The 49,684-nt window shown below is 68.2% G+C and carries 71 protein-coding genes (2 of these 71 only partly in view); 26 read left to right on the forward strand and 45 right to left on the reverse strand.

The window, feature by feature from the left end:
• Together ACQUQ1_RS01065 and ACQUQ1_RS01070 are read left to right on the forward strand one after the other, a co-directional pair.
• On the forward strand, positions 1-64 hold the 3' end of the coding sequence (locus tag ACQUQ1_RS01065; RefSeq protein ID WP_435062367.1) for a hypothetical protein. Its footprint begins 449 nt before the window's first position; only the last 64 of its 513 coding nucleotides appear in the window; its start codon lies off the left edge, out of view; the stop codon is at positions 62-64.
• Entirely contained in the window at positions 57-530 is a 474-nt protein-coding gene (locus ACQUQ1_RS01070) for a hypothetical protein (protein WP_435062369.1), read from the forward strand. The genes ACQUQ1_RS01065 and ACQUQ1_RS01070 overlap by 8 nt, the downstream gene beginning before the upstream one ends.
• 10 nt (positions 531-540) lie before the next feature.
• Here the strand turns inward: ACQUQ1_RS01070 and ACQUQ1_RS01075 are convergent, their stop codons facing one another.
• The 24 genes from ACQUQ1_RS01075 to ACQUQ1_RS01190 form a co-directional block, all read right to left on the reverse strand.
• On the reverse strand, positions 541-789 hold the full coding sequence (locus ACQUQ1_RS01075; protein WP_435062371.1) for a hypothetical protein: 249 nt from the start codon (positions 787-789) through the stop codon (positions 541-543).
• On the reverse strand, positions 773-1,057 hold the full coding sequence (locus ACQUQ1_RS01080) for a hypothetical protein (protein WP_435062373.1): 285 nt from the start codon (positions 1,055-1,057) through the stop codon (positions 773-775). Before ACQUQ1_RS01080 ends, ACQUQ1_RS01075 begins: the two co-directional genes overlap by 17 nt.
• Positions 1,054-1,572 carry a hypothetical protein gene (locus ACQUQ1_RS01085; protein WP_435062375.1) on the reverse strand — a complete coding sequence of 173 codons (519 nt, stop codon included), beginning with the start codon at positions 1,570-1,572 and terminating at the stop codon, positions 1,054-1,056. Before ACQUQ1_RS01085 ends, ACQUQ1_RS01080 begins: the two co-directional genes overlap by 4 nt.
• 2 nt (positions 1,573-1,574) lie before the next feature.
• The gene (locus ACQUQ1_RS01090; protein ID WP_435062377.1) at positions 1,575-2,435 is read right to left on the reverse strand and encodes a hypothetical protein; all 861 of its coding nucleotides are present in this window, start codon (positions 2,433-2,435) and stop codon (positions 1,575-1,577) included.
• Positions 2,432-2,818, reverse strand: coding sequence for a hypothetical protein (locus ACQUQ1_RS01095; protein WP_435062379.1), 387 nt, complete (start codon positions 2,816-2,818; stop codon positions 2,432-2,434). Before ACQUQ1_RS01095 ends, ACQUQ1_RS01090 begins: the two co-directional genes overlap by 4 nt.
• Positions 2,818-3,183 (reverse strand): hypothetical protein, encoded by a 366-nt coding sequence (locus ACQUQ1_RS01100; RefSeq protein ID WP_435062381.1) that lies wholly within the window; start codon positions 3,181-3,183, stop codon positions 2,818-2,820. The genes ACQUQ1_RS01095 and ACQUQ1_RS01100 overlap by 1 nt, the downstream gene beginning before the upstream one ends.
• A gap of 1 nt (position 3,184) precedes the next feature.
• On the reverse strand, positions 3,185-3,355 hold the full coding sequence (locus tag ACQUQ1_RS01105) for a hypothetical protein (RefSeq protein WP_435062383.1): 171 nt from the start codon (positions 3,353-3,355) through the stop codon (positions 3,185-3,187).
• Positions 3,348-3,617: a hypothetical protein gene (locus ACQUQ1_RS01110; protein ID WP_435062385.1), complete on the reverse strand. Its 270-nt coding sequence runs from the start codon at positions 3,615-3,617 to the stop codon at positions 3,348-3,350. The genes ACQUQ1_RS01105 and ACQUQ1_RS01110 overlap by 8 nt, the downstream gene beginning before the upstream one ends.
• The gene (locus tag ACQUQ1_RS01115) at positions 3,614-4,243 is read right to left on the reverse strand and encodes a hypothetical protein (RefSeq protein ID WP_435062387.1); all 630 of its coding nucleotides are present in this window, start codon (positions 4,241-4,243) and stop codon (positions 3,614-3,616) included. Before ACQUQ1_RS01115 ends, ACQUQ1_RS01110 begins: the two co-directional genes overlap by 4 nt.
• A gap of 3 nt (positions 4,244-4,246) precedes the next feature.
• On the reverse strand, positions 4,247-4,798 hold the full coding sequence (locus ACQUQ1_RS01120; RefSeq protein ID WP_435062389.1) for a hypothetical protein: 552 nt from the start codon (positions 4,796-4,798) through the stop codon (positions 4,247-4,249).
• A complete protein-coding gene (locus ACQUQ1_RS01125; RefSeq protein WP_435062391.1) occupies positions 4,795-5,049 on the reverse strand; it encodes a hypothetical protein in 255 nt (84 codons plus the stop codon). Before ACQUQ1_RS01125 ends, ACQUQ1_RS01120 begins: the two co-directional genes overlap by 4 nt.
• A 3-nt stretch (positions 5,050-5,052) precedes the next feature.
• A complete protein-coding gene (locus ACQUQ1_RS01130; RefSeq protein ID WP_435062393.1) occupies positions 5,053-5,787 on the reverse strand; it encodes a hypothetical protein in 735 nt (244 codons plus the stop codon).
• 3 nt (positions 5,788-5,790) lie between these two features.
• Positions 5,791-6,273, reverse strand: a complete 483-nt coding sequence (locus tag ACQUQ1_RS01135; protein WP_435062395.1) for a hypothetical protein — start codon at positions 6,271-6,273, stop codon at positions 5,791-5,793.
• The gene (locus ACQUQ1_RS01140; RefSeq protein WP_435062397.1) at positions 6,274-6,564 is read right to left on the reverse strand and encodes a hypothetical protein; all 291 of its coding nucleotides are present in this window, start codon (positions 6,562-6,564) and stop codon (positions 6,274-6,276) included.
• 85 nt (positions 6,565-6,649) lie between these two features.
• Entirely contained in the window at positions 6,650-6,811 is a 162-nt protein-coding gene (locus ACQUQ1_RS01145; RefSeq protein WP_435062399.1) for a hypothetical protein, read from the reverse strand.
• Positions 6,812-6,813: 2 nt separating this feature from the next.
• Entirely contained in the window at positions 6,814-7,596 is a 783-nt protein-coding gene (locus ACQUQ1_RS01150) for an ATP-binding protein (protein WP_435062401.1), read from the reverse strand.
• Positions 7,593-7,946, reverse strand: a complete 354-nt coding sequence (locus tag ACQUQ1_RS01155; RefSeq protein ID WP_435062403.1) for a hypothetical protein — start codon at positions 7,944-7,946, stop codon at positions 7,593-7,595. Before ACQUQ1_RS01155 ends, ACQUQ1_RS01150 begins: the two co-directional genes overlap by 4 nt.
• The gene (locus tag ACQUQ1_RS01160; RefSeq protein WP_435062405.1) at positions 7,939-8,496 is read right to left on the reverse strand and encodes a hypothetical protein; all 558 of its coding nucleotides are present in this window, start codon (positions 8,494-8,496) and stop codon (positions 7,939-7,941) included. Before ACQUQ1_RS01160 ends, ACQUQ1_RS01155 begins: the two co-directional genes overlap by 8 nt.
• A complete protein-coding gene (locus ACQUQ1_RS01165) occupies positions 8,493-9,107 on the reverse strand; it encodes a hypothetical protein (RefSeq protein WP_435062407.1) in 615 nt (204 codons plus the stop codon). The genes ACQUQ1_RS01160 and ACQUQ1_RS01165 overlap by 4 nt, the downstream gene beginning before the upstream one ends.
• Entirely contained in the window at positions 9,104-9,772 is a 669-nt protein-coding gene (locus tag ACQUQ1_RS01170; protein WP_435062409.1) for a hypothetical protein, read from the reverse strand. The genes ACQUQ1_RS01165 and ACQUQ1_RS01170 overlap by 4 nt, the downstream gene beginning before the upstream one ends.
• Positions 9,769-9,975 carry a hypothetical protein gene (locus tag ACQUQ1_RS01175; RefSeq protein WP_435062411.1) on the reverse strand — a complete coding sequence of 69 codons (207 nt, stop codon included), beginning with the start codon at positions 9,973-9,975 and terminating at the stop codon, positions 9,769-9,771. The genes ACQUQ1_RS01170 and ACQUQ1_RS01175 overlap by 4 nt, the downstream gene beginning before the upstream one ends.
• Positions 9,972-11,003: a hypothetical protein gene (locus tag ACQUQ1_RS01180; RefSeq protein WP_435062413.1), complete on the reverse strand. Its 1,032-nt coding sequence runs from the start codon at positions 11,001-11,003 to the stop codon at positions 9,972-9,974. Before ACQUQ1_RS01180 ends, ACQUQ1_RS01175 begins: the two co-directional genes overlap by 4 nt.
• Complete coding sequence (locus ACQUQ1_RS01185; RefSeq protein ID WP_435062415.1) at positions 11,000-11,161, reverse strand: hypothetical protein; 162 nt, start codon at positions 11,159-11,161, stop codon at positions 11,000-11,002. Before ACQUQ1_RS01185 ends, ACQUQ1_RS01180 begins: the two co-directional genes overlap by 4 nt.
• Entirely contained in the window at positions 11,154-11,387 is a 234-nt protein-coding gene (locus ACQUQ1_RS01190; RefSeq protein WP_435062417.1) for a hypothetical protein, read from the reverse strand. Before ACQUQ1_RS01190 ends, ACQUQ1_RS01185 begins: the two co-directional genes overlap by 8 nt.
• A 132-nt stretch (positions 11,388-11,519) precedes the next feature.
• Here ACQUQ1_RS01190 and ACQUQ1_RS01195 point away from each other — a divergent pair, with 132 nt between their 5' ends.
• Entirely contained in the window at positions 11,520-11,804 is a 285-nt protein-coding gene (locus ACQUQ1_RS01195) for a hypothetical protein (protein WP_435062419.1), read from the forward strand.
• A 43-nt stretch (positions 11,805-11,847) separates the two neighbouring features.
• Here ACQUQ1_RS01195 and ACQUQ1_RS01200 read toward each other — a convergent pair whose 3' ends face one another.
• The 3 genes from ACQUQ1_RS01200 to ACQUQ1_RS01210 are packed head-to-tail and all read right to left on the reverse strand — an operon-like array spanning position 11,848 to position 13,276.
• Entirely contained in the window at positions 11,848-12,249 is a 402-nt protein-coding gene (locus ACQUQ1_RS01200) for a PIN domain-containing protein (RefSeq protein WP_435062421.1), read from the reverse strand.
• On the reverse strand, positions 12,239-12,478 hold the full coding sequence (locus ACQUQ1_RS01205) for a DUF7557 family protein (protein WP_435062423.1): 240 nt from the start codon (positions 12,476-12,478) through the stop codon (positions 12,239-12,241). The genes ACQUQ1_RS01200 and ACQUQ1_RS01205 overlap by 11 nt, the downstream gene beginning before the upstream one ends.
• A 54-nt stretch (positions 12,479-12,532) precedes the next feature.
• Entirely contained in the window at positions 12,533-13,276 is a 744-nt protein-coding gene (locus ACQUQ1_RS01210; RefSeq protein WP_435062425.1) for a hypothetical protein, read from the reverse strand.
• A gap of 419 nt (positions 13,277-13,695) precedes the next feature.
• Here ACQUQ1_RS01210 and ACQUQ1_RS01215 point away from each other — a divergent pair, with 419 nt between their 5' ends.
• Positions 13,696-14,565, forward strand: coding sequence for a hypothetical protein (locus ACQUQ1_RS01215; protein ID WP_435062427.1), 870 nt, complete (start codon positions 13,696-13,698; stop codon positions 14,563-14,565).
• Positions 14,566-14,567: 2 nt separating this feature from the next.
• On the opposite strand, the gene ACQUQ1_RS01220 is transcribed toward ACQUQ1_RS01215, so the two are convergent.
• Both ACQUQ1_RS01220 and ACQUQ1_RS01225 read right to left on the reverse strand, forming a co-directional pair.
• Entirely contained in the window at positions 14,568-15,224 is a 657-nt protein-coding gene (locus ACQUQ1_RS01220) for a recombinase family protein (RefSeq protein WP_435062428.1), read from the reverse strand.
• Between the two features lie 85 nt (positions 15,225-15,309).
• Positions 15,310-16,026 carry a hypothetical protein gene (locus ACQUQ1_RS01225; RefSeq protein ID WP_435062429.1) on the reverse strand — a complete coding sequence of 239 codons (717 nt, stop codon included), beginning with the start codon at positions 16,024-16,026 and terminating at the stop codon, positions 15,310-15,312.
• Between the two features lie 255 nt (positions 16,027-16,281).
• Here ACQUQ1_RS01225 and ACQUQ1_RS01230 point away from each other — a divergent pair, with 255 nt between their 5' ends.
• Positions 16,282-16,632, forward strand: a complete 351-nt coding sequence (locus tag ACQUQ1_RS01230; protein WP_435062430.1) for a hypothetical protein — start codon at positions 16,282-16,284, stop codon at positions 16,630-16,632.
• Between the two features lie 28 nt (positions 16,633-16,660).
• On the opposite strand, the gene ACQUQ1_RS01235 is transcribed toward ACQUQ1_RS01230, so the two are convergent.
• The 5 genes from ACQUQ1_RS01235 to ACQUQ1_RS01255 all read right to left on the reverse strand — a co-directional run bounded on the left by ACQUQ1_RS01235 (position 16,661) and on the right by ACQUQ1_RS01255 (position 19,091).
• On the reverse strand, positions 16,661-17,083 hold the full coding sequence (locus tag ACQUQ1_RS01235) for a hypothetical protein (protein WP_435062431.1): 423 nt from the start codon (positions 17,081-17,083) through the stop codon (positions 16,661-16,663).
• Positions 17,083-17,604, reverse strand: a complete 522-nt coding sequence (locus ACQUQ1_RS01240) for a hypothetical protein (protein WP_435062432.1) — start codon at positions 17,602-17,604, stop codon at positions 17,083-17,085. Before ACQUQ1_RS01240 ends, ACQUQ1_RS01235 begins: the two co-directional genes overlap by 1 nt.
• 5 nt (positions 17,605-17,609) lie before the next feature.
• Positions 17,610-18,302: a hypothetical protein gene (locus ACQUQ1_RS01245; RefSeq protein ID WP_435062433.1), complete on the reverse strand. Its 693-nt coding sequence runs from the start codon at positions 18,300-18,302 to the stop codon at positions 17,610-17,612.
• 194 nt (positions 18,303-18,496) lie between these two features.
• The gene (locus ACQUQ1_RS01250) at positions 18,497-18,835 is read right to left on the reverse strand and encodes a hypothetical protein (RefSeq protein ID WP_435062434.1); all 339 of its coding nucleotides are present in this window, start codon (positions 18,833-18,835) and stop codon (positions 18,497-18,499) included.
• 4 nt (positions 18,836-18,839) lie between these two features.
• Positions 18,840-19,091, reverse strand: a complete 252-nt coding sequence (locus ACQUQ1_RS01255; RefSeq protein WP_435062435.1) for a MarR family transcriptional regulator — start codon at positions 19,089-19,091, stop codon at positions 18,840-18,842.
• A 250-nt stretch (positions 19,092-19,341) separates the two neighbouring features.
• Here ACQUQ1_RS01255 and ACQUQ1_RS01260 point away from each other — a divergent pair, with 250 nt between their 5' ends.
• The 7 genes from ACQUQ1_RS01260 (at position 19,342) to ACQUQ1_RS01290 (ending at position 23,018) form a co-directional block, all read left to right on the forward strand.
• Positions 19,342-19,662 carry a hypothetical protein gene (locus ACQUQ1_RS01260; RefSeq protein WP_435062436.1) on the forward strand — a complete coding sequence of 107 codons (321 nt, stop codon included), beginning with the start codon at positions 19,342-19,344 and terminating at the stop codon, positions 19,660-19,662.
• Positions 19,662-19,787 (forward strand): hypothetical protein, encoded by a 126-nt coding sequence (locus tag ACQUQ1_RS01265; protein WP_435062437.1) that lies wholly within the window; start codon positions 19,662-19,664, stop codon positions 19,785-19,787. The genes ACQUQ1_RS01260 and ACQUQ1_RS01265 overlap by 1 nt, the downstream gene beginning before the upstream one ends.
• Positions 19,784-19,975 (forward strand): hypothetical protein, encoded by a 192-nt coding sequence (locus tag ACQUQ1_RS01270; RefSeq protein WP_435062438.1) that lies wholly within the window; start codon positions 19,784-19,786, stop codon positions 19,973-19,975. The genes ACQUQ1_RS01265 and ACQUQ1_RS01270 overlap by 4 nt, the downstream gene beginning before the upstream one ends.
• Before the next feature lies 1 nt (position 19,976).
• Positions 19,977-20,201: a hypothetical protein gene (locus ACQUQ1_RS01275; protein ID WP_435062439.1), complete on the forward strand. Its 225-nt coding sequence runs from the start codon at positions 19,977-19,979 to the stop codon at positions 20,199-20,201.
• Entirely contained in the window at positions 20,198-20,785 is a 588-nt protein-coding gene (locus tag ACQUQ1_RS01280) for a J domain-containing protein (protein WP_435062440.1), read from the forward strand. The genes ACQUQ1_RS01275 and ACQUQ1_RS01280 overlap by 4 nt, the downstream gene beginning before the upstream one ends.
• The gene (locus ACQUQ1_RS01285) at positions 20,782-21,852 is read left to right on the forward strand and encodes a tyrosine-type recombinase/integrase (RefSeq protein WP_435062441.1); all 1,071 of its coding nucleotides are present in this window, start codon (positions 20,782-20,784) and stop codon (positions 21,850-21,852) included. The genes ACQUQ1_RS01280 and ACQUQ1_RS01285 overlap by 4 nt, the downstream gene beginning before the upstream one ends.
• A 302-nt stretch (positions 21,853-22,154) precedes the next feature.
• Positions 22,155-23,018 carry a hypothetical protein gene (locus tag ACQUQ1_RS01290; RefSeq protein WP_435062442.1) on the forward strand — a complete coding sequence of 288 codons (864 nt, stop codon included), beginning with the start codon at positions 22,155-22,157 and terminating at the stop codon, positions 23,016-23,018.
• A gap of 107 nt (positions 23,019-23,125) precedes the next feature.
• On the opposite strand, the gene ACQUQ1_RS01295 is transcribed toward ACQUQ1_RS01290, so the two are convergent.
• Both ACQUQ1_RS01295 and ACQUQ1_RS01300 read right to left on the reverse strand, forming a co-directional pair.
• Positions 23,126-23,407 (reverse strand): hypothetical protein, encoded by a 282-nt coding sequence (locus tag ACQUQ1_RS01295; RefSeq protein WP_435062443.1) that lies wholly within the window; start codon positions 23,405-23,407, stop codon positions 23,126-23,128.
• Between the two features lie 312 nt (positions 23,408-23,719).
• Entirely contained in the window at positions 23,720-24,319 is a 600-nt protein-coding gene (locus ACQUQ1_RS01300; protein WP_435062444.1) for an archaellin/type IV pilin N-terminal domain-containing protein, read from the reverse strand.
• 157 nt (positions 24,320-24,476) lie between these two features.
• Between ACQUQ1_RS01300 and ACQUQ1_RS01305 the strand changes: the two genes are divergently transcribed.
• The 3 genes from ACQUQ1_RS01305 (at position 24,477) to ACQUQ1_RS01315 (ending at position 27,147) form a co-directional block, all read left to right on the forward strand.
• Positions 24,477-24,974, forward strand: a complete 498-nt coding sequence (locus tag ACQUQ1_RS01305; protein WP_435062445.1) for an AAA family ATPase — start codon at positions 24,477-24,479, stop codon at positions 24,972-24,974.
• Between the two features lie 114 nt (positions 24,975-25,088).
• Complete coding sequence (locus ACQUQ1_RS01310; RefSeq protein ID WP_435062446.1) at positions 25,089-26,459, forward strand: hypothetical protein; 1,371 nt, start codon at positions 25,089-25,091, stop codon at positions 26,457-26,459.
• A 76-nt stretch (positions 26,460-26,535) separates the two neighbouring features.
• On the forward strand, positions 26,536-27,147 hold the full coding sequence (locus ACQUQ1_RS01315; protein ID WP_435062447.1) for an NUDIX hydrolase: 612 nt from the start codon (positions 26,536-26,538) through the stop codon (positions 27,145-27,147).
• 95 nt (positions 27,148-27,242) lie between these two features.
• Here ACQUQ1_RS01315 and ACQUQ1_RS01320 read toward each other — a convergent pair whose 3' ends face one another.
• Positions 27,243-27,488 carry a HalOD1 output domain-containing protein gene (locus ACQUQ1_RS01320; RefSeq protein WP_435062448.1) on the reverse strand — a complete coding sequence of 82 codons (246 nt, stop codon included), beginning with the start codon at positions 27,486-27,488 and terminating at the stop codon, positions 27,243-27,245.
• Positions 27,475-27,870, reverse strand: coding sequence for a DUF7344 domain-containing protein (locus ACQUQ1_RS01325; RefSeq protein WP_435062449.1), 396 nt, complete (start codon positions 27,868-27,870; stop codon positions 27,475-27,477). The genes ACQUQ1_RS01320 and ACQUQ1_RS01325 overlap by 14 nt, the downstream gene beginning before the upstream one ends.
• A 95-nt stretch (positions 27,871-27,965) precedes the next feature.
• Between ACQUQ1_RS01325 and ACQUQ1_RS01330 the strand changes: the two genes are divergently transcribed.
• The 3 genes from ACQUQ1_RS01330 (at position 27,966) to arcS (ending at position 32,477) form a co-directional block, all read left to right on the forward strand.
• The gene (locus ACQUQ1_RS01330; protein ID WP_435062450.1) at positions 27,966-28,733 is read left to right on the forward strand and encodes a CPBP family intramembrane glutamic endopeptidase; all 768 of its coding nucleotides are present in this window, start codon (positions 27,966-27,968) and stop codon (positions 28,731-28,733) included.
• Between the two features lie 242 nt (positions 28,734-28,975).
• Positions 28,976-30,457 (forward strand): tRNA guanosine(15) transglycosylase TgtA, encoded by a 1,482-nt coding sequence (gene tgtA / locus ACQUQ1_RS01335; protein ID WP_435062451.1) that lies wholly within the window; start codon positions 28,976-28,978, stop codon positions 30,455-30,457.
• A 253-nt stretch (positions 30,458-30,710) separates the two neighbouring features.
• Positions 30,711-32,477 (forward strand): archaeosine synthase subunit alpha, encoded by a 1,767-nt coding sequence (gene arcS / locus ACQUQ1_RS01340; protein WP_435062452.1) that lies wholly within the window; start codon positions 30,711-30,713, stop codon positions 32,475-32,477.
• Between the two features lie 85 nt (positions 32,478-32,562).
• Here arcS and ACQUQ1_RS01345 read toward each other — a convergent pair whose 3' ends face one another.
• The 6 genes from ACQUQ1_RS01345 to ACQUQ1_RS01370 all read right to left on the reverse strand — a co-directional run bounded on the left by ACQUQ1_RS01345 (position 32,563) and on the right by ACQUQ1_RS01370 (position 40,654).
• A complete protein-coding gene (locus ACQUQ1_RS01345) occupies positions 32,563-34,788 on the reverse strand; it encodes a dipeptide ABC transporter ATP-binding protein (protein WP_435062453.1) in 2,226 nt (741 codons plus the stop codon).
• Positions 34,781-35,689, reverse strand: a complete 909-nt coding sequence (locus ACQUQ1_RS01350; RefSeq protein WP_435062454.1) for an ABC transporter permease — start codon at positions 35,687-35,689, stop codon at positions 34,781-34,783. Before ACQUQ1_RS01350 ends, ACQUQ1_RS01345 begins: the two co-directional genes overlap by 8 nt.
• Positions 35,689-36,648, reverse strand: a complete 960-nt coding sequence (locus tag ACQUQ1_RS01355) for an ABC transporter permease (RefSeq protein WP_435062455.1) — start codon at positions 36,646-36,648, stop codon at positions 35,689-35,691. Before ACQUQ1_RS01355 ends, ACQUQ1_RS01350 begins: the two co-directional genes overlap by 1 nt.
• A 32-nt stretch (positions 36,649-36,680) precedes the next feature.
• The gene (locus tag ACQUQ1_RS01360; protein WP_435062456.1) at positions 36,681-38,351 is read right to left on the reverse strand and encodes an ABC transporter substrate-binding protein; all 1,671 of its coding nucleotides are present in this window, start codon (positions 38,349-38,351) and stop codon (positions 36,681-36,683) included.
• A 13-nt stretch (positions 38,352-38,364) separates the two neighbouring features.
• The gene (locus tag ACQUQ1_RS01365; protein ID WP_435062457.1) at positions 38,365-39,090 is read right to left on the reverse strand and encodes a DUF1028 domain-containing protein; all 726 of its coding nucleotides are present in this window, start codon (positions 39,088-39,090) and stop codon (positions 38,365-38,367) included.
• 142 nt (positions 39,091-39,232) lie between these two features.
• Positions 39,233-40,654 carry an amidase gene (locus ACQUQ1_RS01370; protein ID WP_435062458.1) on the reverse strand — a complete coding sequence of 474 codons (1,422 nt, stop codon included), beginning with the start codon at positions 40,652-40,654 and terminating at the stop codon, positions 39,233-39,235.
• Positions 40,655-40,786: 132 nt separating this feature from the next.
• Here ACQUQ1_RS01370 and ACQUQ1_RS01375 point away from each other — a divergent pair, with 132 nt between their 5' ends.
• The 6 genes from ACQUQ1_RS01375 (at position 40,787) to ACQUQ1_RS01400 (ending at position 46,735) form a co-directional block, all read left to right on the forward strand.
• Positions 40,787-42,850 carry a hydantoinase/oxoprolinase family protein gene (locus ACQUQ1_RS01375; RefSeq protein ID WP_435062459.1) on the forward strand — a complete coding sequence of 688 codons (2,064 nt, stop codon included), beginning with the start codon at positions 40,787-40,789 and terminating at the stop codon, positions 42,848-42,850.
• Positions 42,847-44,637 carry a hydantoinase B/oxoprolinase family protein gene (locus ACQUQ1_RS01380; RefSeq protein ID WP_435062460.1) on the forward strand — a complete coding sequence of 597 codons (1,791 nt, stop codon included), beginning with the start codon at positions 42,847-42,849 and terminating at the stop codon, positions 44,635-44,637. Before ACQUQ1_RS01375 ends, ACQUQ1_RS01380 begins: the two co-directional genes overlap by 4 nt.
• A gap of 127 nt (positions 44,638-44,764) precedes the next feature.
• Positions 44,765-45,283, forward strand: coding sequence for a redoxin domain-containing protein (locus ACQUQ1_RS01385; RefSeq protein WP_435062461.1), 519 nt, complete (start codon positions 44,765-44,767; stop codon positions 45,281-45,283).
• Between the two features lie 54 nt (positions 45,284-45,337).
• Positions 45,338-45,565: a hypothetical protein gene (locus tag ACQUQ1_RS01390; RefSeq protein ID WP_435062462.1), complete on the forward strand. Its 228-nt coding sequence runs from the start codon at positions 45,338-45,340 to the stop codon at positions 45,563-45,565.
• 11 nt (positions 45,566-45,576) lie between these two features.
• The gene (gene yqeC, locus ACQUQ1_RS01395) at positions 45,577-46,314 is read left to right on the forward strand and encodes a selenium cofactor biosynthesis protein YqeC (RefSeq protein WP_435062804.1); all 738 of its coding nucleotides are present in this window, start codon (positions 45,577-45,579) and stop codon (positions 46,312-46,314) included.
• Positions 46,315-46,381: 67 nt separating this feature from the next.
• Positions 46,382-46,735, forward strand: coding sequence for a zinc ribbon domain-containing protein (locus tag ACQUQ1_RS01400; protein WP_435062463.1), 354 nt, complete (start codon positions 46,382-46,384; stop codon positions 46,733-46,735).
• 23 nt (positions 46,736-46,758) lie between these two features.
• Here ACQUQ1_RS01400 and mobA read toward each other — a convergent pair whose 3' ends face one another.
• Positions 46,759-47,391, reverse strand: a complete 633-nt coding sequence (gene mobA, locus ACQUQ1_RS01405; protein ID WP_435062464.1) for a molybdenum cofactor guanylyltransferase — start codon at positions 47,389-47,391, stop codon at positions 46,759-46,761.
• A gap of 134 nt (positions 47,392-47,525) precedes the next feature.
• Here mobA and ACQUQ1_RS01410 point away from each other — a divergent pair, with 134 nt between their 5' ends.
• Positions 47,526-49,289: an aldehyde ferredoxin oxidoreductase family protein gene (locus ACQUQ1_RS01410; protein WP_435062465.1), complete on the forward strand. Its 1,764-nt coding sequence runs from the start codon at positions 47,526-47,528 to the stop codon at positions 49,287-49,289.
• Between the two features lie 6 nt (positions 49,290-49,295).
• On the forward strand, positions 49,296-49,684 hold the beginning of the coding sequence (locus tag ACQUQ1_RS01415) for a DUF7124 domain-containing protein (RefSeq protein ID WP_435062466.1). It continues 604 nt past the right edge of the window; the window shows 389 of its 993 coding nt (coding positions 1-389); its start codon is at positions 49,296-49,298; its stop codon lies off the right edge, out of view.

Below are 49,684 nucleotides of genomic sequence, written 5' to 3' on the forward strand. Positions count from 1 at the left end.
GCACCGGACAGTAGCCGAGCGGCGGCAGGCTCGGCGGAACGGGGGTGTGCCCGCCGATGACTGACGTGGCCGAGAGCGGTACTCTGCACCAGCCCGACGGCTGGGCGGACTCGGGACCCCGCGAAGCACAGGCGCATCCCGGTATCCACGGGACGTACTACCGCTACGGAAATCTCGAGTGGTGGCATCCGGAGAACCTGTACGACAGCGACTACCAGCGCCCGATCTGCCCGGTCAACGAATGCGCCACAGGCGAACCCCACGAGTGCCGCACGATCGCGGAACGGATCGAAGTCGAGAACGGAAGCGGTGCGTGGCTGTGCAAGCTTCACGGGCACTTCCGGGTGTTCGAATATCCGCGAGACGACGGCACCGAGACTGAACAGGCGCAACTCGTCGCGGACGGTGGTAAAGAACAGTCGCGGATCCGGTGTCTCGGCTGTGGGACCGTCTCTGACAGCGTGAGAGAACACCGCCGGCACATGGCCCGCGCGGGCCACGTCGACCAGGGCGAGACCTACATCCGGTAGGTCACCCCCGCTACTCCTTCTCGCGGACCGCCGGCCCGTCGGGCTCGGCCCACGCCCAGCTCTCCAGCGGCGCCGACACCCACGAGCGGGCCGCCCGGGCCGCCGGTCGGTCGCCCGGGACCGGCTGGGTCGAGTCGAGCCGGAGCGTCACCACGCCGTCCGTCTCGGTCGCCCGAGCGTGGTCGTCGCCCGGATACGGCGGGTCGCGCTCGGTGTCGCGCCACTCCGGCGGGAGCCGGTCGCTACCCCGAGTCGCCACCGTTACCCCCGTTCGACGTTCCGGCGAACTGACCGGATTCATCTCGCTGCACGACCACCGCGTCACCGTCCGCGGCCGCCCCCTCGGGCGTCGAGCCGCCGGGGTCGGCAGGCGGCTTGTACGGGAGTCGCGAGACGACCGCCCGGCCGAAGCCGCGCAGTCGCTCGATGCCGTATCTGAACGGGACGCACATCCCGCCGATGAACGCGACGAGGACCGCCGCGATGCCTGCTTCCGATACTGCCATGCCGAGGATCTGGATGCTCATGCTGATGTCTCCGTGTCGTCTGCGAGGTGGTCAGGTGCCGGTGCCGTCTGCAACGCCCACACGGCCGCGACGACCGCGGCCGCCGCGAGTACCGCGGACACGGTGGGGCCGAGCACGTGGAAGCCGGTATCGAGCGGCGAGGGGACGGGCCAGGCGTGTTCTACGATATCGTCGAGGCCGACGAGGATCGCGCCGGTCGCGACGAGCTGCACGCGCCGGGGGTAGCGGTCGCCCCACGCCGAGCCCGGCCGCCACATCCACGCCAGCGCCGCGAGCGGGCCGACGTGCGCCAGCGTCGCGCCGATGGGTGGACGCCACGGCCAGACGACGACGAACGCGAACAGGCCCACGAGCACGCCCACGGCCTCCGCCAGGGGCTCGCGGTGGCGGTAGTCGTCCCAGACGGTCGCGAGGACCGCCAGCGCCGCGAGCAGGCCGTAGGTGGCGTGGTGGGGGATGAGCGTCGAGCCGTCGGGGACGGCCTCGACGGGGAAGGCAGCAAGTATTTGCCACATGATCAGATGTTGTGGCTGTGCGCTTTCAGGGGCGCAAATTTCACTTGCGCACGAACATTCGGACCGACGGTGTTCTGCGAAGTCGCTGTGACCTTGACAGCGATCCCAGTCTCGAAACTGGTTGATTCTCCGGGGGAGTCAACCGTGTAGCTGCGGCCGTCCGCCAGTATTACTTCGCAGGATTTCACCCCCGAGTCGTCCGGGTCGGACCGGAGTTGGTTTACCGGGCCGTATGGTCTGGCGCTGTTTGATGCATCGCTTGCGCTCACCGAGGCGATAGTGTGCCAGTTCCCGCCTGTATCTGAGGCAGATTGGGTTGAGGTCGGCTTACTGTGGTGTGCGGTCGCGTCTCCGGCGTGGTTGTCTAACTCCGTCTGCGTTGCCGGATCAAACGACAGGTCGGCGACCGCTATCGAGCCGTCCGGGTAACTCCCATCGAGTTGGGTCGCTCCGACCGCACCGGATGCGATTTCCGAGGACCCGATAGCATCGGCCGGGATGTAGACCCGGCCATTCGCGTCGATCCCGAGCCCGTTGCCCAGGTCCGCGACGAGCGTCCCTGTCGACGTGGTGAGGCCGTCGCCGAAGTCGAGTTCGAGGTCTTGGTCGCTCGGCTGTGTGAGCGGCGCGGAGACGGTGACAGGCGGGTGGTGAGCGCCCCGCGTCACGTCGGTGAGGTCGCCGTGGGAGGTGTACCCCGTTACTTCCCAAGCGCCGCTCGCGCCGTCGTAGACCTTCACCTCGCCCGTGCCGTCGCTCCCGCCGTCCGTGTCGAACCACAGTTCCCCGTTCTGCGGGTTCGACGGTTCCGCCGACTGGATGTAGTCGAACTCCGACCCGCCTCCGCTGACCAACCCCGTCATGCGCTCTCACCCACAATGTGGAGGGTGTCGCCGGACGTGTCGGCCTTCGCTCGAAGTGCGTCGGTGTTGTCGACCGCGAACGTCAGGCCGTTGTCCTTGGTGAGCGGGAACGTCGCCGTCCCGCCCGCCTTCCCGACGTAGATGGGGCCGCTGTTCGACGGGTCGGCGAACACCAGCACCTCCTGCCCCTGCTTGACCGCGTGCGACGGGAGGGGTTCGCCGGACGTGCTCGGGTCGATCGTGTCGGTGAACACCCCGGCCGCGTTGCCGAGGCGGGCGTTCGCCACGTCCTGCTTGTCGGCGTTGGCGGCCGGCCGCCGGTCGCCGTTCCGGTCGCTCACAGCCTCGATCTCGTCCACGTCCGCGGTGGTGTCCAGTACCATCAGGCACCCCCCTCGATCTGCTCGAAGCCGATCGGCTGGATGTGGTACGTCTGCGGGTTCCCCGAGTTGTTCCGGATGATCACTTCGAGGTTGTCGCGGAACTGCTTGGCCGGGACGAACGTCGACGTGAGGTCGTCGATGTCGGTGGGCGGGATCGCCGCCGGACCGAACTGCGTGCTCCCGTCGTCGCGCACCTCGTAGATCGTGCCGCGGACCTTCGAGATGGCGAGCACGGGCAGGTAGAACACGCTGCCGGACTGCTCGGGCGTGAACGTGACCGTCACCTTCTCGCCGTCGTCGAGCTCCGCCGTGTACGGCTCGTTGAAGGGTACGTCGTCCTCGTCGGGTTCGGGAACCCAGAGCACGCTACCGCACCTCCTCGGGCCGGTCGGCGAAGCCGACACCGCCGCTGTCGCCGGTGTCGTCGCCGTCGCTCGTTTCGTCGATCCGCCCGGTGTCGTCTGCCATCTTCGCGCGGACCCGCTTCAGTTCCTCCTCGGTCAGCTCCTCGTACTCGGTGTTCTCGATCTTAGCCATCGTTCTGCCCTCCGTCGGTCCGGTGCTCCGGGTCGAAGCGGTGCGGCGGGCGGTACTCCTCGGTCGGGAGGAGCTTTGACCCGAAGCGCCGGAGCCAGCGCCGGTTTCCGATGCTACGCCGTTCGTTCGTCCGCGAGCGGCCGGTGTTGTCCTCGACAGCCCCGCGGATCCGGTGTGCCTCGTACAGCACACCGAGCGCCGAGGTGGCTGTGACTCCCGCGGATACCTGCACCACGTAGTCCGCGAGCAGGCCCCCGATCATGTGACCGCCTCCGCGGTGTTCGAGGCGCTGGAGGCCAACCACGCGACCAGCGCCAGCGCGATCAGCGCCAGCACGATGTCGGTGTTCGGCAGGCCGAGCGGGTTGCTCCCGCCGGTGGCGAACGGGTTGCTCCCGTCGGTGCCGCTCCCGCCGCCGAACAGACCGCCGTCCTCGTTACCCCCGTCGTCGGCGGGCGGCGCGTTCCCCGTCTCCTCGACGTGGATCGTTCGCGTCACCGTGTCTGAGGGGGCGCCCCCCTCGGGACCGTGCGGGGAGACGGTCGCCCGCACGTCGTAGGCTCCCGGCTCGTCGAGCGTGAACGAAAACGTCTCCTGCGGGTCGGGGACGCCGCCGCCCTCGACCGGCGCGCAGGTCGTCCGCTCGCCCGAGTCGACGACGGTCCCGCCGCGGAGGATCTGCACCTCGACGGTCGCCTCGTGGCCGGGTACGCGGTCGCCGTTCGGCCCCTGGTACATGCAGGCGTTCGGTGCCGCGAGCGGGCCGTTCCCCCAGCCGAACGTCTCTCGGTTGTTGACCGGCACCGTCACGTCGAAGGCGTTGCCGACGAGCTGGTTCTGGCCGCCCTCGACAGCCAGCCGGCCGTTCTTGATGTTGATATTCGCCACGAGTCAGTCACCCCCGTAGACGAGGAACACGACGACCGCGGCGACGAGCACCGCGTTCATCGGCATCGCCGCGAGCGGCCCGCTCTCGCCGGAGTCGCCGGTATTCGCGGGCGAGTTGTCCGGCTGTTCGGTACCGCCGCCGGTGTACTCGCCCTCCTCGGCGTCGACGACGCCGCTGGGAATGTCCCCGCCGTCGGTACTCCCGCTCGACCCGCCGGAACCGTCCGAGTCGCCGCCCGTCCGGTTGAGCGCGTCGTCGGTGAGGTCCTGTTGGGCGTCGTCGGTCGCCGAGTCGTCGGTGTTGCCGTCGCTGATGATGGTGACGGGGCCGCCCGGGTCGCCGTCGCTGTCGACGACGTTGCCCTCGGAGTCGTCGCTGTCGAACTCCAGCCCGCCGCCGGGGTCGGCCTGCCCCATGTCGAGGTCGGGCGATCCGGAGTCGCCGGTCTCGAAGTCCGTGCTCGTGTCCGGCTCGGGGTCGCGCGTCCCGCCGGAGTCGGTGGAAGTGCTGCCACCTCCACCGCCGCCGAGGGCGCGCATGAGTCCACCCGTCACCGGCCCTTCACCTCCATGTAGAGCAGCGACGCGAACAGCAGCACGTTGATGAGCGCCGCCGCCACCTGGATGTCTTCGGGCGTCACTGACGTGCCCGCCAGCGCGTTCTCGAACACGGGCGGTCCGGGCTGGGTGGGCGACTCGGCGTATCCAGGCGCGTCGGCGTTCTCGGTGATGGCGACGAGGGAGTCCGACGGCTCCGTGCCCGTCGGGGCTCCCGCCGCCGCGTCGGGCGTGAGTCCGCCGGCCATGGGTTAGCGCCTCGCGGCGTCGGTCCGGACCACCTCGCCCAGCCCGTCGATGGAGCCGGTCGCGGCCGAGTACGGCACCGACAGGATCGCGTTGGTGGCCGGTTCGGGCTCGCCGTCGCCGTCGACGTCCTGCATGAACGCCGCCGTGTACGGGGCATCCACGTACAGGTCGAGCGTCCAGTCGGTCGGGACGTACCGCTGCCAGTACGACCGGGAGAGGTCGAGCGTGATCGGCTCCTTCGCGTTGTCGCGGAGGTGGATCTTGTTGATGAGCCGGGAGTCGACGGGTTCCTTCGTCCCGTTCGGTGCCTCCTTGACGAGTTCGAGCTGGGCCTGCTCGCCCGCCGCGTAGTAGACGCCGAGCGTGTTGTTCGTCCCGTCGTCGGTGTAGTCGAAGGAGTCGCCAGCGATGTCCACCGCGTCGGGCTGCACCCTCGCTCCGCCCTCGTACAGCACGAGGTTGGTGTCGGTGGCACCCGAGTCCACGAGGTCGTTGCTCAGGTTGAACGTCTCCGTGTTGCCCGCGGTCCCGTCGGTCGTGAACGTCTCGTACGCCATGATGGCGTACTCGACGGGCTCGGTCTCCCGGAGCATGTGGGCGCGCTTCGCCTGGAACCGAGCGACGCGCGAGCGGTCGCCCGGCGTCCCCGCGGTAAAGTCGAAGTCGCCCTTTCCGAACTGGTCGCGGTGGACGCTGGCGGCCTCCAGCCGCTTGCGGACGGCCTTCTCGTCCGCCATGGGTTACTCGCCCTCCGAGCGGACGGTCACGGCCTTGTCGTCGAAGTAGAACTCCGAGCCCTGCGACCAGTCGACGACAGCCGAGGAGTTGATGGCGATCTCCACGTCCTCGATGTCCTCGACGACCAGCGACGTGCCCTTCAGCTCGATCCGGGTCCGGTCGCGGTACTCCTCGTTCTGCTGCTCCTTGATGCTCAGGCGGCGGAACGTGCCGATGTTCGAGAGCTTGTAACTGACGACCTGGGGCTGGTCGAGGTGCGGGGCGTCCCAGCGGACGTACACCTCGGTGTCGAGCGGAAGCTGGTCGCCGTTGGAGTCGTACAACTTGAACTGCACGGGGAAGCCGGCCCCGCCCATGTTGCTGATCTCCAGCTCCATCCCGTCGATGGGGGAGAACGACAGGATCGGGGTCGTCTGTCCGGCGACGTTCTGCTGTTCCGTGGCCTCGACCTGCCGCGTGCCGAGGTTCGAGAGGGTTTCGGACATCTACGCCCCCACCCCCTGGACCGTGCTCTTGAGGTTGAACCGCTCGGCGGCCTTGTCGGCGGTGTAGAGCCCGCCGCCGATACTGATCTCGTGGGAGTACATCGGCGAAAGCTGGCCGCCGGCCGCGACCGCGATGCCGTACGCCTCCGGCTTGTCGACCACATCGGGGACGTAGCCGGAGACGAGGTTCTGAAGGACAGTCGGAGCGAAGAACGCCGCGAGGATCACGGCGACTTCCTCCCACATGTCGAACGATGCGAGTGCGTCGAACGCTTCTGCCATGTCGGCCATGCTGCGCTCGGGTTGACCCGGGGGCGAGAGAAAGGCGGCTTGCGCACAGCGTGCGTCTGTGACGGCCTGTGTGCGTCGCTGGTGATCAGCGGTGGCCGCGGGCGGTGTCACGCTCGTACCGCTCCATGAGCCGGCGCAGGACCTCCGCGTTGCTCATCTCCCCACGGCGGTGTTCGCTCATCTCCTCGCGGATGTCCGCGAACTGTTCGGCGTCCTCGCCGCGCAGGGTGGTGCGTTCTCGGGGCATGGTCAGAGGTCGGGGTCATGGATCGGGTTGCCCTCGGGGCCGTAGTGGGTCGACTCCATGTCGAGCCCGCGGGTGTCCCAGCGGTCCATCTCGCCGGCGGTGTTCGCGAACACCCATTCGGAGCCGGTGGTGTTGCCCGCGTCGTCTTCGAACTGCCGGAGCGGGACCGGGCCGGCATCGGGTGCGTGCAGTTCCTCGGGGAGTGACGGCACCCGCGAGACCGCCGGGTTGTGGACGTCGACGGGGTACTCCGCCTGGATCTGGTTGCGGTCCTGCTTGGCCGCGAACGCTCCCAGGACCGTCTCGTCGCACTGCGAGACGACCGTCTTCTCCAGCTTCGCGAGCCGCTGGGTGATCCACAGGGAGGATGCACCCTCGCCCCGCCCAGTCGTCGCCAGCCCCTCGATGGCGTCGGGTACCTTACCGGTCTGCGGGGCGACGAAGTGCGCCTCGTCGATGGCCGTGAGCGAGTCGCCGAGGCGGCGCGCGGCCTTGATGATGCGGGCACAGACCGTCCGCCACTCCTCGGGTGGGAGGGTGTGGCGAGCGAGCACGACGGCGCCGTTTTCGGCCAGGAACGACACCCACATGTCGACCGACCACGACGCCTCCCGCGGTCCGACGATGAAGTGCGACGCGAACCCGGCCTTGACCAAGCCCCTGTATTCGTCTTTGAAGTCGAGGACCGGGACGTGCTCGAACTCGGGGATGTTGCGCTCGATGAGCGACTGCGCGAGGTAGGACTTCCCGTGCCCGCTCATGGCGGCCAGCAGCCGGCGCGTCACGGCTCGCGGACCCCGGCGGCGTCCGGGTCGACGCCGGCCGCGAGCGCCACCCGGCGGTTCTTCTCGGGTGTGCTGTACCCGTCGTACTCGGGATCGCGCTCGTCGAGCCACTCGGGGACCATCTCAGTGGGGACGTGCCAGCCGACCTGGCCCTCCTCGGGGAGATCGGCCCACACGACCGCCCACGCTTCCCCGTTCACGTCGTCGGTGTCATGCCAGTAGCCCATCGGCACGTTCGTGAGGTTGTGTTGGTCGAGCAGGTGCAGCGCCCGGAGCGCCAGTAGGGCGTTCAGGTTCCGCTCGCGGTACACGTCGCTCTTGTCCTTGGGTTCGCTGTCGGTCTCACTCACCGGACCCACCCCCGGCGTCGTCGGCGGCGCGGTCCATCACGTCGCGGACGGCGCGGAAGTTACCCGCGAACAGGCGCTCGGCCTCCTCCCCGCGGTCCCAGTTGATCACGCGGTCCTCGAAGGTGTCGAGGTCCACGCCCCACTTGCCGGCGACGTGGTGGGCCGCCAGCGCCCGGTCGCCGCCCTCGGCGCCGCCGTCGCGGTACGACTCCGCCCACCGGGTGATCTGGCGTTCCCACTCGTCGGCGTCCATCCCGAGGTAGTTGTCGACGCCGTCGGTGGTGTCGAGCAGTTCGGGGGCGACGTTCTCGATCCACAGGTCGCGGAAGTCGCCGGTCATCAGCGCCTCGATCAGCGCGTTCAGGTCCTTCTGGCGGTCCTCGACGGTGGGCACCTCGCCGATGGTATCGCGGCCGTGGGCGTCTTCCAGGCGCTTGGCCGTCGTCAGTAGTTCCCGCTCGGCCTGCGCGAGCACGGCGGTCATGTTGTCGATGACGCCCATGTTCTGGAGCTTCCGCATCAGCGCCTTCTTCGCGCGGTTCCGCATCATGCGGCCGCCTCACCCCCGTCGCCGCCGAGCGCCTTGTCCATCAGCCGGTCGATCTGCTTGTCGAGTACGTCCGTCTCGCGAGTGAGTCCATCGCCCATCGAGAGAACGGTGGCGAACAGTAGCGCCTCGTGCGGTTCGAGGTCACTGCCCACCCCCATCATGTCCATCGTCTCGTTGAAATGGTGGGCCAGGTCGTACTGCTCGAAGTGGTCGCGGCCCAGCTCGTTCTCGCCGCCGTGCTTGCGGATCTGGGCGTTCGTCACGCTCCGGACCACCGAGACGTACATCTCGCCGGCCTTCGCGACCGACGGATCCGGGCCGGCCTCGGCCATGCTCTCCGGCTCGGTCGGCTCGGCCGCGGTCTCGGCGTCGGTGTCGTCGTCGCTCCCGTCGTCGGCACCGGCCTCGGCCTCGACGTCGTCGGGGTCGATGTCGCTCGGGACCACCGCCTGCTCGTCGCTCTCGATGGCCGGCTGTTCGTCGCCGTCGTCGCTACCGGCCTCGGGAGCGGCCCCTTCAGGGGGCGCTTCGGCCCCCTCGGGCGGCCCCTCGTCGCCGCTCTCGGTGGCGCTGCCGTCGGGGGATTCACCCTGCTCGTCCGGGTCGCTCATGCGGTCAGCCCACCCCCGGACTCGCTAGCGGCCCCCTCAGGGGGCGCTTCACCGCCCCCCTGTTCTCCGGCTTCCGTGCCGCTTGAGCCGGCTGGGTCGCCTGGATCGTCTCCGTCGCCGTCGGCGGTGAGGAGGAGCACCAGGAGCACCGCCCCGAGGGCCAGCCCGAGCAGCAGGGCAGGGGAGACACCGCCGAGCGAGCCGGCGAGCAGGCCCCCGGCGGCGGCCGCCTCGGCACCCGAAGCGCCCCCTCCCGGGGCGCCCTCGGCCGCGCTGCCGTCGGTCGATTCGCCTCCCTGTGCGCCCTGCTGTCGCTGGTACTCGTCGTCGGTAGCCATGTCGTCGGTGGTCGCACCCCCTTCGGGGGCCGCTTCGGTCGCCTCCGATTCGGCGCTTTGAGCCTGCTCGTTCGCCCCTTGAGCCGGCTCGTCGGTGCTCTCCTCGCCCGGGGCGTCGGTAGCGGCGCCCTCGGGGGCCGCTTCCGCCGCCTCGTCGCCCCCGCTCTCGCCCGGCTCTTGGGCTTCGAGTTCCGCCCGGAGGGCCTGCTTGTCGTCGTGGGCGTCGTCGCTCATCGCGTTGATGTGCGACCGGACGCTGCTCGCGGTCTTGTACTCGCGAGCGCCGAAGCCGCACTCGTCGGCCGGACACCAGTGGCCCCCGCTCATAGGCCGGCGTCCTCGAACTTCCGGAGTACGTCGGCGTACTCCTCGACGAACCGCCGAAGGTCCGTGGTGTCGTCGATGTCGGGGAGCATGTCGGGCGACAGGTGGGTCTCCGCAACCACGTCCCCCTCCTCGACGATTTCGATGCTCCAGTAACCGCTGTACGTGACCCCCTCACTCGGGTCTTTGATGGTGATTTCAGTCATGAGTCTGCCTCCGTAGCCGCTCGTTCGGTTTCCTCGCTCACGCCGACGGGCGTCGACCGCGCGCCGTCGACGGCCGCCTCTCGCACGTCCTCGCGGTCGCCGGCAGTCACATCGTGACCGTGCTCGGCGTGGTCCGCGTGGCACTCCTCGCAGGTCGCCGCGACCATCCGCACCAAGTCGGTGAGGTCTGCGTTCGCGTCCTCCAGTTTCGAGAAGTGGATCGGCTCCAGCCCGGCGTCGCTCCGGATCCCGTTGATGGCACGGGCCGCGTCGTTGGCGTGTTTCAGCGACTCGCGTAGCTTCTCGATGTGGTCGGCGGCCGCGTCGGTCGCGTTGAGGTACCCCCGCACAGAGCGGAGGTACGCGCCGACCCGGGCGCCGTCGAGACCCTCCGGCGCCGAGAGCGGGCTGGCGTCGTCGTCGGTCGGTGCGTCCTCGGTGGCTGGCTCGGGTTCTGCGAGCAGGTCCGAGACTTCCTCCTCGGAGTAGCCGCAGGCCTCCTGGAGGAACTCGCAGGCGTCGGGATCGCCGTGTTCGCAGTGACCGCGGGCGTGGTTGCAGCCCTCGGCCTGCTCAACGGCGGCCGCGTCGGCCTCGCGGGCGGCGTCGCGCTGGTCGGGGTCCTCGCGGGCGCCGCCGCCCTCCTGGCCGGCGTTCTCCATCACCTCGCGGTGTTCGTCGACGGTGAGGGTCGGGTCGACGTAGCTCGTCCAGTCGCTCACGCCGTGGCGCTGCGCAAGCCCCTTAATCGACCGTGCCCACGGGACGTTGGCGCGGCCATTCGAGAAGTCGAGGCGGTCCTTCTCCGCGTCGGTGAGGGGGACCTGGCCGGGACCGTCGTCGGCGCGGTCGGCGGTGCCCTCGTCGGCCTGTGCTCGCAGGCGGTCAAGCAGGGTGTCGGGCGCGTCGCTGACGAAGTGAACGGTCCGCATCCGCTTGTCGTCGTCCACGGGGCACACGAGGTCCGCGTGCTCCTCGCGAGCGCGGTCGGCGGCCGCCTTGCTCCCGAATTCGACGGCCTCGCTCACGTCGCTCCCTCCGGACACACGTAGTCGTAGCAGATCCGCCCCTGGTCGTCGCGGGTCTGCTCCATGTCGTGCTCGAAGCCCGGCCGGCCGCAGTTGCCACAGTCCCAGCCGGGCGTGTGAACCCCGGCCTCGTCGGCCTGCTCGTAGGTGTCAGGCATCGGCCGGGGACTCGCCGGTGTAGGCTTCGAGCTGGGAGACGGCCGAGGCGGGCGCGTCGTCGCGCTCGTCGATATCGCCGGGCTCGCCGGCGCCGCGGTACTCGATCCCGTCGGCGGTCTCCTCGAAGGTGTGCGGGTACGTCTCGCCGGTGGCGTCCTCGACGGGGACGACGTGGTAGGTGTGCTGTCCGTCCGATTCTTTCCGGTGTAGGGTAGAAACGCCCATACGGCTCGTGAAGGTCGCTCGTGGTCGATAACGGCGTCTTGCGACAGTAGGAGAACACACCGGCGCGGACGGTATGCGAGCGTACCGGACGACCGGGAGGTTATCATCCCGGGGTCGTTATTTCCGGCCGCGATGAGCGAGACACAATTGGGTAGTGATGATGGAGCCGGGCGGACCGCGCATACCGACCGCACGGCCGAGGCGGCGGCGGAGACCGGGATGACCTGGTACGAGCAGGACGTGAGCGCGCAGGACTACAACGGGAGCGTCCGAACCGTCTGGCCCCAGCCGTGGGCGCGAGCGGCGGGAGTCGGGCACAAGACGGCGGTCACGGCGGTGATCCACGTGCCGACCGGGGCGATGGTGTCGCTGCCGCCGGGGCTGTCGCTGGATGAGTTCCTCACTAAATTAGAGTAACACGCTCCGAGAGATGAGCGGGATAGTGGAGATCTGAGCGGTATTAGAACGTCTCAACGTCGACGCCGAGAGCCTCGAAGTCAGCAACGTTGTCGGTGAGTACCGGATCGCCGAGGTGTTCGGAGATAGACGCAACCAACGCATCGATATCATCGATACCGGCTACCCCCGGGCCACCTGCTTTGCGATCAGCGCTTGCGAGCAACCGTCCCGCTCGCCGCGCGATCTCCGTGTCCACATCGACTGCGGGATATAGCCGGATCGCGTTTCGTAATTGTCGCTGTTCCTCCTCAGACCCAGTCATCTCGACACCGTACTCCAACTCCTGTATCACTGGCGTCGGAAGCCACTGGACTTCCCCGCTCGCAGCGAGCTCCTGTCCGGTCTCGAAGGCGCCGCGGTCGCCGTTCCCGAGCGCGATCAGGAACGACGTATCAAGAATCATCGTTCAGTCGATCGGTGAGGTTTTCGCGCTTGTCGCTCGCGTTCTCGGACTTCGCTTCGATCGCGTCGCGCATTCCCTCGGCGGTCTCATCAGAGAGGATGCCCGCGATTTCGTCCGGCGACGGTCCGCCGATTAGCCGACGGAGGGTGTCCTCCATCGTCTCATCATCGCGCTTGTGTGCCTTGATCCGCTCGTGGAGACTTTCGGAGATACGAACTGACTTGCTCATGTCGTATACTCAGATATACGCGCGCTTCAGTGTTTCCCCGGTTGTCCAAGCCTGTCAAGTCGCTCTACGAATCGACGTAATGATGCGGTGAGTGATACTCTGCAATGGCGGATCTACTTGGAACTCAACTCGACCATCACTCACATGGATCCTCAGAGGAACTTTCAATACTTGTCCGTTTGACGATTCCACTCTAACGAACGCCTCTTCCCATTCTATTTGTTCGAAGTCTTCTATCGACATTCCGTTTTGACTTCGAAAGTTAGCATCATTATCGCGTACCAGCCGTTCATCATTTAGCAAAACGCCGTCAGTAAGTAGATCCACATCATTCTGGTTGACATCACTGAGATCAGCAAGTAGCCAGACAGAGTCACCGCTGTTAATCCTATTTTCGGGGACCACACTGTTAGTGCTGGTTTGTCTAAATATCTGTAGTACTGCATTTTCTCCAGCTCCAATTGTAGCATCCTCCGAAAAATTCCCGCTGTCATTCGCGATCAGTTGCCCCCGGCGTGATATCCATGGAACCGGCATCAGTGAGAAGATGGCTTCGTTCTCACGTGTACCGTACATCCAAAGATTAGCTCTGCAGTTCTTCGCCGGAATCTTACCGATGTTCTTCACTGTCAATCGACTGTGGCTACCAGTGTCGTCTTTGTCGCTGTAGATGACAACGTTCTTTTCCGCACTTTCAGCAGTCAGGTAGGGCGATTGGTACACGTTCCAAGTTAGATAAGCTACAAATGCGGCACTCGCTGATAACCCGAATTCGCCTAATAAGGATAATAAAGACATGTGCCAAGACAGATGCTGGCAATACAATGAGGTTTTCGGACGCGATCATAGACGATTTTACAGAGGTACAGCCTGTCAAATTCGCACCTCCGAACCGCGTAGACTGCAGCGTTCTAGGCCTCCATTGTCAAACAGCTTGACAGCGAGTTATCGCCCGGAAATGGGGCGTACATCGGGCGCATTAGCGCGCAGGATTACAACGGGAGTGTGCGGACCGTGTGGCCCCGGCCGTGGGCGCGACGCGTCGGGGTAGAGCACAAGACGGAGGTGACGCCCGTGATTCACGTGGCCACAGGTCACTGATTACGCATCCTCCGGGGTTGTCGCTGGAGGAGTTCCGTTCAACAGTAACCAAATAACCGATCTACTACCAATTGACTGTGTAATGAATTAAGAGCCAGAGTGCTCTCTCACCCAACGTGACACAGCCAAATGATGAACAAGTATTTATCGTATCTTCGGAGGATCTCAGAGATATAGCATCCAGACAGCAAAGTAAAATCCAACATCTCAACTCCAAAGCACGTGGTACCGCGGGCTTGGCACTAACTATTGTCGCGATAGTATTCACACTATATTCTATCTTCCCGGGCTATTTTGTGAAATACCAGGGAATATCACCCGCGGTCAGGCCGTCCGTACAGATCCTCGGACCAGTGTATGGAGAGGGACTTGCTGCAACACAAATTCTTCTTTGTTTTCTGATCCTCGGAGCGGCTGTATCTTTTTCTATTACTGGATTTATGAGGCTTATTGAAGTCACGCTCTTTTCATCTACCGATTTATCAAAGCTTCCCTCACCGAGTATATTTGGCATCAAAGATATCAAACTATACGAATTGAAACTGAACACAGAATCTTATGAATCCTACTTGTGGGAGGTAGTTACTAATACTGACAAACGCATAGAAATCCTGAATCACCGGTACAACGTAGGTGTATTCCGTCTTTTAGCAGGCATTATATTCGGTCTATTTTCTTATCAAACTTATTCTGGACTTATTACCGGAGATATTGATAGACTGGTAATAACTAGTGCTCTGATTGTCATACCCACTCCAATGGTGGTAATTTTATCTCAAAAGGTGAATTTGGTTCAGAATCAGCCTGAGAAGTTATCCACTGACCATCGTGTTCCAACTCTATTTGAGGAGCTGACTTATGATGAGGCCGAGTTTAGTCGGTTTTCTGATGTGGAGTTTTGGCTACATGAACGCGTATTGATTGGGGGATCCGCGTTGATGTGTTTAATTACTGTTGTACTCTACCTGTTTTCCTTAGCGATGTGAACTCAGATACCGTAGAGTTCGGATCGCTCGTTGACGGCCCGCCGAATTGTTTTCCGGCCAGCGCTGAGTTCCTTCGCTGCGGCACGTTGGCTCATCTCGTCGGCTGCCACCTGCTCCAGCACGGTAACGACTCGGTGGTAGTCTGCCCCCTCGACGAGCCGACCGTCGTCCTTCTCGAATCCAAGCGGAGCCGGGCCATGACGGTACTCGTCGGAGTCTTGTCTCGCAGCGATCCCCTCCCGGATATTCTGTCGCTTGATACGGGCCTCCAGCTCTCCAAACACACCGAGCATCTGAAAGAGCGCGCGCTGGTACGGGTCCTCCTCGTCGGGCTTCATCACGAGCGACTCGGAGACGATGTGCAGCTCGACGCCGGCCTTCCGGAGCCGTTCGGCGGTCCGTTCGAGGTCGGTAATCGAGCGGGCGACGCGCGAGACCTCGTGGGCGACGACCGCGTCGATCTCGCCGGCCTCCGCGTCCGACATGAGGCGCTGGTAGGCGTCGCGGGCGGTGTTGGTGCCGCTCGACTTGTCGCGGTACACCTCGATGTCGGCGAGCGACGCGCCGAGGGTGTCCTCGGCGTACTCTTTCGTTGAGGTCAACTGCCGGTCGAGATTCTGCTTGGCGGTTGAGACGCGGGTGTAACAGGCGACGGTCATGCCCACCTCTACGCTGACTTAATGTCTAGTCTTTACGCCCAGTCTGGGCAGGAACTACAGTATTCTCCTCGTAGAGTAAGCGATATTACTTTTTGTTCGAATCGGCGCTGGGCCCACGCAGCTCCTCTAACTCTTCCCTTTCTGTGGCCAAATTTTCTTCAAGAGTTTCTATGGCCCGCTCCTGACTATCTTCTAAATCGTCATATAACTCTCTCACCCTTTCCTCTCTCTTTTTATAATTGGGCTTGAACCAGCCCCGGGTAATCCATTGAAAGAACGAACCCTGGTAGAGACGAATGTATCTAAAATACTTACTAATAGAGTCGCCGTAGTGAGGCGAGTCAAATACTCGCTGAAGGTCAATCATACTCTCTAACTGTACGAGACGTGCATAATATTCTACAACAACGTCCACCTCTTCTTCGGTCAATTTTCCTATAGAGTCCGAATTAGCCTCATAAACTTCAGAAAGCGCCACGAGATCCTGGTCGCTTATACCTACGTGGTACTGCTCCGCGCGCTGGCCGTAATATCGGATTTTGCCAATCTCCTGAATGAGCGCACGTCGAAGATTGATCCTCTCCTGTACATTCGCTTTCTGTTCTCGCAACCGATCGTCCTTTCGAGACTGCTCCGCTTCCTTCGCCATTGCTCTTGTCTCGGTGGCGTACCATCCTGTCAATGCCACAAGAAACACTGTACCTATACTTGAGAGAACTGCGGCAAAACTCGTCGCCGCATTAAAATCCGAGACCAGAACCGCCTGCACCAGTAGAATAGCCAGCGCGAAGAACGCGGACACCAGTCCTATTGCAAGAATGAACAAAAAAGATCGAATGAATATATTCAAGCCATACCTGTCTCTGAGAGCAGTATTCAACCGTCTCAAAGGCTTATCGGCCATATAAACCGTAATTACGTGGCATCATTATAAAATCACAATTCTATCCTCGCCTGAAGAACGGATACTTCTGGGGAGACGGCGGAATGAAAGTAGATCCACTTCCGCTCCGCCCATGGCTCGCGTTCATACGCCTTCCACCCACTCTACCACTCGATGGCGAAGACAAGCGACGGCACGTTCACACACGTCCGCGGCGAACTGGCCTGGACGATCGCGGAGCACCGCTCACCGTCCGAAGCGATCGCGATGACGAAGCACCTCACCGACGCCGACGAGGGCCGCTTCGAGCTGCTCGGGCTCGTCGAGGACTGCGAGGTCGCGCTCTACTGGGACCACATCTGGCGGGTGCTCGTGCGGGCGGCGTTCGACGCCGACGGCGTGGAAGATCTCGTCGACGCCGAGTCAGTCGAGACGGGGTACCCCGGTCGGAGTGACTACCTGAAGAACGCGGAGTTGGAGGAGTGGGATCTGGTGCATCCGCGGCATCAGTGGTTGATAAAATAATATGCTTTATGACATGTCTGACACGGGATCAGCTTCTTTCAGTCTCTTTTCTTTCCGAGTCAATGTGTTCGGTGGATCGGGTCCCAGCATTACCATCTGAATCCTTCTCACCTGATCCATGTGTCTTATTTGACTCTTGCAGGTTTTCGGAGCCCTGCCTATCAGTATTAATCCCCTCAGAAATAGGCGTAAAAAGCAATTTTTGAAGATGTGTATCAAGGACCATTTTCATATAATTTGTAATAAATGCCCAAGCTACACTACCAAAAATAAGCATGATGCCTAATTGTGGTGGTATATTATTATTAATGTAAAATGAATAGGTATTCGATATTCTTATGTTGATTGGACCGAATACAGAAACTACTCCGGATAAAAGCAATACGATGAATAGTAAATACTCTGTGAGGGTAATAGGAGACGACTTTCTAAATTCATTTATTCTAAACATTAATTAGAGAACACCATCGTATAGGCCAGAATCACAGGTGCGATTAAAGCGAGCAATCCAACGATTACGGATCCTGTATAAATAGCCCCAATTCCGGCAATTGTTAAAACTGAACCGAACAATACCAATAAAGGATTAATAACTAGAGTAAATATTTCGTTTCTAATCTTGGTTTCACCCCATTTAGAGCCAATAACTCTTTTTACTATATCTTCTACATCAGAAGAGTTCATGGGTTCGTTAATCCCCCTGATCTCCTGTTGTAATGCTTCGTATTGCTCTTCTAAGATTGAGATTCTTTGATTATGCTCTTGGCGTAGTCTCTGGTTTTGTTCTATTATATTCCTCTGGGTATCTACCCTACTTTTAATATCCTCAATATCGCTTTCTCCTCCAATACTCCCCGATGTATATGTCTCATTAGATACTCCTGGATCTTGTCTCGGGATACCAGAACTTACGTCATCAGGAACTGTTCCCCTTTGATCTCTATCGGGGAATCCTCCCTGATCTTCATTCACCGACATTATTCGTTCTCCTCGACCGGGATCTCGACTCCATTATTTTCTGCTATATCCTTTATTTGCTCAAGCATCACGATACAGTCTGCGAGTAATCTTGGGTCTAAGGCTCCGACACCAGCGTCTTCTCCAGCTTGATCGAAAAAGTCTGCTTGAGTTCTAATTAGGTGCCTAATTAGGTTCCATTCAGAACTCGGTGCAGATTGAAATGTAACTACGTCAGATCTATCTATTTCAACTTTATGCTCGACATTTATTGATTCGCCAGTAACTATAAAATCAGATTCAACGTAACTCCACCAGCGCTCGCCTTGTGTAATCCTATACCTGATCCTTTCAAGCTCCTCCCCGTATTCCACAATCAAGTCCATCAAAAAATTAGATAATTGGTTTTTGTTATCATCTGTCATCTCGCTAACTTCTGCAGCTAACTCCGTGTCTCTATTCATTGTAACATATAACAGAGCATTCGAAGCAGAAACTAATACTTCGGATTCTCTGTCTTTGACGTCACTTATGCTATCTGTGAGAGGTCCTATTACCGATCGAATGGATCCATGGCGAATATCCCCCTGACTAATTTTTTTAAAGGATTTGCTAATTCTGTCTTTTCGTTCAAGTATCTCTTTTCTAAAGCTCACAAGATCTTCCGCGTAGTTGCTTTCGCTATCATCGTACCCAAAATTGTTACTAGACATATGATGTCACTCTTGCTCAATCCTGATAAATCCCCGCTGTGTAATATAAAACAGTGCTGAGCTGTCTATCAATCTGTATGCAGCATCAACTCAGGGTAGTATTTTAATCAAATATCTATTTGTAGCTGGTCCATCCCTAAGCCGAGTTGGATTCAGACATACGTCTATCGACAAAAGCTCTTTATCGAATCCCCTTATCCCTGCACACTTTCAAACCCCGCATACCATCCCGGCCGCACCTTATCCGGCGGCCGCGGCGACGGATTCGGCCGCCGCAGATCCGCGTCAACCTCGCCATCCAGATACATCCGACCCCAGTCAGTGATAACCCAGCGGTCCTCCAGCCTTTCGCGAGCGACGTAATCCACGAAGCCGGCATGAGCGAGAACACGGAGCCGGTGATAGACGCGAATGTGATTCTCTTCGATGTCGTAGGCGATGGTCCACGCGGTCCCCGAACCCTCCTCTTGGAGTCGTTCGAGTACCCGCTCATCGAGCCTCATCATCCACCGCGACATCCTCCTGACTGTCATTGGATCACGCCCCGTTAGCCCCCGCTTCGGCTCCATCAGGCGCATCGGGGACCTCCTCGTTGGCTGCGAACTCGCCTGCGAGATACCTTGTTCCCTGTTCAGTGAGGATGTACACGCCGTTTCCGAGATTCTCAAGGAAGCCAGCGTCCGCGAGTTTCCGACACCGGTTCCCGATGTGCTGTGCGCCGTACGGGATCCGATCGTCATCGGCGATGTTGGACGGCAGAGACGGACCCTGCTCGTCGATGAACTCCATAATTCGGTCATCGAGCAGGACCATCCAACGCGCCGATTGTCTCATACTACCTCAGTATACAGGCGATGTGTTATTTGTCAGGAATAGAATATCGTAGTAGGTCTAGACATAACTACTATATGCTAGGCAATACTGTGGTAAACTCGCGGAGCCCGAAGCGCGAGAAAGCATGGGCTGGTGAGACTTAGACGGAAACCACGGCGCGGTGCCCAAACACCGCGCTGTGGCCGGGTTCCGTGGGAAACCACGGATGACCGAAACCGTAAGCGCGGGCACGAAGGCCCGCACCGACCGAGAGGGACCGATTTCGGATAACAGCAGCGGATGCGCCGTCTGCGGCGCGCCGGCCGCGGGCGTCCGCGTCGCCGGCGACTACCGGCTTCCCGTGTGCGAGGAGCACGCGCTGTCGGATCCGCAGGTCGGCGACGTCGTCGAGTACCACGCCGGGATCCGGACTCGTGGCGTCGTGACCCACCGCGCGGGCGACAGCGTCTGGGTGGACGGCGTCTCCGAGGAGATCATCACGGTCGGCCAGGTGCTCGCCGTGATCGACCACGACGGGGGTGCGTGATGGCGCGCACGACCTACACGATCCACGGCGCCGCGGGCGGCTACGAGACCGAACTAGCGTGGGTCGCCGAGGCGTTCGCCGCCGACGGCCTACGCGTCACCGCCCGGACGGAGGCCGACGCATGAGCCGCAGCGGCTCTCAGATGCTCGGTCTGCTGCACAAGCTGCACGCCGAGGGCTGTGACGGCCAAGAGTACAGCACGTGCCGCCCGGTCGTGGAGTCGACCGACGCTACGGTGCCATCGGAGAAAATCCAGGTCGTGTTCATGGCGTGGTGCGGCGAGTGCGGCGCGGCCGACTACGAGGTGGTCTGACGTGAACGCCGACGCGCTCCCCGAGGTCGCCTACGAGAGCGCTCACCGTGGCGCCAACGGCGGGAAGCTCCACCTCGTCCCGGACTGTCCCCAGCTCGCGACGACGACGCCGCGGGAGGTGTCGCTCGACTCCTTCCCGCCCGCCCACCGGAACTGGTGCGGCGTGTGTGGTCCGGACGGAGATCTCGATGCCGACCCCGCCAGCGACGGAGGTGCGTCCGCGTGACGCTCGACTGGCCGAACGGCTTCGAGCGCACGCCGCCCCACGAGCGCGAGCCGTATCGCGCGTTCGATGCGACGCTCGGGCAGACGACCGATGAACTGGCGGCCGAGATGGACCGCCTCGACCCGGACGACTGGCGGCCGTCCATCGCGAACCAGCACACGAAGAGCAACGGCCTGCCGCTGCACAACGCGAACCCGGACGATCCGGGGTTCGTGCTTCGGTGGACGAAGGACGGCGACCAGTTCGCCGTCGCCTGCGACGCCAGCCCGCGACTCCGCGACAACGTCCGCTGGATCTACAAGTGGATCCACGAGACGCGGATGCGCAACCAGCGGCCGGTCGTGACCGGCGCGGCGAACTTCGCGGCCGCCCAGCTCCCCAGCGGCGATGAGGAGGAGGGTGTCGTCGTCGCGACCGCCGGCGCCCACGAGGTGCTCGGCGTCGACCCCGACGCCGACGACGAGGAGATCCGCGCGGCCTTCCGGGAGCGCGTGAAGGACGTGCATCCCGACCACGGCGGCGACGCCGAGGCGTACGGGCGCGTCGTGAAGGCGCGGGACCGGCTGCTCGGGGGTGACGAGTGACCCGCGAGCGCCCCGACCCGTCCGAGTTGCCGGTTCGCGACGCGGTCGAGCGGTACCTCCGTCGCCGGCGGTCGGACGCGACCGAGTCGAGCGTCAAGTCGTGGAAGTACCGGCTCAAGATCTTCGTGGAGTGGTGCGAGGGCGTCGGCATCGAGACGGTCGGCGACCTCCGCCGGTACGACCTCGACGAGTACAACGACCTGCGGAGCGGGAAGGTCGCACCCGCGACCCTGGAGGCGGAGATGTGGACGCTCAAGACGTTCACTCGCTACCTCGACGAACAACTCGGCGCCGTCGAGGAGGATCTACACGAGGCCGTCCGCATCCCCGACCTCGACCCGGAGGACCGCTCCGACGACGTGTCGCTCCGGCGGGACGCCGCCCTCGCCCTGCTCGAACACTACCGATCGGATCCGTCGGTTCGGGCGACTCGTGCCCACATCTTCCTCGAACTCGCGTGGTTCACGGGAGCGCGACAGGGCGGCCTCCGTGCGCTCGACGTCCGCGACGTGAACTACGAGGACGGGTTCGTCGAGTTCCACCACCGCCCCGACACGGGCACGCCGCTGAAGAACAAGATCCGCGGGGAGCGCCCCGTCGGACTCCCCGAGGAGGTGATGGGCTATCTGCGGGAGTACGTCCGCGAGAAGCGTCACGAGACCAGCGACGAGCACGGTCGGCTGCCGCTCCTGGCGAGTACCAAGGGCCGGCCAACGCCCAACACGGTGCGGAACTGGTCGTACATGGCGACGCAGCCGTGTCTCCACTCGCCGTGCCCACACGACAAGGAGCGGGAGACGTGCGACTGGACGATCTACAGCCAGTCGAGCAAGTGCCCGTCGTCGCGGTCGCCGCACAAGATCAGGACTGGCTCGATCACGTGGCAACTCAACATCGGGTTCCCGCCCGAGGTGGTCGCCGAGCGGGTGAACGCCTCGGTGAGCGTGATCGAGGACCACTACGACTGGGCGACGCGCGAGGAGCGGTGGCAGCGTCGCCGCGACCGGATGCACAGCCGCCGCGAGTACGTGGAGCAACTCGGCTTCGAGGTAGACGACGATGAGTAACAACGACGCCTGCAGCGAATTGGAGAATCGCCTTCGAGAAGCCTCCTACGGCGGAGATCGCGCGTTATTCGCGCCGGCCCACTTCTCCCGCATTCCGTTTCCGTCGAGGAGCGTCCGGAGCGGCGTCTCCGGGACGCCGTCGGGCATACGCCGAGTACGGCGCGACCCGCCGGACGGTGACGAACCGCGTGACGTGGGTGGCGGCTGAGACGGACTTCCGAAGGAGATCACGCCGCTCTCCGGGTACGGACGCGCCACCCTCCCCACACAAAGTATTCACGACGCTGAGAGCAAGCACGGGTATGCGCCGACGAACGGTCCTCGCTCTCTGTGGCAGCGGCCTCGCCGGCTGTACGTCGGGGCAGCGAACCGGCACTACCACGAGCGGAGACGGCGAGACGACCACGAGCGCCGGCACCACCTCCGGAACGGCGACGCCCCCGGACGACGTGGAACTGTCGGTCGAGTTCGACGCCCTCCAGCCGGCGCTCGTCGCCCTGAACGTGGATTACCTCGACCTGCACTCGACGTCGTCGTCTCAGTACCTCTTCCTGCGCGTCTCCGCGTCCGCGGACCCGGCACCGGCGCGCTCGGACCTCTCCTTCCGGTTCGACGGCGGGTCCTATCCCCCGCTGGAGCCCACGGAGACGCCGGATCTGCACCGCGAGTTCGACTCCGAGTCGGCGCCCCGCTACGAGGCCGACGGGGGGAGCGGATGGGTCATCTTCGAACTCCCCGAGACCGGCGACGCGGGCGACGCCGCCTTCGTCTGGCCGGGGGGCGAGTGGCGCCCGGACGGGCAGGTACGCGCGCGGCTGGCCGCCCCCTTCCCGCCGCTGTCCGTCGAGCGGTGGGAGGTGGAGCCGACGGTCGCCCTGGGCGGGCGCACGTCCTTCCGGGTCGCCGTGACCAACGCCGGCGACGTCCTCGGGCGGTTCGTCGGCGGCATCAACGCCGAGGGGTGGCAGCCGCACCGGCCGATCGCGGTCATCTCGCGACAGATCCCCCCCGGCGAGACCGTCGCGTGGGACGTGCCGGGCGAGGAGGTCGAACTCGTCTCGGACGGCATGGCGGACCGCGTCGGGGACGGGGAGGCGGACATCGACTACGAGTTCGTCTGGCCCGGGGGCAGCCGGTCGGCGTCCGTCCGCGTCGTCGAGGGGTGAGCGGCCGTCGGGCGGTCGGCGGGAGGTCCCACACGGCGACGACCGTCGGGTCCACCCGGCGTACGCCGTGGACACGCCGAGGTCGAACCACCGACGGACGGCGGCCGTCAGCGGTCGAGACGCTCCTGTCGCTCCTGTCGCTCCGCCTCGAGCCGCCGACAGCCGACGACCAGCGAATCGGGGATCTCGATCGCGTCCGACTGGAGCGCCTCGAACACCGCCCCGACCTCGTCGAACCGGGGACCGCGGGAGGCGCGCCACGGGTCCGCCTCCCACGTGACGAACCCCATCTCCGCCAGCATCGGCAGATGGACGTGGCGTAACCGCACGCGGAGCGTGTCGGGGTCCGGCGGGACGTTCGGCATGACCGCGCTCCGCGGCAGCGGCACCGACCCGTCCGGCGGCGCGTCCAGCAGCGAGACGATGAGCTGACGACGCGGCTCGGTCGAGAGCGCCTCGAATACGGCGTCCCAGTTCTCGGAGACCCGCTATCCGTTGTCGTGATGAGGCGTCGCCATGAGGTCTACCGACTCCTCCGGTCCGGAGACGTATGTAACGGCGAGGTGTAACGAAACGGGTGACGGGGCGGTCGGCGGGATCGCCCCGGTGCCGAACGCACGGTCGCCGAGCCGACGACCGGCGCCGCCGCTGGCGACCGATGAAACCGCGAGGACCGAGAGAACCGAGGGGCCGTCTCGCAGCTACAGCTCGACGGCTTCCTTGTTGCCGAGCGACTCGGGCACGGTGAACCGGATGCTCGTGGTCGCGCCGGCCATCGTGTTGACCTTGATCGTCACCTCGTCGCCCTCACCGAGGTTGCTGGGGGAGAAATCGTCGACGTCGAAGATGTACTGCAGGCGGTCGTCGTTGTCGTTGAGGACGGGCGCGCTGGAGTCGCTGTCCTTGACGACGTCGTAGGTGAACACGTCGCCCGTCGCGTTCGAGGTGTCGTCGAAGTCGCCCGCTGCGGTGAGTTGGAACGTCCCCTGGGGGCCGATCCAGGTGACGGTGGTGTTCTGCAGGTCGATCTCGCCGGCGCCGGCGCCCTGCGTCACCGTCACGTTCACGAAGTCGACCTCGTTGGACGTGACGTGCCCGACGGTCGAGACCTCTTGAATGCGGTCGCTGACCTGTTTACTGCTCTGTTGGCCGGTCTCCTGTGACTTGCTCTGGAGGAAGCCGGCGGTGTTGATCAGGACGCCGGCGGCGATCGCCGCCACCAGCACCATCGCGATGAACACGATGAGCGTCCCGATGCCCACCTGCCCGCGCTCCTCCTCGTCCGTGATGAATTCGAACATTGGTTTGGTGTCGTCTTCCACTCCCGGTAACGGAGTGACTGCTCCTTCCGGAACGGGCTATTAATCGATGCCGCTCGAATTATCGGAGCCGATAGCCGACGGTCGACCAGAACCGACGGACATTACCCGGATCCCGCCGCACTCGCGTCCACATCGGATGCCGACCACCACGTCGCTCGCGGTCGTCTGCGGGCTCCCGGGCGCGGGCAAGACCACCGTCGCGCGGGCGGTCGGGGACCGCCTCGACGCCGAGGTCCTCCGGACCGACGTGGTCCGCAAGGAGCTGTTCCCCTCGCCCGAGTACACCGCCGAGGAGTCACGTCGGACCTACGAGGCGGTGTTCGACCGGGCCGGAACGCTCCTGGCGGACGGCGACCCGGTCGTGCTCGACGGCACCTTCCGCCGCGCGGCCCGGCGCGACCGGGCGCGGACGCTGGCCGACCGCCACGGCGCCGACTTCCGGCTCGTCCGGGTCGTCTGCGAGGAGGCGGTCGCGAAGGAGCGCATCCGCGCCCGCGAGGGCGACGCCTCCGACGCCGACGTGGAGGTGTACGACCTCCTGCGCGAGGAGTTCGAGCCCGTGGCGGACCCCGCGGTCGTCGACAACTCCGGCGACCTCGACGAGACGCGGGCGCGGGTCCGGGAGCTGTTCTGAGCGCGGCGGCGCCCGCGCCGGGACCTGCCGCCGCCGATCCCCCCGTAGTCCCCCGATCGTCCCCGGAGCGACGAGTCCGAAGGCTTTTGCTCGGCGCCCGGCTCGGCTTCCGCCATGGGTACACGCGCGGTCGAGCTGGTCCTCGCGGGCGTCCTCCTGTTCGGGCTGACCGTCGCCGGGAGCGCGGCGCTGGCCCCCGACCGCGGCGGCGCGGTCGCCGGCGACGGCGACGAGCGGCTGACGCTCGTCGGCTCGCAGGGGGGCGGCGCCGGCTGGCACCAGTACGGGAGCGCCTACCTCCTGAACGGGTCGGAGGTCGAGTGGCGCGAGGACTCCGCGGACAGCTACTTCGACGTCCAGCGGCTCCCCGACGGCCGCGTGCTCGCGGGGTTCATGGACGGCGGCTACGAGGACTGCGGCCCCTACGAGTCGCCGTGCGCGCACACCGGGATCCGGGTCATCGACCCCGACGCCGCGGGCGGACCGTCGGTCGTCGAGGAGTACGGCTTCCCCGTGCGCTCGCAGTCGAACAGCGAGATCCACGACGCCGAGCCCCTGCCCGGCGGCGGCTTCGCCATGACCGACATGGACCACGAGCGGATCATGATCGTCGAGGGCGGCGAGGTCGTCTGGACGTGGAACGCCTCCGAGCTGTACGACGCGCCGGCCGACCCCACGCGCACCGACTGGCTCCACATCAACGACATCGACCGCGTCGCGGCGGACGTGTTCCTCGTCTCCGTCCGCAACGCGAACCAGCTGGTGATCGTCGAGCGCACCGACGACGGCGGCGAGGTCGTCGAGGTGATCAACGCCGACGTGGAGGGCTCCTCCGACGACTCCTGCACCCGGAACGGCCAGCTGCGCGACACCGACGGCGACGGGGACGTTCGCTGCGGGAACCCCGAGGTGCTCGACCACCAGCACAACCCGCAGTGGATCGCCGGCGACATCGAGGGCGAGCCGGGAGAGCGGACCGTCTCCGAGGACGCCGCGGTGCTGGTGGCCGACTCCGACAACGACCGCGTCGTCGAACTCCACCGGACCGCCGACGGCGACTGGGAGGTCGCCTGGACCGTCACGAGCGTCGACGGGCGGTCGCTCCACTGGCCCCGCGACGCCGACCGCCTGGCGAACGGCCACACGCTGATCACGGACACCCTGAACAAGCGGATCGTCGAGATCGACGAGAACGGCACCGCCGTCTGGTCGTACCCCACCGAGCGCATCCCGTACGAGGCCGACCGCGTCCCCCGGGAGTTCCAGGGCACCGAGCGCGACCTCCCGACGGCGACCGGCGACGGCTCGGCCGGCCCGGCCGACTCCGGCGTCCCCGTGCTGTCGACGCTCGTCGTCGGCGTCCGGGCGGCCGCGCCGTGGGCGCCCGTCTGGTTCGCCGAGACGCAGGTGGGACTCACGCTCGTCTCCCTGGCGCTCGTGCTCGCGGGCGGCGTCCTCGCCGTGCGCGACCGCCTCGGGATCTGAGACCGCGCGCCCGTCCCCGCCGAGCGCGCGTCCTCGATCTGTCACAGTTTTCCCTCGTCGCCGCGACCCCCCGCCGATGACCGACGACGGAGACGACGGCGCCCGCGCGGACGCCGCCGGCGGCGAGGCTCGCGGCGACCCCGCCGACGCGGACCTCGCGTGGGAGACGCTCGACAGCGGCATCGACTACACGTGTCCGGGCTTCGACGTGCGCCGCGACGAGGTGCGCCTGCCCGACGGCACCGAGACGGAGTTCCACTACGTCGACGAGCCGCCGGCCGTGGTCGTGCTCCCGTTCACCCCCGACGGCGACGTGGTGCTCGTCGAGGAGTGGCGCCAGGCGGTCGGCCGGACGAACCGCGGGCTCCCCGCGGGAACCGTCGAGGACGACGACGCCGACCTCGCGACGGCGGCCCGGCGGGAGCTCCGCGAGGAGACGGGCCACGAGGCGGACACCGTCGAGCGCGTCCACACGGTCGAGCCGGCCAACGGCATCGCGAACTCCGTCCACCACTACTTCCTCGCGCGGGGGTGCGAGCCCGCGGGCGAGCCGGACCTCGACTTCAACGAGAGCATCCGCCCCGTGACCGTCGACTACGGCTCGTTCCGCGACGCGGTCCTCGCGGGCGAGGTGCGGGACGGGCGGGCCGTCCTCGGCGTCGCCCTGTACGAGGCGGGCGCGAAGTAGGTTCCGGCGGCGGACGTCGCGGGACTGCGCTCACGGACGGCGTTCCGGCGACGCGTGGGCGGGCCGGTTCCCCCCGGAGACGGGGCCCCGTTCGGCTACTTCGTCGAGGCGTCGGTGGCGTGTGGCACGCCGTCGACGAATATCTGTGACTCGTGCGTCACCGTGACCTGGTGATCGGAGAACCGAAACGTGAAGCTCCACTCGCCTCGCTCCAGTTCCCCGAGTCTGGCTACGACGTCGGGATCCATGTGGTCGTACAGGGACTCGACCTCCCCCGGCTCCACCCCGTCGGCGGCGGCCACGGCGTCGACGACGGCCGAGACGAGATCAGTCCCAGCCATCTCGGGACAGGTCCGGGAGCACCCGGCAGTTGTCGAGCAGGCTCTGTGGGATCTCCTCGACCGACTCGAGTACCTTCTCCGTGATGAACGCCGCCTCGTCGAAGGCGGGACCACGCTGGACACAGAACGGCTCGGACGACCACCGGACGTATCCCGCGTCGGCGAGCAGCGGGAGGTGATGGTGGCGCAGTTGGTTGGACAACGTCTCGGAGTCCATCGCCTGGTTGGGGGTCTCCGCGGCGTCGGGTAACGGGAGTCGCCGCTCCGCCGGCGCCTCGGATAACGAGATGACGATGGCCCGTCGCGGTTCGGCGGACAGCGCGTGAAACATCCGATCCCAGCGCTCGGCCCATTCGATTCCTCCCTCGGGATCGAGAGACATGTGGAAACCAACCCCGTGTGCGTACATAAAAACTGACGTCCGAGACACTCTCGCCGAGAGGCAAGCGTCTTGCCGGGCGGGGCCGATGGGGGGGCATGGTCACGGTCCCTCCCCGCGTTCGGGCGGTCGCCAGCGGCTACGGCGTCGGCATCGCCGGGGCCGTCCTCGCCGCCGTCCTCTCGCTGGTCGGCGTGGTCGCGCTCGCGGCCGTCGGCGTCGACTCGCTCCCCGCCCGCCTCGGCGTCCTGTTCGTGTTCGGGCAGTACCTCCCCTTCGTCGGCTTCCCGCTGGTGTATCTCCGCTGGCGGGGGTTCGGGTGGGCGGAGATCCGCGAGTACTTCGGCGTCGACGTGCCGTCGCTCCGGCAGGTCGCGGTCGTCGTCGGCGGGTTCTTCGCCGTGCTCCTGCTCACGCTCGGCACCGCCGTCCTCGTCACCGAGGTGCTGGGGCTGGACGCCGCCAACAACTCCGCCGGCGAACTCGCCCAGGAGGTGCCGTCGATCGTCCCGTTCCTCGTGCTCGCGTCGCTTCTGGTCATCGGCCCCAGCGAGGAGACGCTGTTCCGCGGCACCGTCCAGAACCGCCTGCGCGAGGCCCTCCCCGCGTGGGCGGCGATCGTGCTCACGGCCGCCCTGTTCGCGGCGGTCCACGTCACCGCGCTCACGGGGTCGCTGGGCGCGCGTGCGACGACCATCGTGATCCTGTTCGTCCCGAGCCTCGTGTTCGGCGTCGTCTACGAGTACACCCGCAACCTCGTCGTCCCCGCGCTCATCCACGGGATCTGGAACTCCTTCGTGTTCCTGTCGATCTACGCGAGCGCGGTGTACGGCGGCGGGTCCGCGGCGGCGCTGCTGGCGCTCTGAGGGCGGTCGCGACGATCGGGAGTGGTATCGTCCGTCCCTCCGAGGCGCTCGGTCGCTCGCGTCGCTCGCTCTGCTCACGGGCCGCTCCGCGGCCCGTTCGCCTCGAGGCCTCCCTTCGCGAGACTCGCGTCGCTCGCCTCGCGTGCCCTCGTTCGCTCCGCTCACGAGGACTCCGGTCGGCCTCGCACCTCTCGCGCCTCGCGTGTCGCAACCCTTACTCACGCGCCCCGGGAAGCCGAGCCATGCGCGACCACTTCGAGATCCGGGACCACGACGCCGCCGGCCGCATCGGGGAACTGGAGGTCCCCCGCGCCGGCGTCACCGTCGAGACGCCCGCCCTCCTCCCGGTGATCAACCCCAACATCGAGACGATCGACCCGGGCCGCCTGCGGTCGGAGTTCGGCGCGGACATGCTGATCACCAACTCCTACATCATCCGGACCACCGACGACCTCCGCGAGCGCGCCCTCGAGGAGGGCCTCCACGACCTCCTCGGCTACGACGGCGCCATCATGACCGACTCCGGGAGCTTCCAGCTGGCCGAGTACGGCGAGATCGACGTCACGACCACCGAGATCCTGGAGTTCCAGCGCGACATCGGCAGCGACGTGGGCACGCCGGTCGACATCCCGACCCCGCCGGACGCGGGCCGCGAGCGGGCGGAATCGGACCTCGAGGCGACCCGCGAGGCGCTCGCGGACGCCGAGGCCGTCGACGTCGGGGACATGCTCGTGAACGCGCCGGTGCAGGGGAGCACCTACCCGGACCTGCGCGAGCGGGCCGGGCGGGAGGCCGCCGCGACGGACCTCGACGTGTTCCCCGTCGGCGCGGTCGTACCGATGATGAACGGCTACCGCTACGACGACATGGTCGACGCCGTCGCCGCCGCGAAGCGGGGCCTCGACGAGGACTGTCCGGTCCACCTGTTCGGCGCGGGCCACCCGATGATGTTCGCGCTCGCGGTCGCGCTCGGCTGTGACCTGTTCGACTCGGCCGCCTACGCGCTGATGGCGCGCGACGGCCGCTACCTCACGGTGTCCGGGACGGAGCAACTGGAGGACATCGACTACCTCCCGTGCTCGTGTCCGATCTGTCACGAGCACACCCCCGACGGGCTCCGGGCCGCCGCCGACGGGGAGCGGGAGTCGCTGCTCGCCGAGCACAACCTCCACGTCACCTTCGAGGAGATCCGTCGCGTGAGACAGGCGATCCGCGACGGCGACCTGCTCGAACTCGTCGAGCGCCGCGCCCGCGGCCACCCGGCGATGCTCGACGGCTACCGCGCCCTGCTGGATCACGTCGACCGGCTGGAGCGCGTCGACAGCGCCTCCAAGGGCACCTTCTTCGGCCTCTCGCACGAGTCGGCCCGCCGGCCGGAGGTGCGCCGTCACCACGACCGCCTCGCCCGCCTCGACGTGCCCGACAGCCTGCTGTGCTCGGAGTACGGCGAGCCCTCCGACCACGCATTCGACGAGGTGTGGCGGGTCGTCCCGCCGTTCGGGCCGTTCCCCCGCGCGCTCTCGGAGACGTACCCGCTGACCGCCGAGGTGCCCGACCGGACCGACGCCGCGGCGGAGCGCGCCGCCGCCGAGGGGGTCCGCGCGCTGGCGGAGGCCAACCCCGACGCCGATATCACCCTGGCCCACCGCGGCTGGGGCGCGGACGCGCTGGCGGCCGTCCCCGAGTCGGTGACCCTGGAGGATCTGAGCGAGACGCGAGCGTAGCGAGGTACGACCGCGGGGAGTACCCCGATGTGAACGGCGAACGGAGTGAGCAGTGAGCGTAGCGAGCGTCTCGGCCCACGGCGTTCGAAAATCGCGTCGCGATTTTCGAGCTCACGAGACCGGAGGTCTCGTGAACGGAGCGGTCCCGTGCCGCTCCGCCCACGAACCGCCGGCGGACACGCGCTCCGGGTCCGACGCTGTCGCCGACTCCCGAAACGAAAGCCAATAACGCCCGGCCCGCCCAGTTCGGGCCATGACCGACTACTTCGAGGTCCACGAGCGGGACGGCGCCGCCCGCCTCGGGGAACTCCGCCTCGACTCGCCCCTGCGGACGCCGGCGCTCGCCGACGACGTGACCCGCGACGCCGGGTCGCTGTGGAACGCCGAGCGCGAGATCCCCGACGCCGACGACTCCGTCCTCACGGTCCTCCCGCACCGCGCGTACCCCGCGGGAACCCGCGAGGAGGTCATCGACGCCTTCGCGCCGGACTATCCCGACCTCGACGGCCCGACCGCCGCCGTGATCACCGGCGACGCGCCCGACGCCGGCGGCGCCGCGGACGCGCCCGTCGACGCGTACGTGCTCTCGAACGCGCAGGGCGTCGTCGGCCACGCGTCCGCCCTCGTCGACGCCGTGATCGCCGTCCGCGAGGCGGTGCCCGCGGATACCGCCCTGTATCTCTCGGGCGTCGCCACGCCGCTGAACGTCGCCACGCTCGCGTACGCCGGCGTCGACCTGTTCGACGCGAAGCGCGCGCGGGTGAAGGGCTCGCAGGGGAAGTACCTCACCGACGAGGGCGAGCGCTTCCTCGAGGACCTCGACGAGCTCCCGTGCTCGTGTCCCGCGTGTCAGGTATCCCGCGAGGAGTTCGACCGCGCCGCCTGCGAGGCGCACAACGTGAACGCGCTGGAGGCGGAGCTGCGGCGCGTCCGGCGGCGGGTTCGGGAGGGGCGCCTCCGCGACTACGTCGAGGGGCAGGCGCGCCACGAGCAGTGGCTCACGGCGACGATGCGGGAGTTCGACCAGCAGTACGCGTACGTCGAGGAGCGCGCGCCGGTCGTCCGCGACACCGAACTCGCGGCGGCGACGAGCGACACCATCCGCCGTCCCGAGATCCAGCGCTTCGCCGAGCGCGTCACCGGTCGGTACCGCAACCGCTTCCGCAATCCCCTCGTGCTGGTGCCGTGTTCTGCGCGGAAGCCGTACTCAGAGAGCCAGAGCCACTCGCAGTTCCACGACGCCATCCAGTTCCGAGCGCACCTGGCGTCGATGACCTCGCCCATCGGGGTGGTCCCGCAGGAACTCGAACTCACCTATCCCGCCCAGCACTACGACACCGTGGTGACGGGGCGATGGTCCGAGGACGAGAAGGGGTTCGTCGCCGAGGTGCTTCGCCGATACCTGGAACGCAACGAGTACCCCCGCGTCGTCGCCCACGTCCCCGAGGACGGCTACCGCGACATCTGCGAGCGCGTCGAGGAGCGGGTGGACGTCCCCTTCGAGTACACCGTCGAGGACCACCCGACGACGACCGAGTCCATCGGGAACCTCATGTCCACGCTCGACGGCGAGCTCAAGTACACGAAGCGGGAGCGACAGCACAACACGGTGCGGGCCATCGCCGACTACATGCTCGGCGACGGCGCCGGCGACGACCTCTTCGACGAGCTGAACACCCGCTCGCGGTACCCCAAGCTCCAGGTCCGCGACGACGAGGGGGAACTGCTGGCGACGATGGTGCCCACCTACGGCGCGCTGGCGTTCACCCTCGCGGGCGCCCGGCGGTGGGTGGAGAGCGACGCGCCGACCAAGACCGTCGAGATCGACTCGTTCGTCCCGCAGGGGAGCGTGCTCGCGCCGGGCGTCGTCGACGCCGCCGACGACATCCGCGTCGGCGACGAGGTCGTCGTCGAGGGGCCGCGCGCGTTCGCGGTCGGCCGCGCGGAGATGCACGGCGCGGAGATGCGCTCCTCGACCCGTGGCGTCGCCGTCGACGTGCGCCACAGCGAGGAGCGGTAGGCGTCGTGTCGCCGCGTGTCGCGGACGGCGACCCCCGTCGCGGGAACGACCCCGACCGCGGCACCGACCCCGACCGCCTCCGCGTTCAGCGTTCCTCCCAGTCGACTCGGTCGCGGTACTCCTCGCGCATGAGGTGGCACTTGATCCCGTGGCCGTCGCCCGCCTCGTGGACCGCCGGGTCCTCCCGCTCGCACACGTCCCCGATCTTGTGGGGACACCGCGGGTGGAACCGGCACCCGGACGGCACGTTCGAGGGGTCGGGCACGTCGCCCTCGAGGACGATCCGGTCGTCCGCGTCGGCGCGTCCGGGGATCGCAGACAGGAGCGCCTCGGTGTAGGGGTTGAACGGCGGCCCGAACACCTGATCCGTGGTGCCGTGCTCGACCAACTCGCCGAGGTACATCACCGCGACGCGGTCGCAGACGTGCTCGATCACCGAGAGGTTGTGGCTGATGAACAGGTACGACAGCCCCAGGTCCTCCTGCAGGTCCGACAGGAGGTTGAGGATCTGCGCCTGGATCGACACGTCGAGCCCGGACACCGGCTCGTCGAGGACGATCAGCTCCGGGTTGACCGCCAGCGCCCGCGCGATGGCGACGCGCTGCTGTTGGCCCCCGGAGAGGTCGCCGGGCTTGCGCTCCAGGTGGCGCTCGTCGAGACCGACCTCGGTGATCAGCTCGCGCGCCCGCTCGCGGCGCTCGTCCGCGTCGGCGAGCCCGTGGAGCTTCATCGGCCGCCGGAGGATCTGCCCGACCGTCCGCCGGGGGTTGAGGCTCGACTGCGGGTTCTGGAACACGATCTGGAGGTCGCGGCGCACCTCCCGAAGCTCCCCCTTGGAGGCGGCCGTGATGTCGCGACCCTGGTAGACGACGGTCCCGCCCGTGGGCTCGTGCAGCCGGAGGATCGCCCGCGCGGCCGTGGACTTCCCGCAGCCGGACTCGCCGACGAGCCCGAGCGTCTCCCCGGCGCCGATCTCGAGGTCGATCCCGTCGACGGCCCTGACGGTCTCGCCGCGGCCGAGGAGGTCGTCGAGGACGTTCCCCGTCTCGAAGTGCTTCTCCAGGTCGCTGGCCGAGAGGACCGGGGCCCCCTCGCGGCTGCCGGCCCCGTCGGTGCCCTCGTCCGGGACGCCCGGCGTCGCCGTCCCCGACCCCTCGCCGTCGGTCCGCGCGCGCCACGAGAGCGTCCGCGGCTCGTGGTCGTAGGCGTACTCGATGTCGTCGATCTCGTCGTGGCGGTAGCAGGCGACCCGGCGGTCGTCGCCGTCGACGGCGACGGCGTCGAGGTCGGGGTGGGCCGTCCGGCAGTCCTCGGTCGCGCCGGGGCACCGGTCGGCGTACTTGCAGCCGCGGAACTCGCCGGTGAGGTCCGGCATCGTCCCCTCGATGACGCGCAGGCGGTCCGGGGCGGCCGCCCCGTCCCCGACGACGTCGGCGTCGAGGCCGGGGTTGCTCGCGAGCAACCCCTTCGTGTACGGGTGGCGCGGCTCCCCGAACAGCGACTCGACGCCGCCGGACTCGACGACGCTCCCGCCGTACATCACGAGCACGCGGTCGCACACCTCGCGGACGACGCCGAGGTCGTGGGTGATGAACAGCACGCTCATCCCGAACTCGTCGCGGAGTTCGACGAGCAGGTCGAGGATCTGCGCCTGGATCGTCACGTCGAGCGCGGTGGTCGGCTCGTCGGCGACGAGCAGGTCCGGCTCGCCGGCGATCGCGATCCCGAAGACGATCCGCTGTTTCTGCCCCCCGGAGAACTGGTGGGGGTACTCGCCGTACCGCGCGGGCGCGTTCGGGATCCCGACGCGCTCCATGATCTCGACGGCGCGCTCCTTCGCCGCCGACCCCGACAGCGAGGGGTCGTTGCTCCGGACGGCCTCGGCGACCTGCTTGCCGACGGTCATCGTGGGGTTGAGCGTCCCCGTCGGGTCCTGGAACACCATGCTCGCGTCGGTCCCGCGGAACTCGCGCAGCTCCGGCTCGCTCATCGCGAGCACGTCCCGGCCCTCGAAGTCGACGGTCCCGCCGACGACCTCGCCCGGCGAGTCGATGAGCCGGAGAATGGACTCGGCGGTCGCGCTCTTGCCGGCGCCGGACTCGCCGACGAGGCCGACGATCTCCCCGCGGTCGAGGTGGAGGTCGACGCCGTCGACGGCGCGGACGACCCCCTCCTCGGTCCGGAACACCGTCTCCAGTCCGCGGACGGTGAGGAGTCGGTCGGGGCCGTCGCCCGTCGCGGTCGCGTCGGTGTCGGCGCCGGTGTCGTCGTCGACGCCGGTGTCCGCGGCCGGGGCGTCGCGGCTACTCATCGGTCACCCCGAACTCGGTGCTCGCGTCCGGGTCCAGCACGTCGCGGATGCCGTCCCCGAAGAGGTTGAACCCGAGCACGGTCACCGCGATGCCCAGCCCCGGGAAGATCGCCATCCACGGCGCCTGGGCGAGGTACTGCTTCGCCTGCTGGAGCATCAGCCCCCACGACGGGGTCGGCGGCTGGGCGCCCAACCCGAGGAAGGACAGCCCGGCGGCCGCCAGGATGGCGAAGGAGATGCTGATGCTCGCCTGGACGATGATGGGGGCGGCCGCATTGGGCAGCACCTCCCTGAAGAGGACGTACGAGTCCCGTTCGCCCAGTGCCTTCGCGGCCTCGACGAACTCCTCCTGGGAGACGGAGATCGCCTCCGAGCGCGTCACCCGCGCGAAGTACGGGATGTACACCAGCCCCAGCGCGAGGATCGCGTTGTTGAGCGTGGGCCCGATCACCGCCGTGATCGTCATCGCGACGAGGATCGGCGGGAAGCTCATCAGCACGTCCATGGTCCGCATGACCGCGTCGTCGACCGCGCCGCCGGCGTAGCCGGCGAGCCCGCCCAGCGGGACGCCGAACGCCGAGGCGATCGCGACGCTCGTCACCCCGACGTAGAGGCTGATGCGCACGCCCAGCAGGGTCCGCGAGAGCATGTCGCGGCCGAAGTTGTCGGTCCCGAACGGGTGCTCCGCGCTCGGGGCGGCGAAGCGGTCCTGAATGTTCACCTGGTTGGCCGCCTCCTGGGAGATCAGCATCGGCGAGACGATCGCCAGCACGACCAATCCGAGGATGAGACCCAGGCCGACGACCGCCTTCGTGTTGTGGCGGATGCTCCGCGCGAGGCGGTAGATGCGTTCGCGCTGGTACTCGTCGACGATCCGTGCGGTCGCGCTCTCGGCGGCCATCAGCCCTCACCTCCGGTGGTGACGCGCGGGTCGACGACCGCGTACAGCAGGTCGACCACGAGGTTGCTCGTCATGAACACGACCGCGATGGTGAGCACCGCCCCCTGGATCAGCGGCGCGTCCCGGTTGAGCAGGGCGTTGAACGCGAGCCGGCCCAGCCCGGGGTACGCGAACAGCTGCTCGATGATGATGATGCCGCCGAACAGGAAGCCCAGCTGGAACCCGATCACGGTCAACACCGGGAGGAACGCGTTCCGGAGCGCGTGCCGGAAGACGATCCGCCGGCTCGACAGCCCCTTCATCCGCGCGAGGTCGACGTACCCCGAGCGGAGCTCCTCGATGAGCGACGAGCGGGTCATCCGCGTGATGTGCGCCATGAGGCTGAACCCGAGCGCGCCCGCCGGCAGGAGGACGTGCGCGAACGCGCCCGAGAGGTCCTCGAACGGGCTCACGTACCCGGAGGGCGGCAACAGCGACGCGTACTTGGCGATCAGGAGGATCAGCACCATCCCCCAGAAGAAGTTCGGGAGGCTGATGCCGGTGAACGCGGCGACGCTCGTCAGGAAGTCCTTCCAGGTGTTCTGCTCGACGGCGGCGACGACGCCCATCGGGATCGCGACAACGACGGCGATGGTCAGCGCCGTGACCGCGAGGAACGCGCTCGCGGGGAACCGCTGGGCGATCAGCGTCGCGACCGGGTCGCCGAAGCGCAGCGACCGGCCCAGGTCCCCCTGGAGGACGCCCACGATCCAGTCGATGTACCTGATGTACACCGGCTGGTTCAGCCCGAGTTGCTGGCGGAGCGTCTCCACCTGCTCCTGGCTGCCGCTCGTCCCGAGGATCATCACCGCGACGTCCCCGGGCAGGACGTTCACGAGCGCGAACGTGATGACGGACGCGCCGAACAGCGTCCCGACGAGGAAGACGAGCCGACGGGCGGCGTAGCGTGCCAGACTCATGGTCCGGTCCTCGAAGTCATCTCATCCCCCGCTCACGACTGGTCCATCCACACCCGGCCGAAGCCGAGCTCGCTGTTGTTCGGCGAGAGGATCGTGTCCAGCCCGTGGACGCCGTTCTTCGCGGCGAGCGTCCCGTCGCGGAACCACAGCATCACGTCCGGGACGTCCTCGTGGATGATCGACTGGGCCTCCTGATACAGCGGGATCGCCTCCTCGCGGCTCCCCGCCTTCGCGGCGTCGGCGACGACCTGATCGTACTCCTCGCTGGCGTAGCCGCGGAAGTTGAACGACCCGTTCGAGGTCCACAGGGAGGTGTACATGTACGCCGGCTCCCAGAACGTGAAGAAGTTCACCATCGAGATGGTGAAGTCCCGGTTGGCGAACACCTGCGAGAGCCAGTCGCTCCACTGGAGCTGCTGGATCTCCACGCTGAGGCCCGCCTGCTGGAAGAACTGCTGCATGAGCGTCGCGGCGTCGACGTGCCACGGGTAGTTCGTGGTCACCTTGAACGTCAGGTCGAACTCGCCGACGTCGTACTGCGACTGCTCGAACAGCTCCGCCGCGCGGTCGAAGTCCTGCTCGCGCGGCGAGAGGTCGGTGTTCCGGAACGGGCTGTTCGGGAAGCTCGGACTCGCGGTGGGTTCGCCGTTGCCGAACAGCGCGCCCTCGACGAGCGCCCCCTTGTCGATGCAGAAGTCGACCGCCTTCCGGAAGTCCGGGTCGTCGAACGGCGGCTCCGTGTTGTTCATGTTGAGGAACGCCCACGACAGCGGCGACCACGTCCGCGTCTTGATGTCGTCGCCGTCGTTGCCGACCACGCTGTTGATGTCGTCCAGCGGGATGTCGTTGATGAGGTCGAAGTCGCCCTCCTGGATCCCCGTGAGCCGGCTGTCGGGGTCGGTGACCGTCCGCTCCTCGACCGTGTCCAGGTACGGACCCTCGCCCCAGTAGTCGTCGAAGCCGGCCAGCTCGGCCCGGTTGCCCTGCTGGCGCATCACGAACGAGAACGGTCCCGTGCCGACCGGCTCGTCGCCGATGGTGTCGCCGGAGTCCGCGGGGATGATCGACGTCCCCGAGAACGCGAGCTGGCGGAGGAGCGGCTGGTACCGCTCCGACTGGTTGATCCGGACGGTGTAGTCGTCGACCACCTCGACGGATTCGGTCGAGCCGAAGACGAACTGCATGATCGCACCCGTCTCCGGGTTCGCGATGCGGTCGTAGCTGTACTTCACGTCCCCGGCGGTGAGTTCCGTCCCGTCGTGGAACGTCACGCCCTCCCGGAGCGTGAACGTGTACGTCATGAGGTCGTCGCTGACCTCCCAGTCGGTCGCGAGGCCGGGACTGGCGACGCCGGGGTCGGTGGACAGCTCCAACTCCCGCGTCAGGCCCACGAGCGACTCGTAGACGCTGTTGAGGAACCGGCCGGTGCTGGCGGTCGCTGTCTGGTGGATGTCGAGGTTCTGGGTCACCTCGCTGTGGCCCCACACGAGGGTGCCGCCCTCCTGGATCTCGCCGGGGTCGGCCGTGGTCGTCTCGGCTCCCCCGCCGCCGCCGTCGGTGCCGTCGGTCGGTTCCGTGGTGCCGTCGCCGCCGCCGGCGCAGCCGGCGATCGCGGTCATCCCGCCGGCGCCGGCGAGGCCGGTCGCCTTCAGGAAGCGGCGGCGGTCTATGTCGGTCGGGTCGAAGTCGTCGTGTTCGGTCATTGCTGTGTGTCGTTCAGTACTTCAGTCCGAAGTCGAGTATCTCGTCGGGGTACTCCCCGAGCATCTCGTCGGCCGACGCCGGGAGGTCCGCCTCCGTCTCCCGCGCGAGCTCGAACGCCTCGCGGAGGTCGTCGACGGGGTCCTCCGAGTTGTCGACGCGGAGGTTGTGGTACAGTTTGGGGTCGGGCGAGCGGACGAGCAGCGCGGCGCTGATCTTCCCGCGCTTGTCGCCGCCGGCGTCCTGCCCCGCCTCCAGCGCGGTCATGAGCCGCTCGGCGAGTTCGCCCTCCGCCTCCCGGAACGCCCCGCTGATCGCCTCGATCACGTCGCCGTTCGCGAGCATGTTGCCCGCGACCGTGTGGTCGTCCCGTTCGAGGTGGCCGAACCAGTCGACGCAGTCCTCGCCGCTGAAGGCGAACGTGCGCCCGTCGCCGTCGATGCCGTGGAGCTGTCGGTAGCCCGCGTGTTCGTCGTCCGCCAGCAACGCCTCGCAGGCCGCCGGCACGCTCACCCCGCGGTCGGCGAGGTCGACGGCGTTGGCGCCGTGGGACACCTTCACGAACGACTGCGTCGCCACGGCCGCGTTCTCGCTCACGAACGGACACAGCGCCCCGACGCCGACGAGCGCCGTGCTGACGGCCACGCCGAACTCCCCGGCCTCCGGGTCGCGTGCCGCGATCGAGAACGTCCCCGGGACGAACCCGCCCGGCCGGCTCGGATCATTGTTATCTCTTTCCATGGTGCGTCACAACGTCACAAGGGAAGCGGAAGAGTATAAGGGATGGCATCGGGAAGAGATTCACCGGATAGTCGCGGGAAGCGGACAATATATCACGCGGATCCCGACGAATTGTTCACTTTTTATATGTCGGGAACCGTCTCTATTCGGCTTCGGCTCCGAGGCGGGCGAGCGTCGGCTCGTCGAACCAGTCGGCGACCAACTGGAGCCCGACCGGCCGTCCGTCGGCCGTCCCCGCCGGGACCGACAGCGCCGGGTTGCCGGTCAGGTCGAACGGGCTCGTGTTCGTGATCGTGTCGATCACGTCGGCGGCGGTCGTCACCTCGCCGAAGTCGGGCGCGGTCGTCGGCGTCGTCGGCAACGCCAGCGCGTCGAGGTCCCCGAGAGCGTCGTCGACTGCCGCGGTGAACCGCTCGCGGGCGTTCTGCGCGCCGACGTAGGCGCGGCCCTCGGTCGCCTCGTACAGCGCCTCGAAGGTGACGGCGCTGTCGACGACGCCCTCGCCCAGCGCCGACCAGTCGAGGTCGGCGGCCGCCGACCGCCATGGGTCCGCGTACCCGGTGCCGCTGCCGCGGACGAGCCCCCGGTTCCCGAGCAGCGCCGCGAACTCGCAGTTGGCGATCACGACGACCGCGGAGGCCATCTCCTCGAACCGCGGGAGCGACACCCGCCTCGTCTCGACGCCGGCGTCCTCCAGGTCGCCGAGGGCGGCCCCCACCGCCTCGCGGACCGCCGGTTCGGCGACGTCCATCGCCTCCCGGACGACGCCGACGGTCGCGCCGTCGACGGGGTCGCCGGCGGCCGCGTGCGTCTCCGCGGCCGGCCGGGCCGGGCGCGAGGAGAGGTCCCGGCGGTCCGGCCCCGATATCGCGTCGTACACGCGGAACGCGGTCGACACCGACGTCGCCAGCGGGCCGACGTGGTCCAGCGAGGGCGCGAGGTCGGCGAAGCCGAACCGGGGGACGGTCCGGTGGGTCGGCTTCAGCCCGACGACGCCGCAGTAGGCGGCCGGGATCCGGACGCTGCCGCCGGTGTCGCTGCCCAGCGCCGCGTCGACGAGGCCGGCCGCGACCGCCGCCCCGCTCCCGCTGGAGGACCCGCCGGGGACGGCGTCCGCGGCCGCGGGGTTCCGGGTCGCGCCGTGTGCGCACGTCTCGCCGGTCGTCGTCAGCGCGAACTCGTCCATGTTGGTCGTGCCGACGAGCGTCGCCCCGCCCGCCTCCAGTCGCTCGACGACCGCCGCGTCGTACTCGGGGACGAACTCGACGCCGGCGGACCCGCACGTCATCGGGACGCCCGCGACGGCCATGTTGTCCTTCACGGCGACCGACAGTCCCCCGAGCGGGCCGTCCCCGGCCGCGCCGTCCACCCGGTACAGGAAGGCGTTGTACTCGTCGTCGCCCTCCGTGTACTCGCGGGGGCGACGGCCGTCCGTGGACGGCTCGAACGCGGACGCCATCGCGGCGGCGTCGGTCGCGTCGGCGGCGTAGCTCCCGGTCTCGGTCCCGTCCAGCGTGACCCCGAGGCGCTCCGCCGCGGCCTCGACGTGTCGTTCGTCCACCATGAGGTGTGTGGACATGGGTGTAGCCGCATATCACTGTTCCTCCGGCGGCGGGGCCGCCGCGTCCGTCGGCCCGGAGGCGGCCCCCGCGACCGGGAGGCGAACGCCTACAACGGCCCGCGCCCATCCCCGCGTATGACCGACGACGACGCGACGGCGGGGACGCGCGTCGGCGTCGACGTGGGCGGCACGTTCACGGACCTGGTGACGGTCCGCGACGGCCGCGTCCGCGTCGACAAGACGCCGTCGACCCCCGCCGCGCCGGAGGAGGGCGTGGTGACGGGCCTGCGCGGGGTCGACGTCCCGCCGGAGGGGGTCGGCTTCCTCGGCCACGGGACGACCGTCGCGACGAACGCCGTGTTGGAGGGGGAGTGGGCGGAGACCGCGCTGATCACGACCGAGGGCTTCCGCGACGCGCTGGAGATCGGCCGCCAGACGCGCCCGGACATCTACGACTTCGAGGCGACCAAGCCGGAGCCGGTGGTCCCCCGCGACCGCCGGTTCGAGGCGCCCGAGCGCGTCGACGAGCGCGGCGAGGTGCTCCGCCCGCTCGACGAGTCGGCCGTCCGCGACCTCGCCGCCGACCTCCGGGGGTCGGGGATCGACAGCGTCGCCGTCTCGCTCCTCTTCTCGTTCGAGCACCCGGACCACGAGCGTCGCGTCCGCGAGGTCCTCCGCGACGAGGGCGTCGACGCCAGCGTCTCGCTCTCCTCGGACGTGCTCCCGGAGATCCGCGAGTACGAACGCACCCTCACGACCGCGATGAACGCCGCGCTCAAGCCGGTGATGGACGCGTACCTCGGCGCGCTCGCCGACGAGGTGGCCGACCTGGGCATCGAGGCGCCGCTCCGGGTGATGGGGTCGAACGGCGGGCTGATGGCCGCCGAGGCCTCCCGCGAGCGCCCCGTGAACACCCTGCTGTCGGGGCCGGCGGCGGGCGTCCGCGGCGCGACCCACGTCGCCGGCCGCCGCGGCGTCGAGGACCTGATCACGATGGACATGGGCGGCACCTCCTGCGACGTGAGCCTCGTGCGCGACGGCGACCCGCTCGTCACCACCGACACCGAGGTGGGCGAGTACCCCGTCTCGGTGCCGACGGTCGACATCCACACCGTCGGCGCCGGCGGCGGGTCCGTCGGCTACGTCGACACGGGCGGCGCCCTGCGCGTCGGTCCGCGGTCGGCGGGCGCCCGGCCCGGCCCGGTCTGCTACGACCGCGGCGGGACCGAGCCGACGGTCACCGACGCGCACCTCGTGCTCGGCCGGATCGACCCGACGGGGTTCCTCCCGGACGCGCTCGGCCGCGACGACGACCGCGTCCGCGACGCCTTCGCGCCGCTGGCCGAGGCCGTCGCCGGCGACCCCGACGCGACCGAGGCCGCCGCCCGCGGCGTGCTCGACGTGGCGAACGCGAACATGCGCCGCGCGCTCCGGGTCGTCAGCGTCGAGCGCGGCTACGACCCCCGCGAGTTCGCGCTCGTCGCGTTCGGCGGCGCCGGCCCCCTGCACGCGACCGCGCTGGCGGAGGCCCTCGACGTCCCCGAAGTGATCGTCCCCCGCGCGGCGGGGGTGCTCTCGGCGCTGGGGCTGCTCATCAGCGACGTGACCTACGACTACTCCACGTCGATGGTGCGCCGGCTGGACGACGTGGATCCGGCGGCCCTCCGCGACGCCTACGAGTCGTTCGAGGCGGAGGGCCGCGCGGAACTTCGGAACGCCGGCCGCGCGGACGACGAGATGGCGTTCGAGCGCACGCTCGACCTGCGCTACGCCGGCCAGTCGTTCGACCTGTCGGTGCCCGTCGAGGGCGACCTCGACGGCGACGAGCTCGCCCGCGTCGAGGAGCGGTTCCACGCCGCTCACGAGCGCCGGTACGGCCACGCCTCGCCCGAGGAGCCGGTCGAACTGGTGACCGTCCGCCTCCGGGCCCGCGGCCTCGTGCAGCCGCCCGACCTCGCCGCCGAGGAGCGCGACGGCGACCCGGACGACGCGGTGACCGGGACCCGGCGCGTGGGCTTCGCCGACGGCGACCGCGACACGCCGGTGTACGAGCGTGGCCGCCTGCCGACGAACGCGGCCTTCGACGGCCCGGCCGTCGTCGAGGGGGGAGAGAGCACCGTCGTCGTCCACCCGGGCCAGCGCGCCCGCGTCGACGGCGACGCGAACCTGGTCGTCGAGACCGGGGGTGCGGGCGAATGAGCGACCGGACGGGATCCGGCGGCGACGGTCCGGGCGCCACGGGGGACGCGGATGCCGGCGTCGACTCGGTCACCCTCGAGGTGATCCGCAACGGCTGCGAGGCGGTCGCCGAGGAGATGAACGCGACGCTCGTGCGGACGGGCTACTCCCCCAACATCAAGGAGCGCCGGGACTGCTCGACGGCGCTGTTCGACGCCGACGGCGAGATGATCGCGCAGGCGGAGACGATGCCGGTCCACCTCGGCGCGATGCCGTACTCGGTCGCCGCGGCGGTCGAGGCGTTCCCGGCGGAGACGCTGTCGCCGGGCGACTCCGTCCTCCTGAACGACCCGTTCCGCGGCGGCGCGCACCTCCCGGACCTGACGCTCGTGACGCCGGTACACGACGCCGCCGGCGAGGAGGTGGTCGCGTTCGCCGCCAACCGCGCGCACCACGCCGACATCGGCGGCTCCACGGCGGGCTCGGTCGCGGCCGACTCGACGGAGATCTACCAGGAGGGCCTGCGCATCCCCCCGGTGAAGTTCGAGGAGGGGACCGGCGCGGTCGGGGAGGACGGCACGCCCGAGGGGGAGGTCCGCGAGGACGTGCTCTCGATGGTCCTCGCGAACGTCCGCACCCCCGAGGAGCGTCGCGGCGACCTCCGCGCGCAGGTGGCGGCGAACGCCACGGGGCGGCGTCGCTTCCGCGACCTGGCCGAGGAACACGGCGCGGATCTCCCACCGGCCGTAGAGGAGATCAAGGACTACTCGGAGCGCCGGATGCGCGCCGAACTCGCGGAGCTCCCGGACGGCACCTACGAGTTCGCCGACGCGCTGGACGACGACGGCCGCGGCAACGAGGACCTCGCGGTCGAGGCGGCCGTCACCGTCGACGGCGACGAGGTGACCGTCGACTTCACCGGGACCGCCGAGCAGACCGAGGGGCCGGTCAACGCCGTGCTCGCGGTGACCGCGTCGGCGACGTACTACGCGGTCCGGTGCGTGACGGACCCGGACATCCCGCCGAACCACGGCTGCTACCGCCCGATCGAGGTCGTCGCGCCCGAGGGAACCATCGTGAACCCCGAGCCCCCGGCCGCCGTCGTCGGCGGCAACCTGGAGACGAGCCAGCGGGTGACCGACGTGGTGCTGGGCGCGCTCGCCGAGGCCGACCCCGAGTCCGTCGTCGCCGCCTGCCAGGGGACGATGAACAACGTCACGCTCGGCGGGACCGACCCGCGGGGCGACGGCGACAGCCCCTACGCCTTCTACGAGACGCAGGGCGGCGGCTTCGGCGGCCGCGCCGGCGGCGACGGCATGGACGGCGTCCACGTCCACATGAGCAACACGCTGAACACGCCCGCCGAGGTGCTGGAGACGGCGTACCCGCTCCGGATCGAGCGCTACGAGCTCCGTCCCGACTCCGGCGGCCCGGGGGAACACCGCGGCGGCCTCGGCCTCCGGCGCGACATCCGCGTGCGCGGGCACACCGCGCGGTTCAGCCTGCTCGCCGAGCGCCACGAGTCGCGCCCGTACGGCCTCGCCGGGGGCGGGGAGGGCGCCGCCGGCGCGGCGTACATCGTCGACGGGTCGGGCGACGAGCTGGAGACGTTGCCCGCAAAGCACACCCGCGACCTCCCGGCCGGCACCGTGGTCAGCGTCCGCACGCCCGGCGGCGGCGGCTACGGCGACCCCGCCGACCGCGACGCCGAGGCCATCGAGCGCGACCTGCGGCTCGGGAAGTTGACCCCCGAGGCGGCGCGCGAGCGGTACGGCCACGGGGCTGGTGCCGACGCGGGCGACGACTGACCCGCCGTCGCGGGGGCTCCCGGGGCCGTCGCGGACACGCCAGCGACCGGACTAGCCGAGGGAACGGGGACGCATCGGACTACCGCGGCACGAAGGGTTTAGCGGTCGGCCCCACACCACACGGATCATGCTCGACGTAGGCGACGACGCGCCCGACGTGACGGCACCGATGGCGACCCCGGAGGCCGCGGCGGACACAGAACGCGGCAGCTACACGAGCGACGACGTCGCGGAGTTCTCGCTGTCCGAGGCCCTCGAGGACGGCCCGGTCGTCCTCGCGTTCTACCCCGGCGTCTACTCGCGTACCTGTACGCGGGAGCTGTGTGAACTGCGCGACTGGAAGGCGGACCTCGCCGAGGTGGACGCGCCGCTGTACGGCGTCAGCGTCGACTCGCCGTGGTCGCTGCTGGCGTTCATCGACGAATACGACCTCCAGTACCCGCTCGTGTCGGGGTTCAACAACGACGTGATCGCCGATTTCGGGGTGCGACGCGAGGAGTCGATCATGCGGGGGATCGCCAACCGCGCGGTGTTCGTGGTCGCGCCCGACGGCGCCGTCACGTACACCTGGCACGCCACGGAGCCGCTGACGTTCCCCGACACCGACGAGGTGGAGGCGGCGGTCGCGGAGGCGGCCGCCGGGTAGGCCCCCGCCCCGACGCCGGAAGGGTTGTGTCGCTCGCCGGTCTCGCCACCGACGATGCCCTCCACGACGCGCGGGTCCGGGAGCCTCGGCCGACAGGCGGCGTTCGCGCTGGCGGCCGCGGCCGTCGCCGCCGTCGGGGCCGTCCACGGACTCGTCCCGATGCTGATCGACCTCTCGACGGACACGCTCTGGCTGGTCTCCGGCGCCGGCGCGTCCTCGTGCGCCCGGGACGCGACCGACCGTGCCGGCGACGCAAGCTACTCGGCGGCGGGCCCGAACTGACGGACATGACGATCGACCCCGAGGACGCCCTCCCGACGGAGGGGCTCGTCTGCGTCGTCGGCGCCGGCGGGAAGAAGACGACGCTGTACACGCTGGCGAACCGGCTCGACCGCGCGGTCGTCACCGCGACCGTCCGCATTCCCATCTTCGACGACCACGTCGCGCGCGTCGCGGTGACCGGGGACCCGCTCGACGCGCTCGCGGGGGCCGACGGGGACGACTTCCCGCTCGGCCTCGTCCCCGAGCGGGAGCGCGACGACCGCTACCTGGGGTACGACACCGAGACCGTCGCCGCCGTCGCCGAGGCTCACGACGGCCCGGTGCTGGTGAAGGCCGACGGCGCCCGGATGCGGGAGTTCAAGGCGCCCAGCGACCGGGAGCCCCAGATCCCCGGCAGCGCCGACGCGGTGGTTCCGATCGCCTCCGCGCACGTCGTCGGCGAGCCCCTCGCCGAGGCGCGCGTCCACCGCCCCGAACGCGTGGCGGCGGTCGCGGATATCGACGTGGGCGACGAGATCACCGCCGAGGCGGTCGGCCGGGTCCTCGCCTCGCCGAAGGGCGGGCTGAAGGACGTCCCCGGCGACGCCGAGGCCGTCGCGCTCGTGAACAAGGTGGACGACGCGGACGACGAGGCCGCGGCGCGCGCGGTCGCCGCGGCGGCGTTCGACGCGGACGAGGCGGGCCGACTCGACCGGGTGGTGCTCGCGGCGCTCGGGGAGGGGCGGGTCGTGGACGTGATCGAGCGGTGACCGGAGCCTACGCCCCGGTGCGACGGAGGGAGTAACGCCTTTCCGGTGCCCCCGCGGGGAACCGCACATGGGGAGCGAGAGCGGGGGCTCCGAGGAGGCCGGCTGCCCGAAGTGCGGGTGGACGGACGCGGCCGTCGACCGGACGACGACCGGCGTGAAAGAGGGGGTCGTCGCGGCGGCGGGCGTCGACACGTACACCGTCGTCACCTGCGAGCGCTGCGGCTACACGGAGTTCTACGCCGAGGAGGGCGACTCGGCCGCGGTCGACCTGTTCCTCGGGCGCGGGTACGTCCCGCCGGGCGAGCGCGAGCGCGCGACGATGAAGTCGGCCGGCGACGTGTTCCACTGCGGCACCTGCGGCACCGCCTTCACCGACGGCGACGCGGCGGAGTGTCCCGGCTGCGGCCGGGAGTTCGTCTGAGCGACGCCCGACCCGTCCGCGCGCTACTCGAACGCCTCGGCGGCCGCCTCGAACTCCTCGCGCGTGTTGAGGTTCTCGAAGGTGCGGTCGTCGACGTCCAGCGCCGCCAGGTCGTCGGCGCCGACGACCGCGTGGTCGATATCGAGCAACGGCGCGACGATCTTCCGGTCGCCCCGCTCCAGGGCGGCCTCGCAGGCCTCCGCCATCGGGCCGGCGCGGTACACCGCGTGAGTCGTCTGGAACCACTCGTCGTCCACCCGCGGGACGACCGCGTCGTGGCCGTCCAGCCGGTCGAACAGCGCCGCCACGAACCGCGGATCGACGAACGGCATGTCGCAGGCGACGACGAACGCCGCCGCGTCTGCGTCGCCCCACCCCTCGACGCCGCGGAGGGCGGTCCGGATGCCCGCCATCGGTCCCTGGTCGGGCGTGGGGTCCTCGGCGTAGCGGACGGGGAGCGCGTAGCCGTCCAGCGCCGCCCCGATGGCCTCCCGCTGGTCGGGGCGACAGTTGACGACGAGGCGGTCGACGACGTCCGAGAGCCGGTCGGCGACCCGCCGGACCATCGGGACGCCCGCGAGGTCGGCGACGGCCTTGTCGCGGTCACCGAACCGTGTCGAGCGTCCGCCCGCGACGATCGACGCGTACCGGGTCATTGTCGGCGATCCGTCGTCCCGGGTGAAAACTCCCGCGCCCGGCCCGGGGCGCCGGCGGGGGACCCCCGACCGGGGGGCCGCGGGTCTCGCCCCCTGGCAAACGCTTAACGGCGTCGACCGACTCTTCCGGATCGATGGAACGGACCCGGGTCCTCCGCGTCGACCTCTCGGCGGGGACCGTCGCCTTCGAGACGGTCCCCGAGGAGTGGCGTCGCCGCTACCTCGGCGGGAAGGGCCTCGGCGCGCGGTACCTGTACGAGGAGCTGTCGCCGGCGGCGGACCCGCGCGGCCCCGAGAACCTCCTCGGGTTCGTGCTCGGGCCGCTGTCGGGCGCGCTCCCCGGCGAGTCGAGATACGCCGCGGTGACGAAGTCGCCGCTGACGGGCGCGTTCCTCGACTCCTACTCCGGGGGCACCTTCCCCGACCGGCTCGCGGGGTCGCTGCCCGACTGCCTCGGCGTGCTCGTGACGGGTGCGGCCGACGAGCCGACAGCGCTCGTCATCGGCGACGGCGAGCCCCGACTGGAGCCCGCGGGCGACCTCGCGGGCGCCGACACCGTCGAGACGGCCGAGGCGTACCCGGACGCGGCGGTCGCGTGCGTCGGCCCCGCGGGCGAGGCGGAGGTCGCGTACGCGACGATCGCCTCCGACGCGGGCGACCACCACGCCGGCCGCGGCGGCGCGGGGGCGGTGATGGGATCGAAGGACCTGAAGGCGGTCGTCGCGCGCGGCGACCCGCCGGACGTGCCCGAGGAACTCGCCGACCTCCACGAGGAGTACGAGGCGGCGTTCGCGGCCGACGACACCGGGAGGTGGCAGACGGCCGGCGAGACGCTGGAGTCGATCGACTTCGCCGCCGAGGTGGGCGTGTTGCCCGCGAACGGCTGGCGCGACACCGCCGCCGAGGTGGACGGCATCGGCATCGAGGCCGCCGCCGAGGCGGCCGCCGGCCGCGAACACCCCGAGGAGGACGTGCCCGGCGGCTTCCGCGTCGAGACCGACGAGGGCGAGACGGTGCCCCGCGGCGCCGCCCCCATGACGCTCGGGGCGGGGCTGGGGATGGACGACTTCGACGCCGTCGCGGCGCTGGGCGAGGCGTGCGACCGCCTCGGCGTCGACGTGATCACCGCCGGCAACGCCGTCGCGTGGGCGGTGCGCGCGGGCGAGGTCGACTTCGACTTCGGCGACGAGGCGGGCGCCCGGCGGCTGATCGAGCGGATCGCCCGCCGCGCCGACGGCGACGACCTCGCGGACGCGCTCGCGGAGGGCGTCGACGCCGCGGCGGCGGAGTACGGCGGCGACGACTACGTGCCGACGGTGAAGTCCATGGAGCTCCCGGGGTACGACCCCCGCGGCGCGCTCGGGATGGCGCTGGCGTACGCGACCGCCGACCGCGGCGGCTGTCACCGGCGCGCACGTCCCATCGAGGAGGAGGTGTTCCGCGAGGACTGGGACACCGCCCGGCGGGTCGAGGCGGTCGTCGGCGCGCAGAACGCCCGCGCGGTGTTGTGGAGCCTCGTCGTCGACGACTTCGCCGGCGAGACCCTCTGGGAGGACCTGGGCGCCGAGTGGCTCGACGCCCTCGGCGTCCCCCACGACGACCTCCCGCGCGTCGGCGAGCGGGTGTGGACGCTGGTCCGCCTGTTCAACGCCCGGGAGGGATTCGACCGCGAGGCAGACGCGCTCCCGCCGCAGTTCGGCGACCCGCTGCCGGAGGGGGACGCGCCGGCCGCCGGCCGCGCGGTCGACCCGGAGGCGTTCGAGCGCCTGCTCGACGCCTACTACGCCGCCCGCGGCTGGGACGAGCGGGGCCTGCCGACCGCCGAGCGCTGCGAGGCGCTGGACCTCCCGACGGACGCGCTGGACCGACACGCCGACCGCCCGCGAGCGGACGACTGATCCCCCATGCCCGACAAGATCGACCTCGACGAACTGGACGTACAGCCCGACGCGGAGGACGACGAGCCCAACCGCGGCGACTGGTTCTGGGGCAACGACGCGGACGGCTCCGGGGCGGAGCCGGACGCCCCCGACGGAAGCGGCGCGAGCGACGCGGGCGCCGCCGAGGCGGACGCCGTCGCCGACGCCGAACCGGAGGCGGGCGGCGGCGGGGGATCCGCCGCCGGGCCGACCGCCGGCGACGACGCCGGATCGGGCGCCGACACCGGATCGGACGGCTGGCGCTCGGGCGCCGCCCGCGCGGACGAACTGGGGGCCGACGAGCCAGACCCGCCGTCGTACGACGACGACCTCGGGGCGGACCTGGAGTCGTCGACGCCGCGGGTGCCGTACGC

The sequence above is a fragment of the Halobaculum sp. EA56 genome (assembly GCF_051195075.1).
Classification (GTDB): domain Archaea; phylum Halobacteriota; class Halobacteria; order Halobacteriales; family Haloferacaceae; genus Halobaculum.

Excerpts from the sequence above, each read along its gene's own strand:
- ACQUQ1_RS01070 (WP_435062369.1), top strand. The coding sequence starts at position 57 with ATGACTGACGTGGCCGAGAGCGGTACTCTGCACCAGCCCGACGGCTGG.
- ACQUQ1_RS01290 (WP_435062442.1), top strand. The coding sequence starts at position 22,155 with ATGCGCCGACGAACGGTCCTCGCTCTCTGTGGCAGCGGCCTCGCCGGC.
- ACQUQ1_RS01370 (WP_435062458.1), bottom strand. The coding sequence starts at position 40,654 with ATGGTGGACGAACGACACGTCGAGGCCGCGGCGGAGCGCCTCGGGGTC.
- ACQUQ1_RS01410 (WP_435062465.1), top strand. The coding sequence starts at position 47,526 with ATGGAACGGACCCGGGTCCTCCGCGTCGACCTCTCGGCGGGGACCGTC.
- ACQUQ1_RS01195 (WP_435062419.1), top strand. The coding sequence starts at position 11,520 with ATGAGCGAGACACAATTGGGTAGTGATGATGGAGCCGGGCGGACCGCG.
- ACQUQ1_RS01250 (WP_435062434.1), bottom strand. The coding sequence starts at position 18,835 with ATGACAGTCAGGAGGATGTCGCGGTGGATGATGAGGCTCGATGAGCGG.
- ACQUQ1_RS01355 (WP_435062455.1), bottom strand. The coding sequence starts at position 36,648 with ATGAGTCTGGCACGCTACGCCGCCCGTCGGCTCGTCTTCCTCGTCGGG.
- ACQUQ1_RS01140 (WP_435062397.1), bottom strand. The coding sequence starts at position 6,564 with ATGGCCGACATGGCAGAAGCGTTCGACGCACTCGCATCGTTCGACATG.
- ACQUQ1_RS01360 (WP_435062456.1), bottom strand. The coding sequence starts at position 38,351 with ATGACCGAACACGACGACTTCGACCCGACCGACATAGACCGCCGCCGC.
- ACQUQ1_RS01220 (WP_435062428.1), bottom strand. The coding sequence starts at position 15,224 with ATGACCGTCGCCTGTTACACCCGCGTCTCAACCGCCAAGCAGAATCTC.
- ACQUQ1_RS01160 (WP_435062405.1), bottom strand. The coding sequence starts at position 8,496 with ATGATGCGGAACCGCGCGAAGAAGGCGCTGATGCGGAAGCTCCAGAAC.
- ACQUQ1_RS01375 (WP_435062459.1), top strand. The coding sequence starts at position 40,787 with ATGACCGACGACGACGCGACGGCGGGGACGCGCGTCGGCGTCGACGTG.
- ACQUQ1_RS01095 (WP_435062379.1), bottom strand. The coding sequence starts at position 2,818 with ATGGTACTGGACACCACCGCGGACGTGGACGAGATCGAGGCTGTGAGC.
- ACQUQ1_RS01255 (WP_435062435.1), bottom strand. The coding sequence starts at position 19,091 with ATGGAGTTCATCGACGAGCAGGGTCCGTCTCTGCCGTCCAACATCGCC.
- ACQUQ1_RS01090 (WP_435062377.1), bottom strand. The coding sequence starts at position 2,435 with ATGACGGGGTTGGTCAGCGGAGGCGGGTCGGAGTTCGACTACATCCAG.
- ACQUQ1_RS01380 (WP_435062460.1), top strand. The coding sequence starts at position 42,847 with ATGAGCGACCGGACGGGATCCGGCGGCGACGGTCCGGGCGCCACGGGG.
- mobA (WP_435062464.1), bottom strand. The coding sequence starts at position 47,391 with ATGACCCGGTACGCGTCGATCGTCGCGGGCGGACGCTCGACACGGTTC.
- ACQUQ1_RS01245 (WP_435062433.1), bottom strand. The coding sequence starts at position 18,302 with ATGTCTAGTAACAATTTTGGGTACGATGATAGCGAAAGCAACTACGCG.
- ACQUQ1_RS01130 (WP_435062393.1), bottom strand. The coding sequence starts at position 5,787 with ATGGCGGACGAGAAGGCCGTCCGCAAGCGGCTGGAGGCCGCCAGCGTC.
- tgtA (WP_435062451.1), top strand. The coding sequence starts at position 28,976 with ATGCGCGACCACTTCGAGATCCGGGACCACGACGCCGCCGGCCGCATC.
- ACQUQ1_RS01350 (WP_435062454.1), bottom strand. The coding sequence starts at position 35,689 with ATGGCCGCCGAGAGCGCGACCGCACGGATCGTCGACGAGTACCAGCGC.
- ACQUQ1_RS01185 (WP_435062415.1), bottom strand. The coding sequence starts at position 11,161 with ATGCCTGACACCTACGAGCAGGCCGACGAGGCCGGGGTTCACACGCCC.
- ACQUQ1_RS01080 (WP_435062373.1), bottom strand. The coding sequence starts at position 1,057 with ATGAGCATCCAGATCCTCGGCATGGCAGTATCGGAAGCAGGCATCGCG.
- ACQUQ1_RS01105 (WP_435062383.1), bottom strand. The coding sequence starts at position 3,355 with ATGGCTAAGATCGAGAACACCGAGTACGAGGAGCTGACCGAGGAGGAA.
- ACQUQ1_RS01165 (WP_435062407.1), bottom strand. The coding sequence starts at position 9,107 with ATGAGCGACCCGGACGAGCAGGGTGAATCCCCCGACGGCAGCGCCACC.
- ACQUQ1_RS01400 (WP_435062463.1), top strand. The coding sequence starts at position 46,382 with ATGGGGAGCGAGAGCGGGGGCTCCGAGGAGGCCGGCTGCCCGAAGTGC.
- ACQUQ1_RS01325 (WP_435062449.1), bottom strand. The coding sequence starts at position 27,870 with ATGTCTCTCGATCCCGAGGGAGGAATCGAATGGGCCGAGCGCTGGGAT.
- ACQUQ1_RS01170 (WP_435062409.1), bottom strand. The coding sequence starts at position 9,772 with ATGAGCGGGGGCCACTGGTGTCCGGCCGACGAGTGCGGCTTCGGCGCT.
- ACQUQ1_RS01300 (WP_435062444.1), bottom strand. The coding sequence starts at position 24,319 with ATGTTCGAATTCATCACGGACGAGGAGGAGCGCGGGCAGGTGGGCATC.
- ACQUQ1_RS01260 (WP_435062436.1), top strand. The coding sequence starts at position 19,342 with ATGACCGAAACCGTAAGCGCGGGCACGAAGGCCCGCACCGACCGAGAG.
- ACQUQ1_RS01190 (WP_435062417.1), bottom strand. The coding sequence starts at position 11,387 with ATGGGCGTTTCTACCCTACACCGGAAAGAATCGGACGGACAGCACACC.
- ACQUQ1_RS01145 (WP_435062399.1), bottom strand. The coding sequence starts at position 6,811 with ATGCCCCGAGAACGCACCACCCTGCGCGGCGAGGACGCCGAACAGTTC.
- ACQUQ1_RS01175 (WP_435062411.1), bottom strand. The coding sequence starts at position 9,975 with ATGACTGAAATCACCATCAAAGACCCGAGTGAGGGGGTCACGTACAGC.
- ACQUQ1_RS01110 (WP_435062385.1), bottom strand. The coding sequence starts at position 3,617 with ATGATCGGGGGCCTGCTCGCGGACTACGTGGTGCAGGTATCCGCGGGA.
- arcS (WP_435062452.1), top strand. The coding sequence starts at position 30,711 with ATGACCGACTACTTCGAGGTCCACGAGCGGGACGGCGCCGCCCGCCTC.
- ACQUQ1_RS01365 (WP_435062457.1), bottom strand. The coding sequence starts at position 39,090 with ATGGAAAGAGATAACAATGATCCGAGCCGGCCGGGCGGGTTCGTCCCG.
- ACQUQ1_RS01385 (WP_435062461.1), top strand. The coding sequence starts at position 44,765 with ATGCTCGACGTAGGCGACGACGCGCCCGACGTGACGGCACCGATGGCG.
- ACQUQ1_RS01265 (WP_435062437.1), top strand. The coding sequence starts at position 19,662 with ATGGCGCGCACGACCTACACGATCCACGGCGCCGCGGGCGGCTACGAG.
- ACQUQ1_RS01390 (WP_435062462.1), top strand. The coding sequence starts at position 45,338 with ATGCCCTCCACGACGCGCGGGTCCGGGAGCCTCGGCCGACAGGCGGCG.
- ACQUQ1_RS01125 (WP_435062391.1), bottom strand. The coding sequence starts at position 5,049 with ATGGCCGGCGGACTCACGCCCGACGCGGCGGCGGGAGCCCCGACGGGC.
- ACQUQ1_RS01230 (WP_435062430.1), top strand. The coding sequence starts at position 16,282 with ATGGCGAAGACAAGCGACGGCACGTTCACACACGTCCGCGGCGAACTG.
- ACQUQ1_RS01235 (WP_435062431.1), bottom strand. The coding sequence starts at position 17,083 with ATGTTTAGAATAAATGAATTTAGAAAGTCGTCTCCTATTACCCTCACA.
- ACQUQ1_RS01200 (WP_435062421.1), bottom strand. The coding sequence starts at position 12,249 with ATGATTCTTGATACGTCGTTCCTGATCGCGCTCGGGAACGGCGACCGC.
- ACQUQ1_RS01320 (WP_435062448.1), bottom strand. The coding sequence starts at position 27,488 with ATGGCTGGGACTGATCTCGTCTCGGCCGTCGTCGACGCCGTGGCCGCC.
- ACQUQ1_RS01330 (WP_435062450.1), top strand. The coding sequence starts at position 27,966 with ATGGTCACGGTCCCTCCCCGCGTTCGGGCGGTCGCCAGCGGCTACGGC.
- ACQUQ1_RS01305 (WP_435062445.1), top strand. The coding sequence starts at position 24,477 with ATGCCGACCACCACGTCGCTCGCGGTCGTCTGCGGGCTCCCGGGCGCG.
- ACQUQ1_RS01310 (WP_435062446.1), top strand. The coding sequence starts at position 25,089 with ATGGGTACACGCGCGGTCGAGCTGGTCCTCGCGGGCGTCCTCCTGTTC.
- ACQUQ1_RS01270 (WP_435062438.1), top strand. The coding sequence starts at position 19,784 with ATGAGCCGCAGCGGCTCTCAGATGCTCGGTCTGCTGCACAAGCTGCAC.
- ACQUQ1_RS01085 (WP_435062375.1), bottom strand. The coding sequence starts at position 1,572 with ATGTGGCAAATACTTGCTGCCTTCCCCGTCGAGGCCGTCCCCGACGGC.
- ACQUQ1_RS01345 (WP_435062453.1), bottom strand. The coding sequence starts at position 34,788 with ATGAGTAGCCGCGACGCCCCGGCCGCGGACACCGGCGTCGACGACGAC.
- ACQUQ1_RS01205 (WP_435062423.1), bottom strand. The coding sequence starts at position 12,478 with ATGAGCAAGTCAGTTCGTATCTCCGAAAGTCTCCACGAGCGGATCAAG.
- ACQUQ1_RS01315 (WP_435062447.1), top strand. The coding sequence starts at position 26,536 with ATGACCGACGACGGAGACGACGGCGCCCGCGCGGACGCCGCCGGCGGC.
- ACQUQ1_RS01210 (WP_435062425.1), bottom strand. The coding sequence starts at position 13,276 with ATGTCTTTATTATCCTTATTAGGCGAATTCGGGTTATCAGCGAGTGCC.
- ACQUQ1_RS01135 (WP_435062395.1), bottom strand. The coding sequence starts at position 6,273 with ATGTCCGAAACCCTCTCGAACCTCGGCACGCGGCAGGTCGAGGCCACG.